Annotated in this window: 46 protein-coding genes (2 of these 46 running past the window's edge); 23 read left to right on the top strand and 23 right to left on the bottom strand. The window is 72.0% G+C overall.

What is annotated here, in order from left to right; genetic code table 11:
* From ACZ573_RS11750 to ACZ573_RS11735, 4 genes are all read left to right on the top strand, one after another.
* Positions 1-3,741: the 3' portion of a caspase family protein gene (locus ACZ573_RS11750; protein WP_471302362.1), read on the top strand. 1,218 nt of this gene lie to the left of the window's left edge; the window shows 3,741 of its 4,959 coding nt (coding positions 1,219-4,959); the start codon falls outside the window, past its left edge; the stop codon is at positions 3,739-3,741.
* Positions 3,742-3,876: 135 nt separating this feature from the next.
* Positions 3,877-4,500 carry a GntR family transcriptional regulator gene (locus tag ACZ573_RS11745; protein ID WP_471302671.1) on the top strand — a complete coding sequence of 208 codons (624 nt, stop codon included), beginning with the start codon at positions 3,877-3,879 and terminating at the stop codon, positions 4,498-4,500.
* A 229-nt stretch (positions 4,501-4,729) separates the two neighbouring features.
* Entirely contained in the window at positions 4,730-7,414 is a 2,685-nt protein-coding gene (gene aceE, locus ACZ573_RS11740; protein WP_471302360.1) for a pyruvate dehydrogenase (acetyl-transferring), homodimeric type, read from the top strand.
* A gap of 124 nt (positions 7,415-7,538) precedes the next feature.
* Positions 7,539-8,057, top strand: coding sequence for a DUF4240 domain-containing protein (locus ACZ573_RS11735; protein ID WP_468120543.1), 519 nt, complete (start codon positions 7,539-7,541; stop codon positions 8,055-8,057).
* On the opposite strand, the gene ACZ573_RS11730 is transcribed toward ACZ573_RS11735, so the two are convergent.
* Positions 8,058-8,828, bottom strand: coding sequence for an SDR family NAD(P)-dependent oxidoreductase (locus ACZ573_RS11730; protein ID WP_471302357.1), 771 nt, complete (start codon positions 8,826-8,828; stop codon positions 8,058-8,060). It lies immediately after the preceding gene.
* A gap of 86 nt (positions 8,829-8,914) precedes the next feature.
* Between ACZ573_RS11730 and ACZ573_RS11725 the strand changes: the two genes are divergently transcribed.
* Entirely contained in the window at positions 8,915-9,577 is a 663-nt protein-coding gene (locus tag ACZ573_RS11725) for a TetR/AcrR family transcriptional regulator (RefSeq protein WP_471302354.1), read from the top strand.
* 73 nt (positions 9,578-9,650) lie between these two features.
* Here the strand turns inward: ACZ573_RS11725 and ACZ573_RS11720 are convergent, their stop codons facing one another.
* Both ACZ573_RS11720 and glnA read right to left on the bottom strand, forming a co-directional pair.
* Positions 9,651-10,235, bottom strand: a complete 585-nt coding sequence (locus tag ACZ573_RS11720) for a hypothetical protein (protein WP_471302351.1) — start codon at positions 10,233-10,235, stop codon at positions 9,651-9,653.
* Between the two features lie 135 nt (positions 10,236-10,370).
* The gene (glnA, locus tag ACZ573_RS11715) at positions 10,371-11,780 is read right to left on the bottom strand and encodes a type I glutamate--ammonia ligase (protein ID WP_471302348.1); all 1,410 of its coding nucleotides are present in this window, start codon (positions 11,778-11,780) and stop codon (positions 10,371-10,373) included.
* 185 nt (positions 11,781-11,965) lie between these two features.
* Here glnA and ACZ573_RS11710 point away from each other — a divergent pair, with 185 nt between their 5' ends.
* The gene (locus ACZ573_RS11710; RefSeq protein WP_471302345.1) at positions 11,966-12,433 is read left to right on the top strand and encodes an RDD family protein; all 468 of its coding nucleotides are present in this window, start codon (positions 11,966-11,968) and stop codon (positions 12,431-12,433) included.
* Between the two features lie 106 nt (positions 12,434-12,539).
* Here ACZ573_RS11710 and ACZ573_RS11705 read toward each other — a convergent pair whose 3' ends face one another.
* The 5 genes from ACZ573_RS11705 to ACZ573_RS11685 form a co-directional block, all read right to left on the bottom strand.
* On the bottom strand, positions 12,540-13,238 hold the full coding sequence (locus ACZ573_RS11705) for a DUF4191 domain-containing protein (protein WP_314253123.1): 699 nt from the start codon (positions 13,236-13,238) through the stop codon (positions 12,540-12,542).
* 10 nt (positions 13,239-13,248) lie between these two features.
* Positions 13,249-13,446, bottom strand: a complete 198-nt coding sequence (locus tag ACZ573_RS11700) for an SCO2195 family GlnR-regulated protein (RefSeq protein WP_030010916.1) — start codon at positions 13,444-13,446, stop codon at positions 13,249-13,251.
* Between the two features lie 341 nt (positions 13,447-13,787).
* Complete coding sequence (gene lipA / locus ACZ573_RS11695) at positions 13,788-14,741, bottom strand: lipoyl synthase (protein ID WP_301371603.1); 954 nt, start codon at positions 14,739-14,741, stop codon at positions 13,788-13,790.
* Between the two features lie 121 nt (positions 14,742-14,862).
* Positions 14,863-15,663: a lipoyl(octanoyl) transferase LipB gene (lipB, locus tag ACZ573_RS11690; RefSeq protein ID WP_471302341.1), complete on the bottom strand. Its 801-nt coding sequence runs from the start codon at positions 15,661-15,663 to the stop codon at positions 14,863-14,865.
* Positions 15,664-15,740: 77 nt separating this feature from the next.
* A complete protein-coding gene (locus tag ACZ573_RS11685) occupies positions 15,741-16,133 on the bottom strand; it encodes a hypothetical protein (protein WP_471302338.1) in 393 nt (130 codons plus the stop codon).
* Between the two features lie 173 nt (positions 16,134-16,306).
* On the opposite strand from ACZ573_RS11685, the gene ACZ573_RS11680 reads away from it, so the two are divergent.
* Positions 16,307-17,746, top strand: coding sequence for a regulator (locus tag ACZ573_RS11680; RefSeq protein WP_471302335.1), 1,440 nt, complete (start codon positions 16,307-16,309; stop codon positions 17,744-17,746).
* 99 nt (positions 17,747-17,845) lie between these two features.
* Here ACZ573_RS11680 and ACZ573_RS11675 read toward each other — a convergent pair whose 3' ends face one another.
* From ACZ573_RS11675 to ACZ573_RS11665, 3 genes are all read right to left on the bottom strand, one after another.
* Positions 17,846-19,117: an NAD(P)/FAD-dependent oxidoreductase gene (locus tag ACZ573_RS11675; protein WP_471302332.1), complete on the bottom strand. Its 1,272-nt coding sequence runs from the start codon at positions 19,115-19,117 to the stop codon at positions 17,846-17,848.
* A gap of 156 nt (positions 19,118-19,273) precedes the next feature.
* The gene (locus ACZ573_RS11670) at positions 19,274-20,161 is read right to left on the bottom strand and encodes a TIGR01777 family oxidoreductase (RefSeq protein ID WP_471302329.1); all 888 of its coding nucleotides are present in this window, start codon (positions 20,159-20,161) and stop codon (positions 19,274-19,276) included.
* A gap of 107 nt (positions 20,162-20,268) precedes the next feature.
* Positions 20,269-20,982: a VIT1/CCC1 transporter family protein gene (locus ACZ573_RS11665; RefSeq protein ID WP_471302667.1), complete on the bottom strand. Its 714-nt coding sequence runs from the start codon at positions 20,980-20,982 to the stop codon at positions 20,269-20,271.
* 134 nt (positions 20,983-21,116) lie between these two features.
* On the opposite strand from ACZ573_RS11665, the gene ACZ573_RS11660 reads away from it, so the two are divergent.
* Entirely contained in the window at positions 21,117-22,208 is a 1,092-nt protein-coding gene (locus ACZ573_RS11660; protein WP_471302327.1) for a PP2C family protein-serine/threonine phosphatase, read from the top strand.
* A gap of 152 nt (positions 22,209-22,360) precedes the next feature.
* Here ACZ573_RS11660 and ACZ573_RS11655 read toward each other — a convergent pair whose 3' ends face one another.
* Positions 22,361-22,612, bottom strand: a complete 252-nt coding sequence (locus ACZ573_RS11655) for a hypothetical protein (protein ID WP_030012991.1) — start codon at positions 22,610-22,612, stop codon at positions 22,361-22,363.
* Between the two features lie 107 nt (positions 22,613-22,719).
* Between ACZ573_RS11655 and ACZ573_RS11650 the strand changes: the two genes are divergently transcribed.
* Positions 22,720-23,091: an ArsC/Spx/MgsR family protein gene (locus tag ACZ573_RS11650; protein WP_471302324.1), complete on the top strand. Its 372-nt coding sequence runs from the start codon at positions 22,720-22,722 to the stop codon at positions 23,089-23,091.
* Here the strand turns inward: ACZ573_RS11650 and ACZ573_RS11645 are convergent.
* Positions 23,088-23,933 (bottom strand): alpha/beta fold hydrolase, encoded by an 846-nt coding sequence (locus tag ACZ573_RS11645; RefSeq protein ID WP_471302321.1) that lies wholly within the window; start codon positions 23,931-23,933, stop codon positions 23,088-23,090. The two genes, ACZ573_RS11650 and ACZ573_RS11645, sit on opposite strands and share 4 nt — an antisense overlap.
* A gap of 99 nt (positions 23,934-24,032) precedes the next feature.
* Here ACZ573_RS11645 and ACZ573_RS11640 point away from each other — a divergent pair, with 99 nt between their 5' ends.
* From ACZ573_RS11640 to ACZ573_RS11630, 3 genes are all read left to right on the top strand, one after another.
* Positions 24,033-24,524, top strand: a complete 492-nt coding sequence (locus ACZ573_RS11640; RefSeq protein WP_471302318.1) for a MarR family winged helix-turn-helix transcriptional regulator — start codon at positions 24,033-24,035, stop codon at positions 24,522-24,524.
* On the top strand, positions 24,521-25,951 hold the full coding sequence (gene pdxR, locus ACZ573_RS11635) for a MocR-like pyridoxine biosynthesis transcription factor PdxR (RefSeq protein WP_471302315.1): 1,431 nt from the start codon (positions 24,521-24,523) through the stop codon (positions 25,949-25,951). Before ACZ573_RS11640 ends, pdxR begins: the two co-directional genes overlap by 4 nt.
* Before the next feature lie 1,163 nt (positions 25,952-27,114).
* Complete coding sequence (locus tag ACZ573_RS11630) at positions 27,115-27,687, top strand: hypothetical protein (RefSeq protein WP_471302312.1); 573 nt, start codon at positions 27,115-27,117, stop codon at positions 27,685-27,687.
* Here ACZ573_RS11630 and ACZ573_RS11625 read toward each other — a convergent pair.
* The gene (locus ACZ573_RS11625) at positions 27,680-28,549 is read right to left on the bottom strand and encodes a Gfo/Idh/MocA family protein (protein WP_471302665.1); all 870 of its coding nucleotides are present in this window, start codon (positions 28,547-28,549) and stop codon (positions 27,680-27,682) included. The genes ACZ573_RS11630 and ACZ573_RS11625 overlap by 8 nt on opposite strands.
* Before the next feature lie 297 nt (positions 28,550-28,846).
* Between ACZ573_RS11625 and glnII the strand changes: the two genes are divergently transcribed.
* The gene (gene glnII / locus ACZ573_RS11620; RefSeq protein WP_301371593.1) at positions 28,847-29,866 is read left to right on the top strand and encodes a glutamine synthetase; all 1,020 of its coding nucleotides are present in this window, start codon (positions 28,847-28,849) and stop codon (positions 29,864-29,866) included.
* Between the two features lie 386 nt (positions 29,867-30,252).
* Complete coding sequence (locus ACZ573_RS11615; protein WP_471302309.1) at positions 30,253-30,849, top strand: winged helix-turn-helix domain-containing protein; 597 nt, start codon at positions 30,253-30,255, stop codon at positions 30,847-30,849.
* A gap of 103 nt (positions 30,850-30,952) precedes the next feature.
* On the opposite strand, the gene ACZ573_RS11610 is transcribed toward ACZ573_RS11615, so the two are convergent.
* Positions 30,953-32,398: a PepSY-associated TM helix domain-containing protein gene (locus ACZ573_RS11610; protein ID WP_471302306.1), complete on the bottom strand. Its 1,446-nt coding sequence runs from the start codon at positions 32,396-32,398 to the stop codon at positions 30,953-30,955.
* A 62-nt stretch (positions 32,399-32,460) separates the two neighbouring features.
* A complete protein-coding gene (locus ACZ573_RS11605) occupies positions 32,461-33,135 on the bottom strand; it encodes a hypothetical protein (RefSeq protein WP_471302303.1) in 675 nt (224 codons plus the stop codon).
* Positions 33,136-33,288: 153 nt separating this feature from the next.
* Between ACZ573_RS11605 and ACZ573_RS11600 the strand changes: the two genes are divergently transcribed.
* The 8 genes from ACZ573_RS11600 (at position 33,289) to ACZ573_RS11565 (ending at position 41,780) form a co-directional block, all read left to right on the top strand.
* Positions 33,289-33,876 (top strand): rhomboid-like protein, encoded by a 588-nt coding sequence (locus tag ACZ573_RS11600; RefSeq protein WP_471302300.1) that lies wholly within the window; start codon positions 33,289-33,291, stop codon positions 33,874-33,876.
* 25 nt (positions 33,877-33,901) lie between these two features.
* Positions 33,902-34,693 (top strand): tyrosine-protein phosphatase, encoded by a 792-nt coding sequence (locus tag ACZ573_RS11595; RefSeq protein ID WP_471302298.1) that lies wholly within the window; start codon positions 33,902-33,904, stop codon positions 34,691-34,693.
* Positions 34,694-34,812: 119 nt separating this feature from the next.
* On the top strand, positions 34,813-36,723 hold the full coding sequence (locus ACZ573_RS11590; protein WP_471302295.1) for a hypothetical protein: 1,911 nt from the start codon (positions 34,813-34,815) through the stop codon (positions 36,721-36,723).
* Between the two features lie 147 nt (positions 36,724-36,870).
* The gene (locus ACZ573_RS11585; protein WP_471302292.1) at positions 36,871-38,325 is read left to right on the top strand and encodes a hypothetical protein; all 1,455 of its coding nucleotides are present in this window, start codon (positions 36,871-36,873) and stop codon (positions 38,323-38,325) included.
* Positions 38,326-38,449: 124 nt separating this feature from the next.
* Positions 38,450-39,346 (top strand): metal-dependent hydrolase, encoded by an 897-nt coding sequence (locus ACZ573_RS11580; protein WP_471302288.1) that lies wholly within the window; start codon positions 38,450-38,452, stop codon positions 39,344-39,346.
* Positions 39,343-40,389: a PDR/VanB family oxidoreductase gene (locus tag ACZ573_RS11575; RefSeq protein WP_471302286.1), complete on the top strand. Its 1,047-nt coding sequence runs from the start codon at positions 39,343-39,345 to the stop codon at positions 40,387-40,389. The genes ACZ573_RS11580 and ACZ573_RS11575 overlap by 4 nt, the downstream gene beginning before the upstream one ends.
* Positions 40,390-40,412: 23 nt before the next feature.
* A complete protein-coding gene (locus ACZ573_RS11570; RefSeq protein WP_471302283.1) occupies positions 40,413-41,135 on the top strand; it encodes a TetR/AcrR family transcriptional regulator in 723 nt (240 codons plus the stop codon).
* A 108-nt stretch (positions 41,136-41,243) separates the two neighbouring features.
* Complete coding sequence (locus ACZ573_RS11565; protein WP_229875165.1) at positions 41,244-41,780, top strand: GNAT family N-acetyltransferase; 537 nt, start codon at positions 41,244-41,246, stop codon at positions 41,778-41,780.
* On the opposite strand, the gene pulA is transcribed toward ACZ573_RS11565, so the two are convergent.
* Together pulA and ACZ573_RS11555 are read right to left on the bottom strand one after the other, a co-directional pair.
* Positions 41,767-47,118, bottom strand: a complete 5,352-nt coding sequence (pulA, locus tag ACZ573_RS11560) for a pullulanase-type alpha-1,6-glucosidase (protein WP_471302281.1) — start codon at positions 47,116-47,118, stop codon at positions 41,767-41,769. The two genes, ACZ573_RS11565 and pulA, sit on opposite strands and share 14 nt — an antisense overlap.
* A gap of 94 nt (positions 47,119-47,212) precedes the next feature.
* Positions 47,213-48,940, bottom strand: coding sequence for a carbohydrate-binding module family 20 domain-containing protein (locus ACZ573_RS11555; RefSeq protein ID WP_471302279.1), 1,728 nt, complete (start codon positions 48,938-48,940; stop codon positions 47,213-47,215).
* A 280-nt stretch (positions 48,941-49,220) separates the two neighbouring features.
* Here ACZ573_RS11555 and ACZ573_RS11550 point away from each other — a divergent pair, with 280 nt between their 5' ends.
* The gene (locus ACZ573_RS11550; protein WP_471302277.1) at positions 49,221-50,036 is read left to right on the top strand and encodes a hypothetical protein; all 816 of its coding nucleotides are present in this window, start codon (positions 49,221-49,223) and stop codon (positions 50,034-50,036) included.
* Between the two features lie 1,320 nt (positions 50,037-51,356).
* Here ACZ573_RS11550 and ACZ573_RS11545 read toward each other — a convergent pair.
* The 5 genes in view from ACZ573_RS11545 to ACZ573_RS11525 are tightly spaced (at most 51 nt apart) and all read right to left on the bottom strand, a layout consistent with a single transcriptional unit that may run on beyond the window.
* A complete protein-coding gene (locus ACZ573_RS11545; RefSeq protein ID WP_471302275.1) occupies positions 51,357-52,358 on the bottom strand; it encodes a LacI family DNA-binding transcriptional regulator in 1,002 nt (333 codons plus the stop codon).
* The gene (locus ACZ573_RS11540) at positions 52,355-54,004 is read right to left on the bottom strand and encodes a glycoside hydrolase family 13 protein (protein ID WP_471302273.1); all 1,650 of its coding nucleotides are present in this window, start codon (positions 54,002-54,004) and stop codon (positions 52,355-52,357) included. The genes ACZ573_RS11545 and ACZ573_RS11540 overlap by 4 nt, the downstream gene beginning before the upstream one ends.
* Positions 54,005-54,055: 51 nt before the next feature.
* Complete coding sequence (locus tag ACZ573_RS11535; RefSeq protein WP_471302271.1) at positions 54,056-54,967, bottom strand: sugar ABC transporter permease; 912 nt, start codon at positions 54,965-54,967, stop codon at positions 54,056-54,058.
* Between the two features lie 2 nt (positions 54,968-54,969).
* A complete protein-coding gene (locus tag ACZ573_RS11530; protein WP_328963593.1) occupies positions 54,970-56,031 on the bottom strand; it encodes a carbohydrate ABC transporter permease in 1,062 nt (353 codons plus the stop codon).
* Between the two features lie 7 nt (positions 56,032-56,038).
* A protein-coding gene (locus ACZ573_RS11525) for an extracellular solute-binding protein (protein WP_471302269.1) crosses the window boundary here: on the bottom strand, positions 56,039-57,272 show its 3' portion. Its footprint extends 41 nt past the window's final position; only the last 1,234 of its 1,275 coding nucleotides appear in the window; its start codon lies beyond the right edge, outside the window; the stop codon is at positions 56,039-56,041.

Genomic DNA, 57,272 nt, shown 5'->3' with positions numbered 1-57,272 from the left:
CCCGACCAGGCCGGTCCCATCGTGGAGCAGCTCCTGGCCCCCCTGAGTCGTCTGACCTGCGTCCTGCTCGGTTCCCGGGACCGGTCCTTCCGCCCCGGGGCAACCCCGTCGGAGCCGCTCGACCAGGCCTTGAGCCGTCTCCTGGACTCGCGGGCCACGGCATCCGACCTGGACGCGGAACCCGACACCGGGCGCGACATCGCGGAGTACGTCCGGCGTCGCCTGCTGAAAGCGGACCTGCCGCCCGTGGACGCAGCCGAGGCGGCCAGGCTCATCACCGCACGGGCGTGCCGGAGCAGCGGCGGCTTCCTCTTCGCCCGTTTGGCGATCGGCTCGGTGATCCGGCGGTTCTCCGCCTCGGGTTCCTCGGACTGGAGCGAGGCCGTCCCGTCCTCCGTCAGCGCCGCCTTGACGGAGGACCTGCGGCAGGGGCCGCGTCCCGGCGCGGCCGAGGACCTGCTGACGGCTCTGGCCTGGAGCGCGGGCACCGGCATGCCGGCCCGCGGAGTCTGGGAAGCGGTGGCTTCAGCCCTCGGCGGGGACGGGGTCGAGTACGGCCCGGAGGACGTGGACTGGCTGCTGAACACGTACGGCCGGTACGTCATCGAGGACTCCGACGGCTTTCAGGCGGTCTACCGCCTGTACCACCGCGAGTTCATCGACCACCTTCGCGCGGGGCCGGGCCGCACGACCGACCCGGCCTGCCAGGTCGCCAGTGCACTGGTCGGGCTGCTGCGGGAGCAGAGTGGCGACGCCAGCGTGATCGAGGAGGCCAACCCCTACCTGCGATGGTCGCTGCCGACGCACGCGGCGATGGCGGGGGAGAGGGGTGTCACGCTGATCCGCGAGCTGGTCGACCTGCAGCCCGAGACCTTCCGCCCTCAGCTCGCCCAGACACTCGGAATACGAGCCGTCTCCTTGTCCGGGACGGGCCGGCGCGCCGAGGCGCTCGCACCCTCGCACGAAGCCGTCGAGCTCTACCGGGCCCTCGCCCATGCCGATCCCGTGGCGCACCTGCGCAACTTCGCCACGTCCCTCACCAATCTTTCCGTGCACCAGCGCGACATGGGCGACTGGCAAGGGGCCCTCAACACCAGCAAGGAAGCGGTGGACATCGATCGTGGACTCGCCCAGGCGGCTCCCACGGTCCACCTGTCCGGCCTCGCCACGTCTCTCAACAACCTCGCGGTCCATCTGCTGGAAGCAGGTGACCGTGAGGGAGCGCTCAGCACCATCACGGAGACCATCGCCATCCGCAGGAATCTCGCCGAAGCCAACCCCGCCGCCCGTCTGCCCGACCTCGCAACGTCCCTGAACAACCTTGCCAAGAGCCAGGCGGCGACGGGGGACCGCCGGGGCGCACTCGACTCGATCGCCGAAGCCGTCACCATTCAGCGGACGCTCGCCCGCGGGAACTCGGCCGCCCACGTGTCCGGCCTCGCGACGTCCCTGAACAGCCTCTCCATCAGTCGGAGATCGGTCGGGGACCGGCAGGGTGCGTTCATCGCCGCAGCCGAATCCGTCACCATCCAGCGAACGCTGGCCCAGGACAACCCTGGCGTTCACCTGCCCTACCTCGCCGGCTTCCTCGACAACTTCGCCCGCTGTCAGGCAGAGGCAGGAGACTGGCAGAGCGGCCTCGGGACCAGCCACGAGGCCATCGCCATCCAACGCACGCTCACCCGGGACAACCCGGTCGGCCGACTGCCCCACCTCGCGAGCTACCTAGACAACCTCGCCGTCCATCAGGAGCACGCCGGCGACCGGCGGGGAGCACTCACCACCGCCTCGGAAGCCGTCGACCTCTTCCGAGGCCTCGCCCACAGCGACCCCGGCGCCCACAACCCCGGCCTCGCGATCGCCCTCGACACTCTCGCGAGCCTTCAGTCGAAGACCGGGGACTTGCAAAGTGGCCTGACGACCCTCGTCGAAGCCGTCGACCTCCAACGAGAGCTCGCCCGGGACAACCCGGCGGTCCACCTGCCCAAGCTCGCGAGCCTCCTCCATAATCTGGCCCTCTGCCAGGCAGAAACAGGAGACGGGGGCGGCGCGCTCGCCTCCAGTGGCGAAGCGGTCGCTCTCTGCACCGCTCTCGTGGAGGAAGACCCCGGCGCATACCTTTCGGACCTGGCCACGGCACTGGGAGGCCTCGCTGAGCACCTGAGCGCGACAGGGCTCACCCGGAGTGCGCTTGCCACCATCACCAAGGCGGTGGCCATCCACAGGACCCTCGTCCAGAGCGACCCCATCGCCCACCTTCGAGGCCTGGCCTCGTCCCTCATCAGCCTCGCCAACCTTCAGGCCAGAGCCGCCGACCACGTGGGCGCACTCGCCGCCAATGAGGAGGCCCTCGCCATCCTGCGCCCGCTCGCCGAGGACAACCCCGCCCGCCACCTGCCCGCGCTCGCCAGGGCCATCAGCAGCCATGCCATCCACCAGCACCACAGCGGAGACCTGCGGGGAGCCCTGGCCACGAGCACCGAGGCCGTCGCCATCCGCCGGACCCTCACCGAGAGCGACCCCGCCGCCCACCTCCCACAGCTGGGCCACTCGGTGAACAATCTGGCGATCCACCAGGCGGAGACCGGAGACCGGCAGGGCGCGCGCGCCAGCATCGCCGAGGCCATCGCCATCCGCACCGGCCTCGCCCGGATCCATCCGTCGGCGTACCTCCGGGACCTCTCCAAATCCCTCGCCGCCCAGGCCCTCATCATCCCGCCCCGGCAGACTGTGGAGGCGTACCAGGAAGCCGAGCGGTCTCTGTCCGCACACCCGGGCGCCACCCGTGAACTCGCCCTCCAGCGCGCGCACTTCCAGATCAAGCGCCTGAATGCCCCGGACGGCGTCCGCACCCTCATCTCGCTGGCCCAGCCGCCGCCCGCTGACGCCGTGACGATCCAGTCGCGGCAGCTCCTCCGGGCCCACAGCCGCACCGATGCCGCGAGCGCCGCCCAGGTGATCGCTCTGTGGCGCAAGGTGAAGGGCACCGAGGCTCCGGACTGGCTCGCGCTCTCCCCCACCACGCAGGATCTGGTCACACGGTGGATCGACTCCCCCGCCTGGGAGGAATCACGCGAGTTCTGGGACGAGCACGCGGATGAGCTCCGCTCGGCCGAGGTCTCCGTCGCCTTGGAGGAGCTTGCCCTGGTCGAGCCCACGGCCGACATACATCTGCAGATCGTGCGCGTGGCCGGGGCTAAGGATGCCGACACGGCCTTCCGACCGCATCGCACGTTGGAACTCCTTGATGTATGGGGTGAACTCGCGGACTCGGAGGAGGCTCGGGACTTCCTCATCGGGCACAGCCGATATCTGCTGCACGACGACGCCCTCGCACTGCTCGGCGAAGACCTGGAAGCACCTGCGTCCGCCGTGCAGTTCGCGGTGGTCACCCTGGCCCGCGCCGACGGTGTCCCCGCCGCGTACGAGTACCTCGACAGCTACGCGGCCCTGCAGGAGCGGATCCGACGGCTCCTGGCAGCGCCGCGGGTGGAGTCCGGGCTCCTGCGCGCCGCCGGGCTGCTGGAGTCCCTCGTACATGGCCAGGACTTCGCCGGACTGGCCCGGGTGCGCCTCGCCGCTCTCCTGAACGGTGACCCTCAGGAGGAGGAGGCCCCCTGGCCCCCCGCCGAGCCCGGGGAGCGTGATCGGGTCATGGCCGAGATCGCCGGGATGATCGGCCAACACCCCCAGCACGCCCCGGCCCTGAGCGCGCTCCTGCAGGGCCTCCTGGCCGGATGACCCCCACCCACCGGGGCACCCTGTAACCAGCCTCACCCGTCGTCCCTGATGCGGAACGCATCGCGTCGGCCTACTCGGCCGTATTGTCTACGCATCGAAGCGATGCATGCCCCTACAGGAGATGAAGCCCCGATGATCACCCCACCCGTCGTGCACTCGCTGCGCGAGCAGATCCGCGAGCACATCGTGGAGGGGATCGTCAGCGGGCGCTGGAAGCCCGGCGAGCGGATCGTCGAGCGCCGGATCGCCGTGGAGCTGGAGGTCAGCCAGACGCCCGTACGGGAGGCCCTGCGCGAGCTGGAGACGCTGCGGCTGATCGAGTCGGCGCCGAACAAGGGCGTGCGCGTACGGAACCTGTCCGCGGCCGACCTGGAGGAGATCTACCCGGTCCGGGCGGGTCTGGAGCAGATCGCGGCCGAGCTGGCCGCGCCGAAGCTGGCGAGCGACTGCTCGGCGCTGGAGCCGCACGTGGCGGCGCTGTGGGAGGCCGACCGGACCGAGGACGGGACCGCGCAGGTACGGCACACCGTCGGGTTCCACCGGGAGATGGTGCGGGCGGCCGGGAACAGTGTGCTGCTGCACACCTGGGAGAGCCTGGGCATCGAGGTCTTCACGGCGCTGTCCATCCGCTGGCTGGGGACCGTCCAGAAGTCGTACGCCGAGGAGCACGAGGCCCTCGTCGAAGCGTTCCGCAGTCAGGATCCGGACATCGGGCTGCTCGTGAAGCGGCATGTGCTGGGGTGCGCCCCGCGCGCTTGATCGACTGCGGAGCGCCCCTTTGTCCGCGTTTGACCGGCACCGCGTGCCCTTTTCCCTGGCACGCGGTGCCGACTTTCGCCGGATGGACGTTTCTTTGTCACTTTCATTTGATCGATCATCGATCAGCGATTTACAGTCGTCGCGGACCTCAACCAGGTCCACCGACCCTGTCCTGCCCGTCAGGGATTTTTTCACCACCTCTCCTTTGTCCGGAAGGCGGCGCACAGCAATGTCCGACCCCGTAGGAAAGCTTCCGAGCGAGCTCGACCAGCTCCCGGACCGCGACACCGAGGAGACCGCCGAATGGGCGGCCTCTCTCGACGCTGTCGCACAGGCCGCCGGTACGCGCCGCGCCGAATACCTGCTCCGCCGCACGCTCCAGCACGCCGAGGCCGCCGGCCTCGCCCTGCCCAAGCTGCTGGAGACGGACTACGTCAACACCATCCCCACCGCCGCGGAGCCCGAGTTCCCCGGTGACGAGGAGATGGAAGCCAAGATCACCGCATGGAACCGCTGGAACGCGGCCGCCATGGTGACCCGCGGCTCCAAGTACGGCGTCGGCGGCCACATCGCCACCTTCGCCTCCGCCGCGTGGCTCTACGAGACCGGCTTCCAGCACTTCTTCCGCGGGAAGGAGGCCGACGGATCGGGTGACCAGCTCTACATCCAGGGCCACGCCTCCCCCGGCATCTACGCCCGCGCGTTCCTCGACGGACGCGTCTCCGAGCAGCAGCTCGACAACTTCCGCCAGGAATCCGGCGGCAACGGCCTGCCGTCCTACCCGCACCCGCGGCGCCTGCCGTGGCTGTGGGAGTTCCCGACGGTGTCCATGGGCCTCGGCCCGCTCTCCGCGATCTACCAGGCGCGCTTCAACCGCTACCTGCAGAACCGGAGCATCAAGGACACCGCCAACTCGCACGTCTGGGCCTTCCTGGGCGACGGCGAGATGGACGAGCCCGAGTCGACCGCCGCCCTGGCCCTCGCCTCTCGCGAGCAGCTCGACAACCTGACCTTCGTCATCAACTGCAACCTGCAGCGCCTCGACGGTCCGGTCCGCGCCAACTTCCGCGTGGTCCAGGAGCTGGAGGCCCAGTTCCGCGGCGCCGGCTGGAACGTCATCAAGTCGCTGTGGGGCTCCGCCTGGGACGAGCTGTTCCAGCTCGACACCACGGGCGCCCTCGTACGCCGCCTGCGCGAGGTACCGGACGCTCAGTTCCAGACGTACGCGACCCGCGACGTGGCCTACATCCGCCAGCACTTTTTCGGCGCCAACGCCGAGCTCGTGCAGCTGGCCGGGGTGCTCTCCGACGCGAAGATCGCCGAGTGCTTCCACTCCTCCCGCGGCGGCCACGAGCCCCGCAAGGTCTACGCTGCGTACAAGGCCGCCCTGGAGCACAAGGGCGCGCCGACGGTCATCCTCGCGCAGACCGTCAAGGGCTACACGCTGGGCGCCGGGTTCGAGTCGAAGAACGCGAACCACCAGATGAAGAAGCTGACGATCGACGAGTTCAAGGACATGCGTGACCTCCTTGGCCTCCCGATCCCGGACAGCGCCTTCGCCGACGGCCAGGTCCCGTACGGCCACCCGGGCGCGAACAGCCCCGAGGTGCAGTACCTGAACGAGCGCCGCGCGGCGCTCGGCGGTCCGGCCCCGGCCCGCAAGGTCAAGCACGTGGCGCTGCCCGCCCCGGCGGAGCGTTCCTTCGCCCCGCTGCTCAAGGGCTCCGGCAAGCAGGAGATGGCCACCACCATGGCCTTCGTCCGGCTCGTCAAGGACCTGATGCGGGACAAGGAGACCGGCAAGCGCTGGGTGCCGATCGTCCCCGACGAGGCCCGTACCTTCGGTATGGAGTCCCTCTTCCCGTCGGCCGGCATCTACTCGCCGCTGGGCCAGACGTACGAGCCGGTCGACCGCGACCAGCTCATGTACTACAAGGAAGCCAAGGACGGCCAGATCCTCAACGAGGGGATCACCGAGGCCGGCGCCATGGCCGACTTCATCGCCGCCTGCACGTCGTACGCGACGCACGGCGAGCCGATGATCCCGTTCTACATCTTCTACTCGATGTTCGGCTGGCAGCGCACCGCCGACCAGATGTGGCAGCTCGCCGACCAGCTCGGCAAGGGCTTCATCGTCGGCGCCACCGCCGGCCGCACCACGCTGACCGGTGAGGGCCTGCAGCACGCGGACGGCCACTCGCACCTGATCGCGTCCACGAACCCGGCGTCGCTCAACTACGACCCGGCCTTCGCGTACGAGATCGCGGTGATCGTCAAGGACGGTCTGCGCCGGATGTACGGTGAGACGCCGGAAGACGTCTTCTACTACCTGACGGTCTACAACGAGCCGAAGGTGCAGCCCGCCATGCCGGAGGGCGTGGAGGAGGGCATCCTCAAGGGCCTCTACCGCTTCAACACGGCGGCGGACCTGGCGGAGGCGGCCCCGGCCGCCGACGCCCCCAAGGTCCAGCTGATGGCCTCGGGTACGGCGATCCACTGGATCCTGGAGGCGCAGAAGCTGCTGGCCGCCGAGTGGAACGTGGCCGCCGACGTCTGGTCCGCCACCTCCTGGGGCGAGCTGCGGCGCGAGGCGCTGGAGTGCGACGAGGCGCTGCTGCGCGGCGAGGTGCGCACTCCGTACGTCACCCGCGCGCTGGAGGGTGCCGCCGGCCCGGTGCTCGCCGTCTCCGACTGGATGCGTCAGGTCCCGGACCAGATCAGCCAGTGGGTGGAGCAGGACTACACCTCGCTCGGTACGGACGGCTTCGGCCTGTCCGACACCCGCGAGGGCGCCCGCCGCCACTTCGGTGTCGACGCCCAGTCGATCGTGGTGGCCGCGCTGGCCCAGCTCGCCCGCCGCGGCGAGGTGCCGGCGTCCGCCGTCAAGGAGGCCCGGGAGCGCTACGGCCTGTAAGGTCCCGCGCCCGCGCACAGCATGCCGAAGGCCGGTGTCCGGCCCCGCCAAGGGGGTCGGACACCGGCCTTTGGCCGTATGAGCGGTGGCGGCCGGGGGGTGAACCCGTGATGCTGGAGCGGTGATGGACGAGACGGAGTTCTGGGAGATCGTCGACCGTACCCGCGAGGCCGCCGACGGCGACCCCGAGGAACACGCCGAGCTGCTCGTGGAGCGGCTCTCACTGCTCGACCCGGACTCCGTCCTGGACTTCGCCCGCCACTTCGAGTCCCGGTACAACCGGGCGTACACCTGGGACCTGTGGGGCGCGGCCTGGGTGCTGCTCGACGGGGCGAGCGACGACGCCTTCGACTACTTCCGGTGCTGGCTGATCGGCCAGGGCCGGGAGGTGTTCGAGGGCGGGGTGCACGATCCCGACCAGCTGGCGGAGCTCCTGGGCGACTTCGACGAGGAGATCGACGGGGACGGCGAGGAGCTGGGGTACGCGGCCGACGAGGCGTACGAGCAGCTGACCGGGGCGGTGGCGCCGGACCTGGGCATCCCGATGCAGGCGGCCGAGCCGGAGGGCGCCCCGCTGGACTTCGAGAACGAAGCCGTGCTCGCGGAGCGCTTCCCCCGGCTGTGGGACCGGTTCCGCGCGTGATCAGTAGTGCGTGCCGCCGTCGATGCGGATCTCCGTACCGGTGATGAAGGCGCCGTCCTCGGACCCCAGCATGGCGACGACGCCGGCGACGGTCTGCGGGCCGGCGAAGCCCTGGCCGAGGGCCGGGGCCAGCTTGGTGAAGAGGGACCAGTCGGTGTCCTGCGGCAGGCCGGGGCCGTTGCCGGTGGTCATGCCGCTCTCGATGGAGCCGGGAGCGACGCTGACGAAGCGCAGGCCCTGCTTGCTGTACTCGGCGGCCAGCGCGTGGGTCATGGACTGGATGCCGCCCTTGCTGGCCGCGTAGGCGGACATGTAGGGGTGGGCGAAGGACGCCGAGGTGGAGCTGAAGTTCACGACGGCCGGCCGGTCGCCCGCGAGCAGCGCCGGGAGGGTCTCGCGGATCATCAGGAAGGTGCCGGTCAGGTTGACCCCGATGACCTGGTTCCAGAGGTCGAGGGTGGTCTCGTGGGTGTGCCCGGAGCGCAGGATGCCGGCGGCGTTGACGAGTACGTCGATACCGCCGAGGACGGCGGCCGCGGCGGCCACGCCCTCCTTGACGGCGCTCTCGTCGGATATGTCGAGGAGCGCGGTGGTGAGCCGGGCCGCGTGACCGTCGGCGGCGGCCCGGTCGGCGGCGGCCTTCAGGCCGGCCTCGTCGACGTCCACGGTGTGGACCCGGCCGCCCTCGGCGAGGATGCGGTGGACGGTGGCCTGGCCGATGCCGGAGCCACCGCCGGTGATGAGGACGCGACGTCCTTCGTAACGGTTCATGGCGCGAGCGTACCCAAGCAATGGCACGTTTTGCCATCATGACAAAGGATGTAATCGTCGAGGGTGGCGAGGGGTACGCTTCACCCGTGAGATCCCCTCGTCCGTACTCTCCCCAGGCCGGCCCCGGAGCCCAGTCGCTGACCGAGCGCCGCAAGGCCGCCACCCAGCTCGACATCGCCCGCGCGGCCTGCGAGCTGTTCGCCGAACACGGCCCCGACGGCACCACCGCCGAGGACATCGCCCACCGGGCGGGGGTGGCACTGCGCACCTTCTACCGCTACTTCCGCAACAAGCAGGAGGCGGTGGCCCCGCTGCTGGCCGGCGGAGGTGACGCCTGGCGCGCCCTGCTCGCCGAGGAGGACCCCGGCACGCCGCTGGGCGAGGCGCTGGAACGCGCGGTCACCCGGTCCCTGAGCGGAGAGCAGGCGGTCGAGGAGGGCCTGGAGGTGACCCGCGGCCTGCTGCGCGCGGCGGCGGACGACCAGGCCCTGCGCGCGGTCTGGTACCGCGTGAACCAGGATTCCGAGGAGCACCTGGTCCCGGTGATCTCCCGGCTGGCGGGCCCGGAGGCGGACCCGCTGGAGGTACGTCTGCTCGCGGCGGCGGCCACGGACGCGATCCGTGTCTCGCTGGAGCTGTGGTCGACGACGCAGGCCCCGGTCTCGGGCTCCGGATCGCCGGCGGAACTCGCGGTCCGCTGCCTGCGTGACCTCACAGGGGCGATGCCCCTGCTCCTCCGCCAGGGGTAGGAACAGGGGCATCGCATCGGGTCGTCGGGCAGGGCCGGTGCCGGGCCGGCGGCTCTACGTCTCCAGGTGGGGTTCAGCCACCCCAGCCGCCGCCACCGCCGCCCCCTCCTCCGCCACCCCAGCTGCCTCCACCGCCGTCGCCTCCGCGACCGCCGTCGCCGCCCCCGCCGCCCCAGTTGCCGCCGCCGTCGCCACCGCGACCGCCGCCGTCACCCCAGTTGCCGCCGCCGTCACCACCGCGTCCGCCGTCGCCGCCACGGCCGTTGCCCCAGTCACCGTTGCCGCCGCGGCCGTTGCCCCAGTCGTCGTGGTTGCCCCAGTCACCGTTGCCACCGCGGCCGGAGTCGTTCCAGTTCCAGTTCGACCAGTTCGAGTCGTGCCAGTTGCGGTTGTCGCGCCAGCTGTCGTTGTATCCGCCGACGCCGCCCTGGTCCCAGCACCAGCTGGGGCGGTTGCGCCAGTCGTGGTTGCAGCAGGCGTCCCACCGGGCGTCGGAGCGGTTCGAGGGATACCGGTAGCAGTTGTAGCCACCGTTCCCGCCACCGCCACCGTTACCGGTGACGACCGAAGCCGAGGCGCTGGCGACGGGCAGCAGGCCTATCGCGATTCCCGCGGCGCCCGCCATGGCTGCCGCAACGATCTTACGGCGCATTGTCATGCACCTCCGCACGTGTGTCGCTTATGAGGCTTTTAGGTCATTTCCACCCTCACTCGCCCGTGCGGCCCTGTCAAAGCGGAAAGGCCCCTCGCCACACTCCGCAGAGCGTGGCGAGGGGCCTCCCATCAGGCGTTTTTAGATGTCGAAGTAAAGCTCGAACTCGTGCGGGTGCGGACGCAGCGCGATCGGGGCGATCTCGTGCGTGCGCTTGTAGTCGATCCAGGTCTCGATCAGGTCGGGGGTGAAGACACCGCCGGCCAGGAGGTACTCGTGGTCCGCCTCCAGGGCCTTGAGGACGTCCTCGAGGCTGGTCGGGACCTGCGGGACGCTCGCGTGCTCGTCGGGCGAGAGCTCGTAGAGGTCCTTGTCGATCGGCTCCATCGGCTCGATCTTGTTCTTGATGCCGTCGAGGCCCGCGAGGAGCAGCGCCGAGAAGGCGAGGTACGGGTTCGAGGACGGGTCCGGCGCGCGGAACTCGACGCGCTTGGCCTTCGGGTTCGAGCCCGTGATCGGGATGCGCATGGCGGCGGAGCGGTTGCGCTGCGAGTACACCATGTTGACCGGCGCCTCGAAGCCCGGCACCAGGCGGTGGTAGGAGTTCACCGTCGGGTTGGTGAACGCCAGCAGCGACGGGGCGTGCTTGAGGATGCCGCCGATGTAGTAGCGGGCGGTGTCCGACAGGCCCGCGTAGCCGGCCTCGTCGTAGAACAGCGGGTCGCCGTTCGCCCACAGCGACTGGTGCACGTGCATGCCCGAGCCGTTGTCACCGAAGATCGGCTTCGGCATGAAGGTCGCGGTCTTGCCGTTGCGCCAGGCGACGTTCTTCACGACGTACTTGAAGAGCATCAGGTCGTCGGCCGCGGCGAGCAGCGTGTTGAACTTGTAGTTGATCTCGGCCTGGCCGCCGGTGCCGACCTCGTGGTGCTGGCGCTCGACCTGGAGGCCCTGGGCGTCCAGTTCGAGGGAGATCTCGGCGCGCAGGTCGGCGAAGTGGTCGACCGGGGCTACGGGGAAGTAACCACCCTTGTAGCGGACCTTGTAACCACGGTTGTTCTCCTCGGAGCCCGTGTTCCAGGCGCCGGCCTCGGAGTCGATGTGGTAGAAGCCCTCGTTCGCGGAGGTCGCGAAGCGCACGCTGTCGAACACGTAGAACTCGGCCTCGGGGCCGAAGAACGCGGTGTCGGCGATGCCGGTCGAGGCGAGGTACGCCTCGGCCTTCTTCGCGATGTTGCGCGGGTCGCGGCTGTAGGCCTCACCCGTGATCGGGTCGTGGATGAAGAAGTTGATGTTGAGCGTCTTGTCCTTGCGGAACGGGTCCAGACGCGCGGTGGTGATGTCGGCACGCAGCGCCATGTCGGACTCGTGGATCGCCTGGAAGCCGCGGATCGAGGATCCGTCGAAGGCGAGCTCCTCCGCCGGGTCGAACGCTCGCGCCGGGATGGTGAAGTGCTGCATCACACCAGGCAGGTCGCAGAAGCGGACGTCGACGAACTTGACGTCGTTCTCCTCGATGTACTGCTTCACTTCGTCGGCGTTCTTGAACATCCAACTCCTCCTACTCCCGGCCCCGGGGGAGGGACGGGCTTTATAGCTCGTGGCGCGTCAGTGCGGTGCCGCACGCTGACCCGACCATAAGCAGACGGGATTTCCCAAGCATGACCCATTTGTTTCGCACAAGTTAACCAGGGTCCGGCCGGAGGGCCCTGCGGCGCCACGGGTACCGTGTTCGGGTGGACAACAGACAGGCAATCGGATCCTGGCTCTCCGGCCCCCGCGCGGCCGCCGAGGAGATGGGCGTCGACTTCGGCTATCCGGGTCAGCGGCTCGGCCTGCCCCAGCAGGGGCCCGGCTCGGTGGCCCGCTTCGGGCGCCGGCTCGGCGCCGTCGCGATCGACTGGATCGGCTGCCAGCTGATTGCCTACGGGCTGATCACAGGCGGCGACCTGACCGCGGCGGGCAACTGGACCCTCGCGCTCTTCGTGGCCCTCACCATCCTGACGGTCGGCACCGTGGGCTTCACCCCCGGCAAGCGGATCCTCGGCCTCCGGGTGATTTCGGAGTCCGGCGGCCGTCTCGGCATCGTCCGGGTGGTCCTGCGCACGCTGCTGCTGGCCCTGGTCGTCCCGGCGCTGATCTGGGACCGCGACGGCCGCGGCCTCCACGACCGGCTGGCCCGCGCCGTCCAGGTCCGCATCTAGAACCGGCCCCGCACTGCGGGCCCCACGCGTACGACACAGGGGTGCCCCCCGAGCTCGCGGGCTCGGGGGGCACCCCTGTGTCGTATACGAAAATCAGGTGAGCTGGTCAGCGCATCTTTCCGCCGCGCGGCATCTTCATGCCCTTCGGCATGGGGCCCTTCGGCAGCGGCATGTTGCTCATGAGATCACCCATGGCGCGCAGCTTGTCGTTGACCTCGGTGATCTGCGGGCCGGCCAGCACGCGCGGCAGCTTGAGCAGGGTGGTGCGCACCTTCTTGAGCGGCACTTCGCCCTCGCCCGTACCCACGATGAAGTCGTGCACCGGCACGTCCGGCATGATCCGGGCCAGCTTCTTCTTCTCGTTCGCGAGCAGCGGCTTCACCCGGTTCGGGTTGCCCTCGGCGATCAGCACGACGCCGGCCTTGCCGACGGCGCGGTGGACGATGTCCTGCTGCCGGGTCATCGCGATGGCAGGGGTGGTCGTCCAGCCCCGTCCCACGTTGTCCAGCACGGCCGCGGCCGCTCCCGGCTGCCCTTCCATCTGCCCGAAGGCAGCCCGCTCGGCCCGCCGTCCGAAGACGATCGCCATCGCGAGGAACGCCACCAGGAATCCCAGGATGCCCAGGTAGAGCTCATGCCCGACCAGGAAGCCGATCGCGAGAAAGACACCGAAGGTGACGATGCCCACGCCTGCGACGATCAGACCGACCTTCGGGTCCGCCTTGCGCGTCATCTTGTACGTCAGGGCGATCTGCTTCAGTCGCCCGGGGTTCGCAGCAGTCTCTGCGTTTGACTTCCTCGCCATAAAGCGAAGTTTACGTGGCCTGCGGGGTTCGGGTAGCCGCGGCCTCAAGTACATGTTCGGTTTCGACCCGGTCCTTGGCCCTCTTGCGGTCCTCCAGGACCGCCGTCCAGGCGTTGCGGCGGGCCCCGCTCATCAGCAGGGACTCAATGCCCCGGAAGGCGTCGGAGAGGGTCGGGATGGCAATGGCGCGTACGGGCGCGGCCTGCATGATGTCGATCCCTTTCACGATGCTCGCCTCTGCGCGACGCGAGCGGTGTGTGCGGTGCGTGGACCAAGCGTCACTGACTGGTGTTACCAGGGCGTGACCGGTCGGTCAAATGTGATTGACACGTTGCACACACCGACGCGGCCCGCCGGACTCTTCCTCAGGGAAGAGCCTAGGGGCCGCGTCGATGCGGTGTTACCTACTAGTAACGCTTTGTGCGCGACTTCACACGCTCGGATCACGGACGATCAGACGCTCGCGCGCTTCTGGTTCTCTCGGTCGGGCTCCGCCTCGCCACCGCTCCGGCCGCGTGCCCGCCCTCGTACCTCGGGCGGACCCGCAACCTACGCTACGGCTCCGCTGCGCTTCTCCATCGCCTGCTGGTAGAGGCGACCCGCACGGTAGGACGAGCGGACCAGCGGGCCGGACATCACGCCGGAGTAGCCGATCTCCTCGGCCTCCTTCGCCAGCTCCACGAACTCGGCCGGCTTCACCCAGCGCTCGACGGGGTGGTGCCGCGGCGAGGGCCGCAGGTACTGGGTGATGGTGATGAGCTCGCAGCCGGCCTCGTGCAGGTCCTTCAGGGCCTGCGAGACCTCCTCGCGCTCCTCGCCCATGCCGAGGATCAGGTTTGACTTGGTCACCAGGCCGTAGGCGCGGGCCTTGGTGATCACGTCGAGCGAGCGCTCGTAGCGGAAGCCGGGGCGGATCCGCTTGAAGATGCGCGGCACCGTCTCGACGTTGTGCGCGAAGACCTCGGGGCGGGAGGCGAAGACCTCCTCCAGCAGCTCCGGGACCGCGTTGAAGTCGGGGGCCAGCAGCTCGACCTTGGTGTGGCCGGACTCGCGGCCCGCCGTCTGCTGGTGGATCTGGCGCACGGTCTCCGCGTACAGCCAGGCGCCGCCGTCGGCCAGGTCGTCGCGCGCGACGCCCGTGATGGTGGCGTAGTTCAGGTCCATCGTGACCACGGACTCGCCGACGCGCCGCGGCTCGTCACGGTCCAGCGCCTCGGGCTTGCCCGTGTCGATCTGGCAGAAGTCACAGCGCCGGGTGCACTGGTCACCACCGATGAGGAAGGTGGCCTCGCGGTCCTCCCAGCATTCGTAGATGTTGGGACAACCGGCTTCCTGGCACACCGTGTGCAGTCCTTCGCCCTTCACCAGGGCCTGCATCTTGGTGTACTCGGGACCCATCTTCGCCCGGGTCTTGATCCACTCGGGCTTGCGCTCGATGGGGGTCTGGGCGTTACGGACCTCCAGGCGCAGCATCTTGCGTCCGTCGGGTGCGACTGCGGACACGACCGGCTCCCTGTGACTTCGATTGTTCGGGCGCCCACCAGGGTACGCCCGTAATTTCATACGCTCTTACGTCGGCCAACCTGCGAGCGGCCGGTCTCATTCCCGGGGCTGGGCCAGGGGGCTAGGAGCCCACGGCTGGCTCTATCTCGCGGGGCTTCGGCTCCGCGTGCTCCAGTACGTCCTTCAGGTGCCGTTCGGCCACCGGAAGCACCTCTGTGATGGTGATCTCCCGGCCCAGTTCGTACGAGAGCGAGGTCACACCGGCGTCCCGGATCCCGCAGGGGATGATCCGGTCGAACCAGGTGCTGTCCGGGTTCACGTTGATCGCGAAGCCGTGCATCGTGACGCCCTTGGCGACCCGGATGCCGATGGCGGCGAGCTTGCGGTCCTCGCGGCGCTGGCCGGCGTTGGAGGGGGCGTACTCGGGGCCGTTCAGCCGCGGGTCGAACTCCTCGTCGTGCAGCCGGGGGTCGAACTCCAGCGACAGCCCGCCGATCTTCGGACGCTCCTCGACGGGGTCGCCCAGCACCCAGACGCCGGAGCGGCCCTCGACCCGGGTGGTCTCCAGGCCGAACTCGGCGGCGGTGCGGATCAGGGCCTCTTCGAGGCGGCGGACGTGGGCGACGACGTCCACGGGGCGGGGCAGCTTCATGATCGGGTAGCCGACCAGCTGGCCCGGGCCGTGCCAGGTGATCTTGCCGCCGCGGTCCACGTCGACGACGGGGGTGCCGTCGAGCGGGCGCTCACTGGGGTCGGTGCGCCGGCCCGCCGTGTAGACCGGCAGGTGCTCCAGCAGCAGGCAGGTGTCCTCGATCTCGTCCGCGAAGCGGGCCGCGTGCACCCTGCGCTGTTCGTCCCACGCCCGGGTGTACTCGACGGATTCCGGTCCGAAGCCCAGATGGACAAACCCAAGCTCAGCCACCGCAGCGCCTCCTCATTGAACCTGCTGTGTGCACGTACCTCACCGAGCCAAGAGTACGGCGACCCGCGCGAGCCCCTTCAGGGCCCCGGCACGGGCCCGGGCACGGGCCCCGGCACGGGCCCCGGCACGGGCTCCGGCACGGGCTCCGGCACGGGCTCCGGCACGGGCTCCGGCACGGCCTCGGGGGTGGGCGCGGAAGTGGGCTCCGGCGGGGGTCCCGGCAGCTGCTTCGGCCGGCGCCGCCCTTTGAGCGGCCGGTCCGGGTCCTCGTCCGCGCGCGGCAGCCGCCGGTGGCCCTCCGAGTGGTCGTTGACCCAGCCGCACACCCCGCAGGCGTACCGGCCGTCGAGCCCCGCGATGTAGGTGCCGCAGCGCCGGCACTCCGCCTCGGTCAGTTCGGGCGGGGACAGCGGGACTGTGGATGCGGTTCGCTCCTCGGGGAGGTGCGCCCCGTGGGGCCGAGGGGTCATGGGCCGCAGCGTACGCGGGCGGAGGGGTCCGGTCCGTAAAGGGCCCTACGCATTCTGCACACGATCGGATGAATGTGGGGCAGAGAGGGCGGCATCGGCGAAGTTCGCCGCTACATTCACGCCGTTCACAGGGCCGGGACTCCGGTCCGTCACGTCAGGAAACCGTGGAGCCGATGACGGAACGACCTGCCCAGCGCGTCCCCAACCGGCAGCTCGCGGCGCTGATCGCGGAAGCCGGGTTCTCCAATGCCGGTCTCGCCCGCCGCGTCGACCAGCTCGGCCTGGAGCACGGTCTCGACCTGCGGTACGACAAGACCTCCGTGACCCGGTGGCTGCGCGGGCAGCAGCCCCGCGGCACCACCCCCGCGCTGATCGCCGAGGTCTTCACCCGCCGCCTCGGACGCCGGCTCTCCGCCCAGGACCTGGGCCTGGACGCCTGCGCGCCCGTGTACGCCGGGCTGGAGTTCGCGGCCACCCCGGAGGAGGCCGTGGACATCGCGAGCGGGCTGTGGCGCAAGGACTCCGGTTCGCACGCCGAGCTCCGGAAGATCGCCTTCACCCCGGCCGGGCTGGTCGTGCCCAGCCGGGACTGGCTGATCGGGCGGGCCGACGAGCGGGTCGGCCGGGGCGCGGAACCCGCCGCGGCCCGTGTCCCGCTGCAGGGGCGGGCCTCGGTCCCCCGGCAGCGGCAGATCGACCGCGGCCCCGGGCAGCGCGTCACCAGCGGGGACATCGCGGCGCTGAGATCGGTGAGCGAGCTGTTCCGGACCCTGGACCAGGCTTACGGCGGCGGGCACGCCCGCCAGGCCCTGGTGCGCTACCTGGAGCACGAGGCCGAGCCGATGCTCCGCGGAACCTACGGGGAGACCACCGGGCGGCGGCTGTTCGCGGCCGCCGCCGATCTGACCCGGCTCGCGGGCTGGACCTCCTACGACATCGCCGCGCACGGGCTCGCCCAGCGGTACTTCGTGCAGGCGCTGCGGCTCGCGCAGGCGGCCGCGGACCGTCCCTACGGCTCGTACGTCCTGGTCACCATGAGCCGGCAGGCGGTCTACCTAGGCCACGGCCGCGAGGCCGTGCAGCTCGCCCGGGTGGCCCAGCAGGGCGTCGGCTCCGGCCCGCCGCCCGTGGTGCAGGCGCTGCTCCACTCGGCGGAGGCACGCGGACACGCCGTGCTCGGCGAGGTCCGGGCGTCGACCGCCTCCCTGGTGCGGGCCGAGCGCGCGCTGGGCTCGGCCCGGCCGGGGGACGACGTTCCGCACTGGGCCCGGTTCTACGACGAGGCGCAGCTGGCGGACGAGTTCGGGCACTGCCACCGGGACCTCCAGCAGTACCGGGCCTCGGCGCAGCACGCGGAGCGGTCCCTGCAGCTGCGGGGACCGGCGTACGCGCGCTCCCGGCTGTTCTGCCGGGTGGTGCTGGCCACGGCCCGGCTGGGGCTGGGCGAGCTGGACCAGGCGTGCGCGCTGGGCGCGGAGGCGGCGCAGCAGGCGATGGAGATGCGGTCGGTGCGGGCGGTGGAGTACGTACGGGACTTCGAGCGGCGGCTGGAGCCGTACCGGGACGCCTCGGCCGTGCGGACCTACCGGGACCGGGTGGCCGCCCTGTCCTGAGGCGCCCCGAAGCGTCTCGCCGCGTCCCGAAGCACCCCGGGACGTGCGGCAGGGGCCCGGTCCTGTGACGGGACCGGGCCCCTGTGTGGGTGGTGGTTCTCAGGCCGCCACCGGAAGTGCGGGCTCCGGGGCGACCGGGAGCGGGATTCCGAAGTCGCGCAGGACGGCGCCGGCGGCGCGGCGGGCCGAGTGCAGGGCCCCCTGGACGGTGTTGGTGTCGCGGTGGTCACCGCACACGTACAGCCCGGCCAGTACCCGTACGGGACGCCGCATGTCGTGCGGCGGCGGCATCGCGGGGACCGCCTCCGGGGTGTGGTGGACGGCCAGCAGTTCCCACTCGCGGGTGGGGGTGTCGTAGAGCCGGGCCAGCCGTGAGGCGACCGTGCGCGCCGGTGGCGGCGGGCCGAGCACGGTGGTGGTGACCAGGCTCCGGCCGGCCGGGGCCCGGGTCGGGTCGACCGCGCTCATCACGGCCGTGTGGGAGACGGGCCACTTGGGGTCCCCGTCCAGGAGCAGCGAGCCGTCCCGGGACAGGGGTGCGGTGGTGGCGTGGTGCAGGACGGTGACCTCGTGGAAGGCGGGCACGCGCAGGCCGGGCAGGAGCTCGGCGGCGGCGCGGGCCCCGGTGGCCAGGAGGACGGAACGGCAGCGGAAGTCGCCGTGCTCCTCGGTGGTGACCAGGTTGGTCGCCACCGACCGGACCCGGACCCCGGTCCGTACGGTGCCGGGCGGCAGGGCGGCGGCGAGCAGGCCGGGCAGGGCCGCCGCGCCGCCCTCGGGCACGGCGAGCCGGCCGCGGGCGAAGGTGCGCAGGGCGAGGTCGGCGACCCGGCTGGAGGTGGTGAGCTCCGGGTCGCGCAGCAGGGTGGCGAGCAGGGGGCGGAGCGCTCCGTTCAGGGTGCGCGCGGGCAGCGCGCGGGAGCGCAGGGCGGCGTGCGCGGTGCGTTCGGGACGGGCGAGCAGTTTCTCCTCGGGCAGGGTGGCGAGCCGGCCGAGGGCGGCGCTGATCCGGGCCTGGTCGAGGGAGCCGCTGGCCAGGGCCCGGGCCGGGGTGAGGACCCCGACCCGCAGCTGTTTCCCGTCGGTGTGGACGAGGACGCCCGGTGCGAAGGGGCGCAGGGTCAGGGCCCGCAGGCCCGGCGTGCGTTCGAGCTCGGTGTACGCGGTGTTGAGCAGCTGGCCGATCCGGTCCAGCCGGAACCCGTCGGCGGACTCGGTGGCCATCCGCCCGCCGGGGTCGTCCGCGGCTTCCAGGACGGTGACCGTGACTCCGGCCGCGATCAGGTGCTGCGCTGCCGCGAGTCCTGAGACTCCGGCTCCTACGATGACGACGTCCGCATGGTGTGCGGCATGGTGTGCGCTGCTGAGCACGTGCCCCTCCCCGAGGTCGGCGCGGCTGTGTGGGGATCCTCCTTCCCCCAACCGGTTAAAGGGGAACCCGAGTTCGGCGGGGTATTGCGGTCAACTCCGGTCGCACAGCGGTCGCATATGGGTCACGAACGGTCGCACGGTGGTCGCACGCGGATCTCAGAGCGCGGCGCGGATCGCCTGCTCGATGCCGGGGTCGCGGAAGACGAAGCCGGACTCCAGCAGCCGCGCGGGCCGGGCCCGCTGACTGCCCAGCACATCCTCGGAGAACTCCCCCAGCACGACGCGCAGGGCCACGGCCGGTACGGGCAGCAGCGCCGGCCGGCGCAGCACCCGGGCCATGGCCTCGGTGACCTGGCGGTTGGTCAGCGGCTCCGGGGCGGTCAGGTTGACCGGGCCGGACAGGCCCGGGGTGTCGATGATGTGCCGCAGGGCCGCGATCTCGTCCCGAAGGGAGATGTACGACCAGTACTGGCGGCCGTTGCCGAGCCGGCCGCCGATGCCGGCGCGGAAGATCGGGAACATCCGCCCCCAGGCCCCGCCCTCGCGGGCGACGACCAGTCCGGTACGGGCGAACGCGGTCCGGATCCCGGCCTCCTGGGCGGCGGCGGCGGCCGCCTCCCACTCCACGCACACCGAGGGCAGGAACCCCTGCCCGGCCGGAGCGCTCTCGTCGACGGTCCGGTCACCGGTGTCCCCGTAGTAGCCGACGGCCGAACCGCTGACCAGGACGGCCGGCGGCTCGTCGAGGGCGGCGAGGGCGTGCGCGAGCGTGGCGGTGCCGAGCACCCGGCTGTCGCGGATCTCCCTCTTGTACGCGGCCGTCCACCGGTGGTCCCCGACCCCGGCCCCGGCCAGGTGCACGACGGCGCCGCAGCCGGCCAGCCCGGCAGGGTCCACATACCCGCGCGCCGGATCCCACCGCGCCTCGTCCGCCCCGACGGGCTCCCGCCGCACGAACCGCACCACCTCGTGCCCGTCTTCCCGCAGGGATCGCACGAGTGCACTTCCGATGAGCCCGGTCGCCCCGGTGACAGCAATGCGCATACCCCCATCCTGCCGGGTCGCTGCGCCGGCGGGGCTGAAGAACCAGCCCCGCCGGCGATTGGGGCGCGGGGTCCGTGGCGGAGCCCCGGGGCCGGGCGGAGCCCGGTTCAGGCGGTCGCGGTGCCGAGCCAGGTGCCGACCGCGTACGTCACGGCCATGGCCAGGGCGCCGCCCAGGACGTTGCGGGCGACCGCCCTCGGCAGCGGCGCCCCGCCCAGCCGCGCACTGATCACCCCGCACAGCGTCAGCGCCGCCAGCACCGCCACCACCGTCACCGGCACCCGCTGCGACGGCCCCGGCAGGATGATCGCCAGCAGCGGCAGCAGCGCCCCCACCGTGAAGGCGACGAGGCTGGCGAAGGCCGCGTGCCAGGGGTTGGCGAGCTCGTCGGGGTTGATCCCGAGCTCCACCCGGGCGTGGGCCCGCAGCGCGTCCCGCTCCGTCAGCTGCTCGGCGGCCTCCCGCGCCACGTCCCGGCTGAGCCCCCGCTCGGCGAGCAGGTCGGTGAGCTCGTCGAGCTCCGCCTCCGGCTCCTCGGCCAGTTCCCGGCGTTCCAGGTCGAGCGCGGCCCGTTCGGAGTCCCGCTGGGAGCTGACGGAGACGTACTCCCCCGCCGCCATCGACAGCGAGCCCGCCAGCAGCCCGGCGACGCCCGCCGTCAGGATCGCCGCGCGCGAGGTGGTGGCCCCCGCCATACCGACCACCAGACCCGCGGTGGAGATGATCCCGTCGTTGGCGCCGAGCACACCCGCGCGCAGCCAGTTGAGCCGCGTGCTGATCTCCGCGCTCTGCGAGCCGTCGCCCTCACCGTGCGCCTCGATGTGCGCCCGGCTGGGCCGTTTCTCCGCGCCTTCGCTTGCCGTCACGCCCCCACTGTCGCGGCCCGGGGCGTACGAAGCCACCCGGCGAGCCGGTCCGGGGTGCGCGGGCCCGGCCCCCGTACCAGGGTGGAGGGGTGAGACGCCGACGTCAGGAGCCGGGATGGCTGCGCGGCGAGCCGCCGCCGCGCTGGGCCCGGATCGCGCCCGCCGTGGCCCTGGTCGTGCTGGTCCTGGCCCAGGCGGTCACCCCGGGCGCGGAGCTCGGGTTCTTCCTGGCCGGTCTGCCCCCGGTGGCCGCCTTCGCGTACGGGGCGGCCGGGACCGCGGTCTTCGCCGGCCTCGTCCTCCTGCTGCTGGGGGTGCACTCGCTCGGTGTCGCCAACGCCCGGGGCACGGACCTGGCCACGGTGGCCGCCGTCGGCGTGCTCAGCGTGGTGATCGCATGGGTCCGCCAGCGCCGGGACGCACAGCTGGTCAGCGTACGGACGGTGGCGGAGGCGGCTCAGCTCGCGGTCCTCCCGCCGGTGCCGGAACGGGTGGGTCCGGTGCGCTGCTCGGGCCTGTACCGGGCGGCACAGCGCGGCACGCTGGTCGGCGGCGACCTGTACGACGTACGGGCCGGGCCGTACGGGGTACGGGCGCTGGTCGGGGACGTCCAGGGGCACGGACTGGCGGCGGTCGCCACGGTGGGGGCGCTGCTCGGGGCCTTCCGCGAGGCGGTGATCGACGACGCCGGGCTCGGGGCGGTCGTGGCCCGGCTGGACCGGCGGCTGGTGGCGGACGCGGCGGCCGCGTCGGTCGAGCATCCGGAGCTGTTCGCCACGGCCGTACTGCTGGAGTTCCCGCCCGGGCTGGACGTCGTGCGGATCGTGTCGTGCGGGCACCCGTCGGCCCTGCGGGTCCGCGGCTCGGCGGTGGAGGAGGTGATCGTCGACCCGGGGCCGCCCCTGGGCCTGGGGCTCGCCGGTCCGGCCCCGCCGCCGGTGACGGAGCTGGCGGTGCGCCCCGGGGACCAGCTGCTGCTGCACACCGACGGCGTGACGGAGGCCCGCGACGCGACGGGGCACTTCTACCCGCTGGCCGCCCGGGTACCCGTACTGGCGCGGGACCCGGCGGGCCTGCTCGGGGCGGTCTGGCGGGACCTCGCAGCCTTCACCAAAGGCGGCCCGAACGACGACGTGGCCCTGCTGCTGCTGTCCCTGGACGGAGGGGAACCGGCGGCATAGGGGGTGTCGTGTCGGGCGGTCCCGGCCGGCCGCGCTCGGCCGGCCGGAACCCCCTGTCATGCAGTGAGCGACAGCCGTAGCGACCACGACCGGCAACTGACCGCCGAAAGCCGGCGCCTGCGGCCTGCGCTGAGCCCCGCGGCCTGACGCGCCTACGACTCCATGATGAACGCGCGCACCATCTTGCAGGTGACATTCGACGGCCGGTGGATCCCCGTCCGGACGGCCATCGTCCGGATCTTCCGGTTGGTGGCGCGGCGGGCGTCGTACGTCCCCGAGTCGAGCAGGGATATCGCCAGCCGCATCGCCTTCAGGCGGCGGTTGTGGCTCTCGTACCACTCGCGGGGCAGCCCCGCCGGCAGCGGCTTCTTCTTGACGTGCTGGACGGTGGTGGCAGTGGCCATCTACAGCCTCCCAAACGGTAGTTGGCTTCCTGTCGTTCTTCCTCGATTTTACCGGTGACCACTGACAGAAGCCCCTGGCCAGACCGACCCTGGGTAGGGTTGCGGCCATGGAGATCTGGATCAATCCCGCCTGTTCCAAGTGCCGCAGCGCCCTGACCCTGCTGGACGCGGAGGGCGCCGATTACACGGTCCGCCGCTACCTGGAGGACGTGCCCTCCGAGGACGAGATCCGCGAGGTGCTCGGCCGGCTCGGACTGGAGCCGTGGGACATCACGCGCACCTCGGACCCGCTGGCCAAGGAGACCGGCGTACGGGACCTGCCGCGCGAGGAGACCGACGCGGCGCGCGGGCTCTGGATCGCCCACCTGACCGCTCACCCGAAGCTCATCCAGCGCCCGATCATCACCGCCGAGGACGGCACGGCCGTGGTCGGCCGCTCCGAGGAGGCCGTCCGCGAGGCCCTGTCCCGCAAGGGCTAGAAGACCCGCCGGACGATCTCCGCGGCGGCCGTCAGCGGCAGCGCGTGGTGCGGGACCCCGGGCAGTACGGCGACACGCGCGCCGGGCAGCGCCTCGCGCGCCGCCCGGGCCGCACGGCCGGGGTCGTGGCAGCGGGCGAGCCCGGCGAAAAGGATGTCGACCTGCGGGCCCGCGCCCGAGGGCCGCGCGAGCCCGGCCAGGTCCGGGCGCGGCCCGGTGACCGGCCGGACGGCGGGGAAGCCGGCGCTCTCCTCCTGCAGCCGCAGCCAGGCCGGATCGAGCACGGCCCCGCGGGTCTCCCAGGCGAGGAAGGAGCGGATCCGCTCCGGGGTGGGCCGTACCAGCATGGGCAGCGCGCGCAGTACGTAGCCCGGACGCAGTCCCGCGAAGACCTGGGTCGGGTCGAGCAGCACCAGGCGGCGGAGGCGGGCCGGGCGCCGGGCGGCGTAATGGGCGGCGATCCAGGCCCCGTACGAGTGCCCGGCGAGGGTCACCGGCCCGTGCGGGCCCAGCCCGTCGAGGACCGCGTCGAGCCAGCCGACCAGGTCCGCGGCGGTCCGGATCGCCCGGTCGGGCGCCGGAACGCTGAGCCCCGGATCCCCCACCAGGTCCACGGCGTGCACCCGGTGGGCGCGGGCCGCCCCGGCGGCGACGCATGCGCCCCACACGGTGGAAGTGGACCCGCCGCCGGGCAGCAGCACCAGCGGCGGCGCACCGGCCGGGCCGCAGCGGTTGATGCGGGTGACCCCGTACGGGGTGGTCAGGTCGGCGGCCTCGACGGGGCCGGGCCACCGGCCGAGCACCGCGTCGTAGGCGGCGCGGAAGGAAGACGTCCGGTACATGCGCCGCTCCGATCCCTCATCCGATGCCTCATCCGATATGCATCCAACATCTCGCCAGGCGATAATCTCGCTCAGCGAGAGATTCCGCCAGGGGGCGATATGGAAGACGACAGAAACCCGGACCGCCGGGAACCCGCGACCCGGGAACCCGACAACCTCCGACTGGTGCACCTCCTCCGCGCGGTGACCGTCGAGTTCGGCCTGCGCCAGGCCGACTTCGCCGCCCGCAACGGCATGCACCCCACCGACGTACGCGCCCTGATCTGCCTGCTCGACGCGGCCCGCGCGGACGAACCGGCCACCGCGGGCCTGCTTGGCACCCGGCTCGGCCTCAACTCCGCCGGCACCACCGCCGTGATCGACCGGCTCGAACGGCTCGGCCACGTGGCACGGATCCGCGACGACCACGACCGGCGCCGGATCCTGCTGCGCGTGGAGCCGGCGGCGATCCGTCTGGGCCGGGAGTTCTTCGGGCCGCTGATCGACGGGGTGCTCCAGGTGCTCGACTCCTTCGACCCCGCCGAACGGGAGACCGTACGCCGCTTCCTGACGGCCACCCACGCCGTCTTCGCATCGGAGCCGCGCCCATGACCACCCCCGGCCAGGAACCCGGCGGCGCCGACCTGCACCTGGAACTCCCCGCCGAGGGCGCCCGGCGGACCGCCCTCGCCCAGGCCCTGCGCAGCGCCGTGCGCAGCGGCCGACTCGCCGGCGGGACCCGGCTGCCGCCCTACCGGACACTGGCCGCCGACCTCGGGCTGGCCCGCAACGCCGTCGCCGACGCGTACGCGGAGCTGGTCGCCGAGGGCTGGTTCACGGCCCGGCAGGGTTCCGGCACCCAGGTCGCCGAGGGGGTCGCGACCCCCGACGCACCGGCCGCCCCGGCCGGGCCGGCGCCCGACCGGCCCCGCCACGACCTGCTCCAGGGCAAGCCCGACCCCGCGTCCTTCCCGCGCGCCGCCTGGGCCGCCAGCGCCCGCCGGGCCCTGGCCGAGGCACCCACCGAGGCCTTCGGGCCGGGCGATCCGCAGGGCCGGCCCGAACTGCGGCGGGGCCTGGCCGGCTACCTGTCCCGGGCGCGGGGCGTGCGCTGCGGCCCCGAGAACATCGTGATCTGCTCCGGCTTCGCCAACGGGCTGCGGCTCCTGTCGTCCGTCCGGCCCCGCGACTGGGCCGTCGAGGCGTACGGGCTCCCCTTCCACCAGGGCATACTCCAGGCCGCCGGGGTCCACCCGCACCCCGTCCCCGTCGACGAGGACGGCGCCCGGCTGGGGACACCTCCCGGCCGAAGGCCGGGGGAGGAACTTCCCTCCCGGGCCCGTACGTTATTGCTCACCCCGGCGCACCAGTTCCCGACGGGCGGCCGCCTGCTGCCCGCCCGTCGGGCTGCCGCAGTGGAATGGGCCCGCAGCACCGACGGCGTGATCGTGGAGGACGACTACGACGGGGAGTTCCGCTACGACCGCAAACCGGTCGGCGCACTGCAGGGCCTGGCCCCCGAACACGTGGTGTACGCCGGCTCGCTGAGCAAGAGCCTCTCCCCCGCGCTGCGCCTGGGCTGGCTGGTCCTCCCCGACCAGCTGCGCGACCAGGTGCTGGCCGCGAAGGGGCTGCGGGAGTCGTGGGCGAGCACGCTGGACCAGCTGGCACTGGCCGACTTCATCGAGTGCGGGGCGTACGACCGCCACGTGCGCCGGATGCGCCTGCGCTACCGGAACCGCCGCGACCAGCTGGCCGCCGTACTGGCGGCACGCGCCCCGGAGGTCCGGGTGACGGGCATCTCGGCCGGCCTGCACGCCGTACTGGAACTCTCCCCGGGCCAGGAATCCCCCGCCCTCGCGGCGGCTCACGCCGCGGGCCTGGCCCTGGACGGCCTGTCGTCCTACCAACACCCGGCCGACCCGACCCCACCCCGCGAGGGCCTGGTGGTCGGCTACGCGACACCCCCGGACTCGGCGTTCACCCGGGCACTCGGAATCCTGGCGGGGGTGGTGGGGTCGGTGAGCGGGTCGGGGTGAGGGGCGGGGTGAGGGGCGGGGGCGGGGGTAGTCGGGATCCACTCGGGCGGAATCAGGGATGTGTATGGGGGTTTCCCGTCAGTCCCATCGTCCCTCCGTGTCGGGCCGGTCCCTCAAGGGCGCTCCTCCTTCGTCGTCGCGTCGCTACGCGATGGCCTTCGGCCACCCTTGACCGACCGACCCGCCCCGGAGAAACGAAAGACTGCCGGGAAACCCCCAAAGGAACGGGCCGGGCGATCCAGGAGCAGGACGGGGCGATCAGAGATGCGCGAGGAGTCCCGGTGAGCACGGTCCAGAGACGGGGCCCATCACAGCCGCCCTGCCGTGTCGGGGGAGGCGCGTCCAATCGCTACGCGCTCCTGACGTCTCAGCGTCCGACGACCGTCTTGGGCTGGACATAGGCCGCCCCAGACCGCTACGCGCTTCTCCCTGACCGCGACCGACGGCCGTCAGGGGCCAAAAGCTCGCTATTCCGTCGTGGATACGGGTCAACGCGGGACCGACGCCACAAGGCGAGGTGCAGACAGGGGCAATTGGGGCAAACGGTCAGCCCTTCCGGTCACCCCCCTGCACTGACCCGCATCCACGACGAAATAGCCGCACTTTCACGCCTATCCACCCCAGCCGGCCGTCAGACGCCTCCCACCTGAAGCACCTACGGGAAATGGGCGGCCTATGTCCAGCCCAGGACGGTGTGGAGACGCCAAGAGATGGGGAGCGCGTAGCGATTGGACGCGCCTCCCCCGACCCGGGCGCCGGTCTGTGATGGGCCCCGTCTGTCGGTCGTGCTCGCCGGGATCGCCCTGGGCATCTCTGACCGCCCCGCCCCTGTCTTGATGTCCCGGCCCGTTCCTTTGGGGGCTTCCCGGCAGTCTTTCGTTTCTCCGGGGCGGGCCGGTCGGTCAAGGGTGGAGCGCAGCGACATCGCGAAGCGACGCGACGTAGGAGCGCCCTTGAGGGACCGGCCCGACACGGAGGGACGATGGGACTGACGGGAAACCCCCATACACATCCCTGATCCCGCCCGAGCAGCTCCCGCCCCACCGAAGCCCCCGCCCCACCTCTTCACCCCGCCCCCACCTCCCACCCCCTAGGGTGGCCGGAGCGACAAAGGCGACGTATCGGATAAAGAACCCAAGGACTCGAGGACCCGAGGACCCGTTGTGAACGAGGACGTGAACAAGGCGCAGCAGCCACCCGACCAGGCCGCCCAGGCGGCCCAGCCGGCCCTCCCCGGCGGGCCGGGCTCGCGACCCGGGCGGCGGGGGGCCGACTGGATGTTCGGCGGGGTGTACGGGACCGTTCTGGCCAGTGCGCTGTTGGCCGCGCTGCACCAGAAGGGGGAGCAGTTCACCCCGTACTACGACGCCAGCTGGGTGCTCGTGACGGCCGCGACCGCCGGGCTCGCGCACGGGTACTCGCACCACATGGCCTCCGACCGGCAGGACTCCGCCGGGCACCGGTGGCGGATGCTGGGCCTGGCGCTGTGGAACGAGTGGCCACTGATCGTGGCCGCCCTGCCCACCGTCCTGCTGCTGGTCGCCGCCGGGGTCTTCGACTGGGACGCCTATGCGGTGACCGCCGTCGGGCTGGGGGTGAACACCGCCCTGCTGTTCGGCTGGGGTGCGCTCGTCGCGCTCCGCGTGGGCTACCGGCTCGGCTCCGCCCTGGCGATCGGCACGGCGGACGCCACCATCGGGCTGGCCATCATCGTGGCGAACGCCCTGATCAAGTAGGGAGCTGCGCCTCCGCCTCGGCCAGGATCTCCGTCAGCCGGGCCCCGAACTCCGCGCCGCGCGGGTCCGGCACCCCCGTCCGGGCAGCGGTGAGCAGTGCGTCCAGGGCGCGCCCGTAGGCGCCCGGTACGTCGCTCCAGCCGGGCAGTTCGTGCACGCCCTCGGTGCCGCGCAGTTCGAGGCCCACCCCGGCGGCCGCGCGCGGCGCGCCCAGGCTGAGCACGGCGGTGCTGGCCGCACCGGAGGTGTGCCGCAGTGCCAGTTGGACCACGTCGGAGGGGCCGCGGGTGGCGCTGATCTCGGTGACCTCGCCGAGGACCGCGATCAGGACGGACAGGGCGTGCGGGCCGACGTCCCACAGTCCGCCCTTGGCCCTGCGCCAGGGCGAGTCGGCGTAGGCGCTGGGCGTTCCGTCGGGCGGGAAGACGGCGCCGAGCCAGTGGGCCGCGGCCGTGAACCAGCCGGTGCGTGCGGCCTGTTCCTCGACCCAGCCCGCGGTGGGTTCGGCGAAGCGCAGGGTGAGGAAGACGACGGAGGCGACCTGGTGGCGCGTGACCGCTTCGGCGACGGCGCGGGCGTCCTCCATGGTGGTGGCGACGGGCTTGTCGAGGAGCAGGTGGCATCCGGCGGCGGCGGCGCGGACGGCCATGGCGGCCTGGACGTCGGGCGGCAGGGCGAAGGCGACGGCGTCACACTCGGCGAACAGCTCGTCGGGGTCTTCGTACACCTTCACGCCGTACTCGTGCGCCAGCTCGGCCGCGGCCTCGGGCCGGCGGCCCCACACGCCGGCGAAGTCGGAGCCGGCGTGCGCGGCGAGGGCGGGGGCGTGGGTGCGGTGCGCCCAGGGGCCGGTGCCCAGCAGCCCGACCCGGGGGCGGCGGCCTGCGGGGGCCTGATCGGCGGCAGGTTCGGCGGCGCGCTCGACGGGGCCTTCGGCGGCGTTCAAATCAGACGAAATGCTCACGTGGCCAGTCTGCCCCACCCGGACGGGCGCGCCGCCATCAACCCGCACAACCCACCCGACCTGCGGTGCAAACCTCGGTAACACGGGGTTCACACCCGGGCAACGGAAGAGAAATCGCGGGCGGGCACGCTGCGGTCATCACCGCAGCGATGAGGCAGCGACCAGCAGCACCCGCAGAGTCTGAGGATGGGGCCCGTGAGCTACAAGGCTGAGTACATCTGGATCGACGGCACCGAGCCGACGGCGAAGCTTCGCTCCAAGACGAAGATCCTCGGGGACGGCGACGCGCTGCCGATCTGGGGCTTCGACGGATCGAGCACGAACCAGGCCGAGGGCCACGCGTCCGACCGCGTGCTCAACCCGGTCTTCTCCTGCCCGGACCCGATCCGCGGCGGCGACAACGTCCTCGTCCTGTGCGAGGTCCTGAACATCGACATGACCCCGCACGAGTCGAACACCCGCGCGCTGCTGCGTCCGGTCGCCGAGAAGTTCGCCGCGCAGGAGCCGATCTTCGGCATCGAGCAGGAGTACACCTTCTTCGACGGCACCCGTCCGCTCGGCTTCCCCGTGAACGGCTTCCCGGCCGCGCAGGGCGGCTACTACTGCGGTGTCGGTTCGGACGAGATCTTCGGCCGCGAGATCGTCGAGAAGCACCTGGACCACTGCCTCGCGGCGGGCCTTAGCATCTCCGGCATCAACGCCGAGGTCATGCCCGGCCAGTGGGAGTTCCAGGTCGGTCCCGTGGGTCCGCTGGAGGTCTCGGACCAGCTGTGGATCGCGCGCTGGCTGCTCTACCGCACCGCCGAGGACTTCAACGTCTCCGCGACGCTGAACCCGAAGCCGGTCAAGGGTGACTGGAACGGCGCGGGCGCGCACACCAACTTCTCCACGAAGGCGATGCGCGAGGACTACCGCGCGATCATCTCCGCGTGCGAGGCGCTGGGCGAGGGCAGCAAGCCGCTCGACCACGTGAAGAACTACGGCGCCGGCATCGACGAGCGTCTGACGGGTCTGCACGAGACCGCCCCCTGGAACGAGTTCAGCTACGGCGTCTCGGACCGCGGCGCGTCGGTCCGTATCCCGTGGCAGGTGGAGAAGGACGGCAAGGGCTACATCGAGGACCGCCGTCCGAACGCGAACGTGGACCCGTACGTGGTGACCCGCCTCATCACGGACACCTGCTGCGCCGGCCTGGAGAAGGACGGCCTGGTCTGACGACCACTGACAGCGCCCGCCACCCCAAGGGTGTGGCGGGCGCTTCCTTTTGTCCGGGATTGACAGGGGGGTGGGCTCGGTATGTGAGATTCCCATCCATGAGGTGAGACGAGACCTGCCTCGGGGACATGACATCTGCTTGAATGGGGCCATGGCCAGCCATTCGCACACCTCGTCAGGTCGCAGCGACCTCGAGCCTTTCTGGCCGTCCCGTCAGGATCACGATTACGACCGGGAGTGTTGCCGCGCGAAGAACGCGCCGGCCCTCTAAAGCCTCCGGGATCACCCACCTGACCTTCCCCGAGGCCTTCGGTCTGCGCGGTATCGACATCGACGACGTACGCACGTCTCCTGCCGACCACTCCGCGTGAAAGAGCTGACCACTCATGGCGAACACCCGCTCCCTCTCCTCCGCCGCCACCGCTGCGACCTCTGCCCTGACCTATCCGCCCAGTCCGCGCCACCGGCTCCGTTCCGTTGACCGGGACGAAGTGGCCCGGGTCGTGGACTTCCTGCCGCCGGGGGCCACTTGGCTGCCCGCGCCCCAGCACACCCTGCCGGCGCTGCCGGGCCAGCCGCCGATGATCGGCTACCTGGTGCTCGTACCGGCCGACCAGCAGCCTCCGATCGCCTTCGCCCCCCAGGCGGTGGCCGCCGCCGTGCAGCCGGCACCCGCCGCCCCCGCTCCGGCCGGACCGGGTGACGGCCTGGTCCGGATCGACCCGGCGCAGCGCACCGCCGAGGTCGACGGCCGGGTGCTCGACCTGACGTACCTGGAGTTCGAGCTGCTGGCCCATCTGGTGCAGCACCCGCACCGGGTGCACAGCCGGGACCAGCTGGTCACCACGGTCTGGGGCTACGGGCACGTCGGCGACGGCCGGACCGTGGACGTCCACATCGCCCGTCTGCGCCGCAAGCTGGGCGCCTCCCACCGCGCCGCGATCCAGACGGTGCGCCGGGTGGGCTACAAGTACGCCCCCTGAGCTGCCGGTCGGCCTGACGCCGGTGGGCCCGTACTCCCCTGGGGAGTACGGGCCCACCTCGTTCGTGACGGCCGTGCGGCGATGCGGCCGTAAGGCGCTGCGGCTACGCGGCCTTGGCCCGGCGGCCCGCGGCGAAGCCCAGCAGGACGTCGACCGCGAGGAAGACGACCAGGCTGATCCCGAGGAGCGGGACGAACCAGCCGATCACGGCAGTCACCGCGGCCAGCGGCAGCAGCAGGGTCACCGGGAGCTTGCGCCAGGCACCGCGCGGCTGGGCACGGCCGACGGACAGCTTGCGGTCCTTCGTCGGCCGGCGCAGCCACCACATGCGGTAGCCCCAGAAGACGAGGAACATCACGGCGACGGCGAGCGCGGCCAGCGCGATCTGGTTGGCGAGGCCGAAGGTGGTGCCCATGTGCAGGTCGATGCCGAAGCGGGTCATCTGGGCGAGGACCGGGTAGTCGGCGAAGCGCAGTTCGTCCATGACGCGGGCGTCCGCAGGGTCGACGGCGACCGAGTCCAGGTGCACCGGCACCAGCTTGTCCTGCTCCTTGATGACGTAGCCCTTGCCCTTGGCGGGCAGGGTCACGCGGAGCGCCTCGGTGACGCCCGCGGCCCGGGCGGCGTCCACGGCCTTGTCGATGCCGACGTCGGTGGTGGGCGCGGGCGGCGGGGCCATCTGCGTGCCGTCGGGCATGGTGTGCCCGGCGTGCTCGTCGGAGCCGGCGTCCGCCCCGGCGCTGAGCTGCGCGGAGACGGCGGGGGTGGCCCCGCCGAGGCTGTCCTGGAGCTGCCCGATGTTCTCGCCGGCGTACTTCGACCAGGTCAGGCCGGTGGCGGAGAGGACGACGAGTCCGGCGACGGCCCACAGGCCGACGGCTCCGTGCCAGGACAGGGTGCGGCGGCGGCCGGTGGCGTTGCGGTCCGGGAGGACCAGCTGCGACCTGTGCTTGCGGCGTCGGCCGAGCCACAGGGCGAGTCCGCCGAGCGCGACCACCCACATCCAGCTCGCGGCGAGCTCGCTGTAGTTCCGGCCGAACTCGCCGAGCTGGAGGCTGGAGTGGAACTCGCTCAGCCAGGCCCGCAGCGGCAGCGCGTCGCCGACGGTGGCGAGCTGCCCGCGCACCTCGGCCGTATACGGGTCGACGAAGACGGTGAGGGTCTCGCCCTCGGGGAGGCCCGGGCTCTCCATGATCACCCGGGTGGTGGCCTCGGTGTCGGGGGCGGGCCACACGGACACGACCTCGCCCTCGGGGGCGGCGCCCTTGGCCGCGTCGATCTGGGCGCTGAGCGGCAGGGCGCTCTCGCCGACGCGGGCGACGGTCAGCTCGTCGGAGTAGATGATCTTCTCGGCCTGCCAGGAGGCGGCGTAGAGCAGCCCGGTGGCGGCGGCGAGGAAGATCAGCGGGGCGACCAGCAGCCCCGCGTAGAAGTGCATGCGCAGGAGCAGCGGCCGTACGGCGGCCCAGCTGCCGCCGCTCTTCTTGGCCGTGGTGCCGACCGGTTCGGCGTCCGGGGTGCGGACGTCTTGAGCCTCGTCAAGAGACATGGGGATCCTAGGTGTTGGCGAAGACATGGGGAGCAGGCCCCAGGTCTCGCCGCTTCGCCAGGTCAGGCGTGGGCAGGCCGGCCGGGGGCCGTGGAACGCGGGAGCGGAGCGGGCCCGGGCGGCCCGCGGCGCACCACGGCGTGGGCGTGGACGGCTCCGCGCAGGCGGCGCGGCCGTTCGTACGGGGCGGGGAAGACGGGCGGGGCCGGCAGGGCGGCCACCCGTGCCCGGACGAGGGCGAGCGCGCGGGCCAGGGGCCGGGCCGCGTGCAGCGCGGCGGTGGTCAGGACGCGGGCCAGCCGGAAGACGGCGGCCTCGCCGCGCGCGAGCCAGGCGGCGCAGAGCAGCCCGGCGAGCACGTGGGCGGCGATCATCGCGGCGCCGCCGTGACCGGCCATGCCGGCCATGTCGCCCATGCCCGTGGCGTCTGCCATCCCTGCGGTGCCCGCCATGTGTGCCATGTCGGCCATGTCTGCCGTGCCCGGGGCTTCGGCGGCCATCGCGCCCGCGTCCGCGGCCGGCATGGGGTGGTGTCCGTGCATCGGAGCGGGAGCGGCGAACGGCTTCGCGGCGGCCGCGCTCCCCGAGAAGACCAGGTGGAGCACGCCCTGCACGGAGAGCACCGCGGCGGTGATGCCCACGGGGCCCCGCCGCCGCCCGGCGGCGAGCCATGCGAACCCGCAAGTCACCCCGAAAGCACCCAGAAGGCCGAAGAAGGGGACATCCGTTCCGGACATGGACGAATGTCCTATCGCGCCCAGGGCGACGCACATCGCCGCGAAGATTGCGGCTCGCGTGGCGCGCATCGGCGCGAATGATTCGAACATGGCCGGGACATGTTCGCACGGGGTGCCTCGGTTCCCGCCAGAGGCTTATCCGATCATGAGCAGATGAATCCAATTCCGTGGGGAGCGGTGTACGCCGGCGGGGTGCAGTTCGGGGCCTACGCCCTGGAGCGCACCGGGGCGGCCGAGCGGGATCGGCTGCTCCGGGACTGCTCGACGAATGTCGACAACCTCGCCGCCGGACACTGGGAGACGCTGCTGAGCAGCGCTCTCGTCGTCGAGGAGCCCATGCCCCTGCCGTACGCGCTCCTGCTGGTCGCGGTCCTCGGGTACGCCGAGTACGCGTACGGAGCCTGGTGGACGGCCGCGGTGTTCCTGTTCGGGCACGCCGCGGCGACCCTCCTCGTCTACGGCACCCTGCGCAGGACCGCCGATCCGCGGACCCGGCGCGCGGTGGACGTGGGGACGAGCTACGGGTTCAACGCCGTGCTCGGCTCGCTCACCTCGGCCCTGCCGCGCGGGGCGGTCCGTACGGCCGCGCGGGTGGGGCTGCTGGTGCTCGCGGCGGCGCCGGTGGTCCGGCGCGGGCGGACCTTCACGGACGCGGGGCACCTGGCCGCGCTCGGGGTGGGCATCGGGGTCTCGCTGGCCTTCGATTGCCTTTCCGGGGCGAAACATCAGAAAATTGCATGAACCACACCCAGCAGGAGCTGCCACGATGACCGCCACCCCGTCCACCACCGTCGCCAACCTCCGCGACCTCGGCGGCACCCCCCTCCCCGGCGGCCGCACCGTCCGCCCCGGCCTGGTCCTGCGCTCCGGCCAGCTCGACCGGCTCGACCTCGGCGCCGACCCGGTGGTGGCGGGGCTGGGCCTGCGTACCGTCATCGACTTCCGCACCGCCGCCGAGCGCGCCGACCACCCCGACCGGATACCCGTCGGGGCCCGGGTCCTGGTCGGCGACGTCCTCGCCGACAAGATGGGCTCCGCCCAGGTGCCCGCCGCGCAGCTGAAGGACCTGCTGTCCGACCCGGCCGTGGCCGAGGAGCACCTGGGCGGCGGGCGGGTCCAGGCGCTGTTCGCCGACACCTACCGGTCCTTCGTGAACTCCGGCTCCGCGCAGGCCGCGTACCGGATGCTGCTCACCGAGGCCGCCGACGCCGGCTCGGGCCCGCTGCTGTTCCACTGCACGGCCGGCAAGGACCGGACCGGCTGGGGCGCGACGGTCATCCTGGCGCTGCTGGGCGCGGATGACGAGACGCTGATGGCCGAATACCTGGCCGTCAATCCGGCGGTCAAGCAGGCCTTCGCCCCGATGATCGAGGGCTTCACGGCGGCCGGCGGCGACCCGGACATCGCGCTCGCGCTGATCGGTGTCTTCCCCTCCTACCTGCGGGCGGCGCTGGACGAGGTCGAGACGCGGTACGGCTCCATGGAGAAGTACGTGCGTGAGGGGCTCGGTGTCGCCGACGGGACGGTCGAGGCGCTGCGCGCCCGTCTGGTGGCCTGACCCCGCGCCCTGCCCCCGCGCCTGCCCTCCGGCCCCGGGCCTGGGGCCGGGACCGGTGACCATCCGACGATTCGCTCGTTCTGCTGAACGTGACTGCGCCGGATACCGCCACCCGCCCCATGCCTCCCGTGTCTCCCGTGCCGCCGGACGTCGAGCAGGCCGAGGCCGCCATCGTCGAGCACTACCCCCGGCTGGTGCGGCTCGCCTACCTGGTGCTGCCGCCCGCCCTCGGCCGCAACCGGCGGGTGCTCACCGCCCACTCGCTGGTCCAGCGGGCGCTGCCGCGCGGGCGGCGGGACTCGGCGGCGGCCGCGGCCGCCGTACGGGGCGGGGTGCCGGGCCAGCGGGGCGGGGCGGAGGACTCCGGGTACGCGTACGTCCGGCTGCGGGTGCTGCGCGCCGCCCTGGAGGCGGGGATCCCGCTGGCCTTCCGGGCGCTGCCGCGGCGCGCGCAGCTGCCGCCGGTGCTCCCCCAGGTGTGGGGGCTGCGGCTGTTCCCCCGCTCGGGCGGGGCCGAGGAGCTCGCCCTCGACCAGTGGCTGGCCACCCTCGACGGCCCGGGCCGGGCCGCCTGCGTGCTGCGGGCGCTGGAACGGCTGTCCGAGCCGGAGGTGCTCCGGGTGCTCGACGAGGCCGGGGTCCCGGATCCGGCCGCCGCGGCCCGGGAGTCCGGGGATCCGGCGAACGACGCCCTGTTCGCCTCCCCCGAGTTCGACCCGTGTGTGCTCCAGGCCCGGCCCACCGACCTGCTGCGGCGGCGCCGTCTCGGGCGGGCCGCTCTGGCCGCCGGGGCCGCCCTCGCCGTGTGCGGGGCGCTGCTCGCGCTGCCCGGCGGGGGCTGGGGCTCGGACGGGGCCGCCGCACCGCTGTACGCGCGCAACGCCGTGGCCGAGCAGGCCCTGGATCCGGCGAAGCTGGTCCGGGCTGCACCCGCCCTCTGGCGTACGTCGTCGCGTACGGACTTCTCCACCTGGCCGGCCCGCGGCGACCGGGCCGGCGATACGGAGCTGCTGCGCCGGGCGCTGGCCGTGTGGGCCCGGCCCGGCCCCTCGGTGGTCACCTCGGCCACTCCGGGCACGCCGGCCGGGCCGCCGATGGGGCCGGCGCAGCTGCTGTTCGCGGGCGCCGTGGACCAGGCCGTCGTGGTCCTGATGTACGACGGTCTGCGCGTGGTCCGCTACGCCGAACCGCGGACCGGGACCGCGGGCGCCGCCCTCGACTTCGCCCGGACCGACGGCGCCTCGGCGGAGACCGCCACCGCGCTGGTGCTCAGCCGGGTCGACGGCAACGTCCGCTATCTCGTGGCGCCGTGGGTCACCGGTACGGCCCTGCGGGACCTGCTCAAGCCCGCCGCACCCGTGGTGGCGCTGAAGCCGTCCCCGGACGGGGTGACCCCGCCGGTGGCGGGCCCGGCCCCGGCGGGCAGCTGTACGAGCTGGAACGGGCTGGCACTGACGGGCGACGGCGCCACCCGGCTGATCACCGACCTCGGTGAACTGACCCCGGCCCGGCTGACGTCGGGGGCGCCGGGTGCCGAGCGTGATGTGACGGAGGCGGCGGAGCTCGGGGACTGGTCGCGGATCGCCTGTCTGCTGCCGGCGGTCCGCTCGCACGGGGTCCGTACGGTCAACGCGTGGACGTACGCGAAGCAGCCGCTGCCGGAGGGCGACGGGACGGCGGCCTGGCTCTGCACGCGGGCCGAGACCTGGCAGGGGGCGGCCGACCGGGTGCAGGCGCAGTTCCTGGCCCCGGGTGCCCCGATGGCGGCGCAGGCGGCCCGCTCGGAGGGGTCGGCGGCCTGCGGGCTGCGGGAGCCGCGGGTGCTGGCGGGCGTGCTGTGGAAGTCGCGGGCGGGCCAGTGGTACGTGCTGGCGGCGGGCAGTGCGCAGTTCGCCTCGTTGTCGGTGTCGGGCGGCGGGGTGAGCGGGTCGGCGAACGGCAACCGGCTGGCGGTGAAGGCGCCGGCGGGTGCGCAGGTGGATCTGTCGGGCAAGCTGACGGACGGGACGAAGGCGGGCGTGCTGCGGTAGGGGAGTGGGTGAAGCTTCAACCGTCAGGAACTGTGGGGTAGTTGGCGGGATCCGGACATGACGGTCGCCATGGGTACATGGCATGATCGGATTCCGGTTACCACGCGGTAACCCCAACACCCCTCCCCCACCTGAAGGTCACCCCACGTGCGCACGCTCACCCGACGCCTCCTCATACCCGGCCTGACCGCCCTCGCCCTCACCGCCACCGGCTGCGGCTCGACCCCTCACACCAGCGCCGCCGGACCGGCTGCCCCCGCCTCCGTCGCTCCCTCGTCCGACGGCACGTCGCAGCAGCTCGACGTGGCCGCGGCCCCACAGGGGACGCCCACGCCGGCGGCCGTGGCCCGGGCCGACGGGAAGGGCAGGACCGAGAAGTCCACGCTGAAGGTCGCCTCCTACGACCAGGCCAGCGGCCGGGCCGTCATCGCCAAGTCCGCACCGGAAGGCGGGCGTTCGCCCTCGCCCGGCAAGTCGTCCGGCACGGGAAAGGCCCCTGAGAGCGGCAAGTCCCCCGAGGCGGGCAAGTCCCCCGAGGCCGACAAGCCCGTGACGGTGGGCGACGTCATCGCCAGCGCACCGGCCCCCGGCGCCCCCGCGGGCCTGCTCGCCAAGGTCACCGAGGTCGTCGGCAAGACCGACAAGGGCACCGAGGTCAAGACCGCTCCCACCACGCTGGCCGCCGTCCTGGGTGACGACAAGGCCGACGGCAAGGTCCCCGTCGACCCGGCGGCGGTCACCGTCGAGCCCCTGACGAAGGGCGTCACCTTCTCCTGGGCCAAGGGCCCGGGCCTGACCTTCGGTCCCGAGGGCGCGAAGCTGCCGCTCGGCAACCTGCGGCTCGACGTCAACGCCTCCGTCGACACCGCCCCCGACGCCCCCGCCTCGGCCGGCGCCTCGGTCTCCGGTTTCGTCCAGCTCGCCCCGCAGGTCGAGTTCGCGTACGACGGCAGCACCGGCGGCGCACCCGGTCCGCGCGGCGCCTTCCTCGGCATGAGCGGTGACTGGTCCTCGCAGTGGAAGCTCCAGGGCCGCGCCGCCGCGAGCACCGGAGCGCCCAAGCGGATCCCGTTCGCCAAGCTGCACAGCTCGCCCGTCATCCAGGTCGGCCCGGTGCCGGTCGTCGTCAACCTCGACCTGACCTGCTACATCCAGGTGGAGGCCGACGGCCGCGTGACCCTGGACGTCCAGCAGGACGTCAAGGGCGACTTCAAGGTCGGCGGCAGCTACGCCACGGGCAAGGGCTGGACCCCGGTGAGCGCCTCGAACGTCAAGAGCACGCCGGTCAAGGCGAGCGTCACCGCCGCCGGACGGGTCAAGGGCGCGATCGGCGCCGAGGCCTCGGTCGGCCTGTACGGCGCCGTCGGCGTCACCGCGGACTTCGCCCCGTACCTGCGCGGCGAGGGAGACATCAAGGCGGCCGCGTCCAGCGACGGCAAGACCTCCCTGGACGGCGCCTGGGCGCTGTACGGCGGCTTCGACCTGAGCGGAAACCTCCAGCTCCAGCTGTCGCTGTTCGGCACGCCCGTCTTCGAGCGCCGTATCCCGCTGGGCACCCTGAACCGCGAGTGGGCGCTCTCGACCGGTCACGTCGGGCGATAGTCCGCGCGAACCGTACGCACACCGGTACACACTGCCCGGGCGTGGACGCGCCCGGGCAGTGGCATGCCGGAGAAGTCCGCGCAGGGGGCTTCTCCTCCCACCTACCCATCAGTACATTGACGCCATGTCTAATACGCCGCTCGCGCCCGCCCCCGTGGCGTCGGAACACGTGGACCTGAGGCCCCGGAACGTGTCCTTCGGCTGGGAGGACACCCCGCTCCACTGGCTGCCGGGCGACCCCTTCGCCGGGCACATGATCAATGTGCTGCACCTGCTGCTCCCCGCCGGGGAGCGCTGGTTCGTACACGTCTACAAGCAGGTGCTCCCGTACATCGAGGACGAGCAACTGCGGGCGGACGTCGTCGGCTTCATCGGCCAGGAGGCCATGCACGCCACCGCCCACGACGACGTGCTCCCCCACCTGAAGCGGCTCGGGCTGGACCCGACCCCCTACACCGCGCAGGTGGACTGGCTGTTCGAGAAGCTCCTCGGCGACCGGACCCTGCCTCCGGGCCGGGCCCGTCACTGGTGGCTGATGGAACGGGTCGCGATGATCGCGGCGATCGAGCACTACACAGCGTTCCTGGGCGACTGGGTGCTGAACGCCGACGCGCTGGACCGGCGCGGCGCCGACCCCACCATGCTGGACCTGCTGCGCTGGCACGGGGCGGAGGAGGTCGAGCACCGCTCGGTGGCCTTCGACCTCTTCATGCACGTCGACGGCAACTACCGCCGCCGGGCGCGGACCTGGGCGACCGCCTTCTCGGCCCTGGTGTTCCTGTGGCAGCGCGGGGTGCGCTTCTTCATGGAGAACGACCCGCACCTGGTGGACGGCAAGGCCTCCTTCGGGAAGTTCTTCGTGGCCGGGCAGCAGGGGGTGCTCCCGTCGGCCGGAGCGATGCTGAAGTCCATCCCGAAGTACCTCTCGCGCGCCTACCACCCCTCACAGGAGGGCTCGACGGCCCAGGCGGTGGCCTATCTCGCCGCCTCCCCCGGCGCGAACGGCGGGGTGCGGGCATGAGGCGCACCCTCGCGGTCACGGCCGCCCTGGGCGCGGCCTGGATGACCCGGCGCGCCCTGAGGCGCCGCATCGGCGGCTCCCCGCTCTGGCCGCTGCCGGCCCTGGAGACGCCGGTGTCGGGCCACTCCCCGCGCCGCGCGCTGCGGGCGCTGATCGTCTCCCGTACGGAGCCCGCGCAGGGCGTGCTGCGGCTGACCGTGGAGTCGCCGGACCTGCCGGCGTGGACGCCGGGCGCGCACGTGGACGTCACCCTGCCCTCGGGCCTGGTCCGCCAGTACTCGCTGTGCGGCGACCCGGCGGACGCCGGCCGGTACACGATCGCGATCCGGCTGATCGAGGACGGCCGGGGCGGCTCCCGCGAGGCGCACGCGCAGCTGGTCGAGGGCGCCGAGCTGGAACTGCGCGCGCCGCGCAACCGCTTCGAGCTGGTCCCGGCGGCCTCGTACGTCTTCGTCGCGGGCGGCATCGGCATCACCCCGATCCTGCCGATGCTGCGGGCCGCCACGGCGGCGGGCGCCGACTGGACCCTCCTCTACGGGGGCCGCACCCTCGACTCGATGCCCTTCCTGGACGACCTCGCGCCCTACGGTGACCGGGTGTCGGTCTTCCCCGAGGACGAGACGGGCCTGCCCGACCTGGCCCCGGTGTCCGCGGCGGGGCCGGGCACCCTGGTCTACTGCTGCGGTCCGGAGCCGCTGATGCGGGCCGTCACGGCGGCGGCCGCGGATCCGTCGGCGGTGCGTCTGGAGCGGTTCGCCCCGTCGCAGGGCCCCGGTCCGGGGCGGGCCTTCACGGTCGAACTGCGCCGCTCGGGACGGGTCGTCGAGGTGGCGGCGGACGAGAGCACGCTGGCCGCGGTGCGCCGGGATCTGCCGGACACCCCGTACTCCTGCGAGCAGGGTTTCTGCGGGACCTGCCAACACCGGGTCCTGGCGGGCGGGGTGGACCACCGTGACGAGCTCCTCACGGACCAGGAGCGCGCGGACTCGATGCTGCTGTGCGTCTCCCGCGCGAAGGGGGACCGACTGGTCCTGGACCTGTGAACGCTCCCCAGTAGGGTGTCCGCATGACAACCGGAGTGCGACGCAGGATGGGTGTCGAGGAGCGGCGGCAGCAGCTGATCGGGGTTGCCCTGGAGCTGTTCAGCCACCGCTCGCCCGACGATGTGTCGATCGACGAGATCGCGGCGGCCGCGGGGATATCCCGGCCGCTCGTCTACCACTACTTTCCGGGCAAGCTGAGCCTGTACGAGGCCGCGCTGCGGCGGGCGGCCGACGAGCTGGCGCTGCGGTTCGTGGAGCCCCGGGAGGGTCCGCTCGGGGCGCGCCTGCTGCGGGTGATGGGGCGGTTCTTCGATTTCGTCGACGACCACGGGCCGGGTTTCTCGGCGCTGATGCGCGGCGGTCCGGCCGTCGGCAGCAGCCGGACGAACGCGATGATCGACGAGGTCCGGCAGGCGGCGTACGAGCAGATCCTCACGCACCTGGGCGTCGGGCTGGAGCGCACGCCCGCGCGCCTGGAGCTCGTGGTGCGGTCCTGGGTGTCGCTCGCCGAGTCCACCGCTCTGATCTGGCTGGACGGGCGCCGGATCCCGCGGGGCGAACTGGAACTGCAGCTGGTGCACGACTTCGCCGCGCTGGCCGCCGTGAGCGCCGCGTACGACGCGGAGATGGCGGGGATCCTCGTGGCGATCCTGGCCGGCGAGCCCGCCGACGGGCCCTTCGGGGAGCTGGTCGGGCGGCTCGGTGCGCTGGTGCCGGGCGGGGCGTCGGAGACCGTCCCGGGCTGAGGGCCGGGCCAGGTACCGGGGCAGGTACCGGGCCAGGTGTGGAAGGCGCGCTGGATCCGCACCGGATCCGGGGTGTGGCGGCCGCCCATGATCATCGATAATGCCCGCGTGATCATTGACGACGAGATCCTGTTCCGGCCTGCCGAGGAGAAGGACGCCGGCACGCTGGTGCAGCTGTACGACCAGGCTGCCCGGTGGATGCGCAAGCACGGGATCGATCAGTGGAAGCCCGGCGACAAGGACGCCGCGCACTTCCGGTCGAGGATGCGCGAGGGAGAGGTCTGGCTCGCCGGCGATGCCGACGGGCGGGTGTGCGGGGCCTACGAGTTGTGGTGGTCCGACGAGGACGCCTGGGGGGTCCAGCCGCCCGTGGCCGGCTACGTGCACCGGCTGATGGTGGCGCGCGAGGTGGCCCCCGCGGGGGCCGGGCGGCGGCTGCTCGAACACGCCGAGCGCCGGACCGCCCGGACCGGCCGGGAACGGGCGCGGCTGGACTGCGTCTCCACCAACCCCCGGCTGCTCGCGTACTACCGGGGTGCGGGCTACCGGGTGGTCGGGGAGCTCCCCAACAAGGAGGGGAAGGACGGCAGGACCTACGGGGTGATCCTGCTGGAGAAGCGGCTGGACCGGCTCAGCGCCGTGTGAAGACCGAGACGGTGCGGGCGGGGACGGTGAACTCTCCTGTCTTCGCGTCGTACGCGGACTGCTTGACGGTGGCGTCGGAGCCCGCGGCCTGGACCGGGTGCAGCCGGTAGGCGGTGCCGGCGAGGGCGGGGACGCGCTGGGCCTGGGCGGTGGGGACCGCGTTGAAGACGACCACCAGGTCGCCCAGGGTCATGGTGATCACGCCCGGGGTCTCGTCCTTGCCCGAGAGCGGGAAGGCCAGCCGGGACTGGACCGCCTCGGTGGTGGTGAGGGCGAAGTCCGGCTCGGTGGTGCGGATCTTCAGCAGGTCGCGGTAGGCCGCCGAGGTGGCGCCCATGTCGGTGCAGGCGGGCGCCGGTCCCGTCAGCAGCGGCTTCGCGTAGGGCCACTTCGAGGCGTTGTCGGCGGCCGGGGGCAGACCGCGGCCGAAGCCGTTGCCGTCCCGGCAGTCCCAGTGGATGGCGTTGAACCAGTCGCCGCTGTCGTAGGAGTTGCGGTCAAGGGACTTGGAGCGGAGCAGGTCGGTGCCCGCCTGGGAGAGGGCCGGGCCCTGCGAGAGGGTGGCCGTGGCCATGGCCAGGACCTGCATGCGGGCCTTGTCCGCGTTGCTCGTGGCCGGCGGGAGCTTGTAGGTCAGGGCGTCGGCGAGGGATTCGTTGTCGTGGGCGTCGGCGTAGGCGAGGGCGTCGCCGGGGGCGGCCGCGTAGCCGGCCGGGGCGCCGTTGTAGTCCAGCTCGGAGCCCTTGATCCGGCGGCCGGTGGCGTCGGTGAAGGCGTACGAGGCGAGGTTGCCGGAGAGCCCGACCTTGATCAGGTCCTGGGCGTGCAGGAGGCGGGCCCTCTGCTGCTCGGCGGTGCCGTTCGCGGGCGAGGCGTTCGGGGCGGTGAACAGCCCGGACGCGAAGCCCTGGACGCGCGGGTCCTCGTCGAAGGGGCCGCCGCCGCGGACGGCGTCACGGGCCCGGTCGGAGAAGGTGGCGATGCCGGTCCCGGCCATGTTCTTCTGCGTGGCCTGCACGAAGCGGGCGTCGTCGGCGACCTCGCCGAAGTTCCAGCCCTCCCCGTAGAGGACGATCTTCTTGCCGTCGACCCCGTCCTTGGCGACGGTCAGGGCGTCGAGGGCCGTGCGGACGGCCAGGATGTTGGCCTTCGGGTGGTGGCCCATCAGGTCGAAGCGGAAGCCGTCGACCTTGTACTCCTTCGCCCAGGTGACGATCGAGTCGACGACCAGGCGCCCCATCATGGCGTTCTCGGGGGCGGTGTTGGCGCAGCAGGTGGAGGTGGCGACGGAGCCGTCCGCCAGCAGGCGCTGGTAGTAGCCGGGGACGATGCGGTCGAGGACCGACTTGTCCGACTGGCCCGCGGCAACGGTGTGGTTGTAGACGACGTCCATCACCGTGCGCAGCCCGGCCCCGTTCAGGGACTGGACCATCCTGCGGAACTCGACGGTGCGGGCGGTGCCGTTCGGGTCGCTCGCGTAGCTGCCCTCGGGGACGGTGTAGTGCAGCGGGTCGTAGCCCCAGTTGTACGCGTCCTTCGCGGCCGCGGCGGCCACGCAGGCCTGCTGTTCCTGCGAGTCCGGCGCGTACACCTTGAGGTCGCAGGCGGGCTCGGTGCGGTCGGCGGCCTTCTCCGGGACGGTGCCGATGTCGAAGGCCGGCAGGAGGTGGACGTAGGAGGTCCCGGCGGCGGCCAGGTCGCGCAGGTGCCGCATGCCCGCCGAGCCGGTGTCGGTGAAGGCCAGGTACTGGCCGGGGTGGGTGGTGGTGCGGTCCGCGACGGAGAAGTCGCGGATGTGCAGCTCCTGGATCTGCGCGGAGGTGAAGGGGACGGGGGCGGGCTTGCGCAGGGTCTTCCAGCCGGGCGGGGCGAGCTTCGGGTCGGCCAGGTCCACGACCAGGCTGTGGACGGAATCCGCGGTGAGGGCGGTGGAGTAGGGGTCGGTGACGAGGTTGCGGACCACCTGTCGGGTGCTCGGGGCCCAGACGGTCACGTCGTAGCGGTAGGGCTTGCCGGTCCAGGAGCGTTCGCCGCGCACCGACCAGACGCCGGTGGCGTCGTCGCGGCGCATGGCGACCGTGCGGCCGTCGAGTTCGAGGGAGACCTGCTGGGCGGTGGGGGCCCAGACGGAGAGGGTGGGTCGGCCGTCCTTGAAGACGGGGCCGAGCGAGGCGGTGGTGGCGTACAGGTCGTCGAGGACTCCGGCGAGCTGTACGCCGGTGGCGGCCAGGACCGCGCCGTTCGCGGCGCGGGCGCTCGCGACGAGCTGGCCGCGCAGGGCCTCGCGGACCCGGTCGCGGTCGCGCGGGTCGACGGTGTAGGCGCCGTATGCGGCCAGGTGCGGGAACTTCTGCTTCTGGACGGCGGTGAGCTCGGCCTTGTCGAGCCTCAGCCACTGGGCGCGGCCGGTCAGGGTGCCGTTCTCGGCCTTGACGGCGCCGTCGCGCGAGGCGAGGAGCTGCACGGAGGCGGCTGCGGCGGGGGCGTTCCAGGCGAGGGTGTCGCGGTCGATCCAGACGGCCTGGGACTTGGTGAGGTCCAGGGCGGCGGCGGAACCGGCGGGCTGCGGGAGCAGGTACTGCTCCTGGCCGCCCAGCATCCACACCTCGTGGCCGGTGGCCTTCAGGTCCAGGGACCGGTCGGTGGGGAGGTCCTTCTCGTCGCCCTTGTGGAGGATGTAGCTGAGGCTGGTGGCGCCGGGCGCGAGCGGGACCTCGTAGACCGCGCCGTAGGAGTCGGTACGGGTGGGGAGCACGGGCTTGGACCAGTCGGTGGGGTTGGCGGCTCCGGTCCAGACGTGCAGGCCCCAGCCGTCGTAGGCGCGGTCGGGGCGCTGGTAGTGCAGGACGGCCTTGTTCTGGTCCTGCGGCGGGTAGGCGGGGCGGTCGGTGCGGGCCGCCTCCTTGCCCTGCTCCAGCCAGATCTCACCGGTCTTCGTCACGTCGACGGTGCGGTCGGCGGCGACGTCCTTGTTGCCGTCCTTGTCGATGACGAGGTAGCCGACGGAAGAGGCGCCGGGCCCCAGCCTGACGTACGCGAAGGCGCCGTAGGCGTCGCGGCCGGTGAAGTCGTGGCCGGCGGGCCAGGGGGTGGCTTCGCCGTCGGCGAGGTCGCCCCAGGCGTACAGGCGCCAGTCGGTGTAGTCGCCGTCGGGGCGGTTGTAGTGGACGACCGCGTGGTCCCGCTGGGTGGCGGTGGGGATCTCGGTGGGCGGGGCCTGGCCGGCGGCGGAGGCGGCGAGGGCGCTCGCGGTGCGGCCGGCGGAGTCGACGACGACGGCCTTGTAGCGCAGGGCGGTGCCGGCCGGGGTCTTGGCGTCGAGGGGCTGGGTGACCTTGTAGGGGGCGTGGTCGGCGGTACCGAGGACCTGCCACTTCTCGTTGCCGGTCTGGGCGGCGAAGACGACGCGGTTCTGTCCGCCGCCGCTGACGTCGGCGGACAGCTCGACGGTGCCGGTGGCGCCGGGGGCCGGGGCCTTCAGGGTCAGGGCGGGCTTGACGGTGGGCTTGGCGGCGGGCGCGACGGCCTGGAGGACCACGGAACCGAGGGCGGGGACGGGGACGGTGAGCTTGCCGGCCGCCGAGGCGCGGATCAGCGCGGTGCCGCCGTACAGGGTGCGGTACTGGGCGCCGGCCGGGGCGTCGATCTCGACGGTGCGGGACGCGGCGCCGTTGTTGGCGGCGACCAGGTACTCGGTGCGGGTCTTGGTGTCGGTGCGGGCGAAGGCGTAGACGGAGCCGTCGGCGAAACGTTCACTCTGGACGCCGTCGCGGAGGGCCGGGTGCGCCTTCGTCAGCTTCGAGAGAGCACTGATCTGCTGGTAGAGCGGGTGTCCCGGATCGTAAGCATCGCTCGCGTGTGTGCGCGCCGTTGCGAGCTGGTCGTCGTCCAGGTAGTCGGCGACCTGCGTGGCGAACAGCGGCTGCCGGGCGTCCTTGTCGCCGCCGGCGCCCGTGAAGCCCTGCTCGTCACCGGAGTAGATCACCGGGTTGCCCCGGGAGAAGAACATCAGCTCGTTGGCCAGCCGGTAGCGGTCCAGCAGCTCCTGCTCCCCGGCGCCCGGCCGGTCCTGCTTCAGGAAGGTGGCGAACCGGCCCATGTCGTGGTTGCCGAGGAAGGTCACCTGCTCGTAGGCGTTGGCCCGGCCGGAGGTGTACCGGTAGTCGTCGCCGAGGACGGAGGCCAGCCGGCCGGCCGCCGCGCCCTGGGAGGCGTACGCGCGGATCGCGTCCTGGAGCGGGAAGTCGAGGGTGGCGTCCAGCTTCCCGCGGGTCACGTACGGGGAGGTGACGGCGGTGTCGGCGGAGTAGACCTCGCCGAACATGAAGAAGTCGTCACGGCCGCGCTTGGCGGCATAGGTGTCGAGGGCGGTCGCCCACTGCGTCCAGAACTCGGTGTTGACGTGCTTGACCGTGTCGATCCGGAAGCCGTCGATCCGGAAGTCCCGCACCCACTTCTCGTAGATCTTCTCCATCCCGCTGACGACCTCGGGACGCTCGGTCCACAGGTCGTCGAGACCGACGAAGTCGCCCTGGTCGGAGGACTCGCCCGCGAAGGTGGAGTCCCCGCGGTTGTGGTACATCGTCGGGTCGTTGAGCCAGCCCGGCACCTTGAGGTTCTTCTTCGCGTCCGGCACGAAGGGCGTCCTCGGGAAGGACGTGCCGTCCACCTTCGGGAACTTCGCCTTCCCGTCCGCGTAGTCCTTGTCCTCGAACGGCACCCCGTCCTTGGTCAGATAGGGGAACGCCCCCTTCGACAGGTACGAGTACGACGCCTCCCGGTAGTCCACGACATCGGCGGTGTGGTTGGTGATGACGTCGAAGAAGACCTTCATCCCCTTCCCGTGCGCCTTGTCGATCAGCCGCTCCAGGTCGGCGTTGGTCCCGAAGTGCGGGTCTACCTGCGTGAAGTCGGTGATCCAGTAGCCGTGGTAGCCGGCCGAGACATCGGCCCCCTTGCCCTGCACCGGCTGGTTCTTGAAGATCGGCGCCAGCCAGATGGCCGTGGTGCCGAGCCCCTTGATGTAGTCGAGCCGGTCGGTGAGCCCCTTGAGGTCACCGCCCTGGTAGAAGCCCTTGTCGGTCGGGTCCAGGCCGGTCTCCAGGCGCGAACCGGTCAGACCGCCCCGGTCGTTGCCCGGGTCGCCGTTCGCGAACCGGTCCGGGAGCACGAAGTAGAACTGCTCCCGGGTCAGGTCGTGGCGGGCCGGCTCGGCGGCCAGTTTCGCGTCCGAGGGCGGCGCGGGCGGCGGCCCGCTCGTCGCGGCCGCGGCGGGGAGGGCGGGCAGGAACGTCACGGCCAGGGCGGCGGCGAGCACTCCTGCGGCAGGGCGTATCAAGGCGGGTCTCCTTGTGTACGTGTCGCATGGATGAGGACCGCCCGGCCTGGCAGGGAGGAAGGTGCCGGGCGGCCCTGGTCTGTGGAGCGGCGGCTCAGCTGCGCCAGGTGTCGGCCGGCGTGACCTTGCCGCTCGCGGGGACGGTGGCGGTGCGGTTGGCTCCGCTCTCCCAGGTGACGTTCCCGGCGGCGTCCTTGCGGAGGTACTTGTACGAGAACGTGGTCCCGGCCGGGAGCGCCACGTCGAGCTTCCAGACCGGGTACGCGGCCGGGTCGAGCTTCAGCGCGCCGCCGGTGTTCCAGCTGCCGAGCTCGGCGCGGTCACCGGTGACGTAGATGTTCTGCCCGGGAACGGTGGTGGCGTTGACGCCGAAGGAGACCCCGGCGGAGCCCGCCGGGGTACCGGAGCAGGTACGGGCCCCGGCGTGCAGGGCGAGGGCCGTCCCGGCGGCGACGGTGGCGGTGAACTGCCCGCCCGAGCCGACGGCGACCGTCCGCCCGCTCTGCACGTCGCAGTAGTCGCCGCCCGGCAGCGAGGTCTGGAAGGTCCGGGTCAGGGCGGAACCCTCGTGGTTGATCACCACGTACGCCTTGGCGCCGCGCCCGAAGGCGATCTGGTCACCGCCGTTGTCCCACCAGTTGCCGACGGACTGACCGCGGGCGGCGTTGCGGAAGCCGACCATGGAGGAGATCTCCCGCCAGGCGTGCTGGCACTTCCAGCCGTCGGCGTAACAGGCGCTCACCGCACCCCCGTTGGGCGGACCGGCGTCCTTGTCGGTCCACTCGTAGCCGGAGTGCACGTCGGGCGAGCCGTACGGCCAGGCCAGCGCGAAGACACTGGCCAGCGTGTAGGTGGACCCGTCCTTGTAGTTGAGGGTGTCGCCGCCGCGCTCGGTGTCGTGGTTGTCGACGAAGACGCCGGCCTGCCCGCCGGGCATGTACCCCCAGGCCTCGCCGAAGTTCTTCAGGTAGGCGAGGTTCTCGTTCTGGAAGACGCGCTTGAGGTCCCGGGCGTACCGGAACTCCTGCACGTCCCCGTTCCCCAGGTACTCGCTCGGCGAGACGGCCTCCCCGGCCCCGTATATCGCCTCCTGCTTCCAGTACACGCCGGGGTTGGTGAGGCGGGACTTGATGTTGGCGAGGTCGGCCGCGGGCATGTGCTTGGCGGCGTCGATCCGGAGGCCGTCCACGCCCAGCGACAGCAGGTCGTTCAGGTACCCGGCGATGCGCCCGCGCACGTGGTCCTCACCGGTGTCCAGGTCGGCGAGCTGCACGAGCTCGCAGTTCTGGACGTTGCCCCGGTCCTGATAGTTGGAGATCGAGGCCCGGCAGTCGTCCATGTCGGCACCCGAGTAGAGCCCCGGATAGCCGTACTTCGTGTACGAAGATCCGCCCGTCCCGGTGAAGGTGGCGCCGGCGTCGGCCGGTCCGGCCATGTGATTGATGACGGAGTCGGCGACGACCTTGACGCCCGCGGCGTGACAGGTGTCGACCATGGCCTTGAAGGCGGCCCGGTCCCCGAGCCGCCCGGCGATCTTGTAACTGACGGGCTGGTACGAGGTCCACCACTGCCCGCCCTGCACGTGCTCCTGCGGCGGCGACACCTGCACGTACCCGTACCCGGCGGGCCCGAGGGAATCGGTGCAGGCCTTGGCGACGGAGTCGAAGCGCCACTCGAACAGGACGGCGGTGACGTCCTTCTCACCGGGCGGCGCGGCGACGGCCTGCGGCCCGAGGCCCGTGAGGGTGGCGGCGGCAAGTGCACCCGCGGCGACGGCGCGGGCTGTCTGCAGGGTTCTGCCGTTCCTTGCAGTGCGGGGCATGTGGGGCCTCCTGGCGGAGAGGTGGGGATTGCACGCGACCGTATGGGCCCGCCAACAGCCCTGCAATAGCTTGCGCAAGAAATTGCAGAATTGTTTCTTCCGTGTGTCCTGGCGGGACTTGGGGGCGGCCGGGCGAGACGCCCGACCCGCAGGGCGGCCGACCGGCGTTCACGGAGGGCGCTTCGCGCGCCCCTGCCACGGCCGTCCGCACGAGCCCGCCGGTGGGGTAGCCTGCACCCTCAGCAATTGAACTCGTTCAAACCAGGGGGGACGGATGGGCGTGGCAACACAGGACAGACGGGACCGACAGGGCCGACAGGGCCGACAGGGCGTCGCGCTGTGGTTGGCGTTCGGCATCGAGGCGGTGGGACTGACGGTGGGATTCGCCCTCGCCGACCCCACCACTTTGCGACCCGACCACTCCGACGGCCTGCTCGCGATGTGCGTACTGCTCATCGCCGGGTTCGGGTCGTTCATCGCCCTCGTGCTCGCACTGACGCACCAGCGATCCGGTCCGGCCTGGTGGGCGGCCGCTTCGGTGATTGCGCCGCTGGCGGTCTTGGTGATGCTGATGGAGTCGGGGATGGGGGCCTGGTTCACCGGGTGCGCCCTAGCACTGCTCGCGATTCCCGCAGGCGCCGTTGCGAGTCTCCGGAGTGCGTCCCGGCACGCGCCGGAAGGTGACGCCGAGACAGGTCCCGCACCCGGCGGTGACATCGGGAAGGCCGCGACAGCCCTTGCCGCCGTCGCACTGGTCGCCTCGATGTCCATGGGCGGAGGGATGGAGGACGTGCACCTCTCCGGGACCTGGACCGCCGACCGGAACGACCTCACCCTCACCCTCACCGACAGCCGGCTTGGAGACGGGCAGTACACCCTGCAGCGGGAAGGGTGCTCGGAGGAGGGTTCCTGGACTCTGGACAACCCGCCGTTGACGACCTCGGTCAAGGCCCGGCTGCACCGGGACACGGCGACCACCGCGTGCCTCCCCGGCACCAACAGCGTCATGCTCTACGTAGCGGGCGGCACAGTGGCCGCCCCGATCCTCGACCTCAGGGGCCCGGACGGCGCGAGGTGGACCCTCACGCGGGGGTAGGGGGGGCGGGGGCTTCGGTAGTCGGGAGCCCGTCGATCGGCATCAGGGATGCGTATGGGGGTTTCCCGTCAGTCCCATCGTCCCTCCGTGTCGGGCCGGTCCCTCAAGGGCGCTCCTTCGTCGCGTCGCTACGCGATGGCCTTCGGCCACCCTTGACCGACCGACCCGCCCCGGAGAAACGAAAGACTGCCGGGAAACCCCCAAGGGAATGGGCCGGGCACTCAAGGATCAGGACGGGGCGATCAGTGATGCGCGGGGCGTCCCGGTGAGCACGGCCGAGAGACGGGGCCCATCACAGACCAGGGCCCGTGTCGGTGGAAGCGCGTCCAATCGCTACGCGCCCCTCATCTCTCAGCGTCCGACGACCGCCCCTGGCTGGACATAGGCCGCCCACGACCCTGGTCCCACGCTCGATATGCGACCGACGACCGCCTGTGGCCGGCCGTAGGCCGCCTCGGACCGCTACGGGCTTCTCCATGACCGCGACGGGCGCCCGTCACTCGCTGATGAGAGCCGCCGGGAGGGGCGGAAGGCTGAAAGCTCGGCTATCCCGTCGTGGAGCCGGGTCAGCGCAAGCATCACTCCACAGGCTCGTGCTCAAACAGGGGCAATTGGGGCAATCTGTCGACCTCGTGGGCCGCCCACCAGCGCTGACCCGCATCCACGACGAAATAGCCGCAGTCCCATGCCTTTCCACCCCGGTCAGCCGTCGGACGCCTCCCGTGAGAGCGTCCAAGGGTCGAGGGCGGCCGATGGCCGACCGCCGGACGCATGTCGAGCGCCGCACCGATCCCTTGGGCGGCTTATGAACAGCCATAGACGGTCGCCGGACGCCGTGGGTGGGAAACAGCTGAGGTCGTGGGCGGCCTATGTCCAGCCCAGGACGGTGTGGAGACGCTGGGAGATGAGGAGCGCGTAGCGATTGGACGCGCTTCCCCCGACACGGCAGGTGGCTGTCATGGGCCCCGCCTCTCGGTCGTGTCGGCCGAGATCTCCCGGGGCATCTCTGGCCGCCCCGTCCCTGAAAGTGTCGGCCGGCCCGTTCCTTTGGGGGCTTCCCGGCAGTCTTTCGTTTCTCCGGGGCGGGTCGGTCGGTCAAGGGTGGAGCGCAGCGACATCGCGAAGCGACGCGACGAAGGAGCGCCCTTGAGGGACCGGCCCGACACGGAGGGACGATGGGACTGACGGGAAACCCCCATACGCCACTCTGATACCGCCCGGGCAGCTCCCGCCTACCGAAGCCCCCGCCGCCCCTCACCCCACCCCGCCCCACCAACTCCCGCCCCCGAAGCCCCCGAAGCCCCCGCCCCGCCCAGAGGGCTACGGCACCTCGGCCGTCGAGCCGCGCACCACCAGTTCCGGCTGGAAGACGTACTCCGTGCGCTGGACCGGGGTGCCCGACACCGCCTCCAGGAGGGCGCCCACCGCCGCCGTCGCCATCGCGCGTACCGGCTGGCGGACCGTCGTCAGCGGCGGGTCCGTGAAGGCGATCAGCGGTGAGTCGTCGAAGCCGACCACCGACACGTCCTGCGGCACCCGCAGCCCGCGCTCGCGCGCCGCCCGGATGACGCCGAGCGCCATCGGGTCGCTGCCGCACACGATGCCCGTGCAGCCGCGGTCCAACAGGGCCATGCCCGCCGCGTGTCCGCCCTCCACCGTGAAGAGCGTGCGCTGGATCAGCCCGTCCGCCTCCGCCGTCGGCAGCGCCGCGAGGAATCCCTGCTCCTTGCGGGCCGACGGCACGTAGCGCGTCGGCCCGATCGCGAGCCCGATCCTGCGGTGCCCCAGGTCCTGCAGGTGCCGTACGGCCATGTCCGCCGCCGCCCGGTCGTCCGGGGAGATGAACGGGGCGTTCACCTGCTCGTTGAAGCCGTTGATCAGGACGAACGGCAGCCCGCGCGCCGCCAGTCTCTGGTAGCGCGCGGGGTCGGCGTGGGCGTCGGCGTGCAGGCCCGACAGGAAGACGATCCCGGTGACCCCGCGCTCCTCCAGCTGTTCCACCAGTTCGTCCTCGGTGGCCCCGCCCGGGGTCTGCGTGCACAGCACGGGCGTGTACCCGTGCCCGGCCAGCGCCTGCTCTATGACCTGCGCGAACGCCGGAAAGATCGGGTTGGTGAGCTCGGGGATGAGCAGCCCGACCAGCCCGTTGCTGCGCCGTTTGAGCCGGACGGGGCGCTCGTAGCCCAACAGGTCGAGCGCGGCCAGCACCTTGTGCCGGGTGCCGGCCGCCACGCCCGGTTTGCCGTTGAGCACGCGGCTGACGGTCGCCTCGCTGACCGCGGCCTGCGCTGCGATGTCCGTCAGCCGGAGGGGGGAGGTCACCCCGACGTCACCTGCCACCACACCGTGGTGTCGGCCGGCAGGACGCCGTCCTCGACCGTCGCGCCGCTGGACAGCAGGGCCTCGCCTTCGACGGGGAACCGTACCGCCGTGCCGGTGGTGTTCGCGGTGCACAGGAAGTCCCCCCGGCGGAAGACCAGGACGCCCTCGGGAGCCTCCTGCCAGTCCACCGACTCGCCCTCGCCCAGGTCCGGGTGCTCGCGGCGCAGCCGCAGGGCGGCCCGGTACAGCTCCAGGGTGGAGGACGGGTCGCCGGTCTGCGCCTCCACGCTCAGATCCGCCCAGGAGTCCGGCTGCGGGAGCCAGCTGCCGCCGGTGCCGAAGCCGTACGGGGCCTCGGTCCCCGACCAGGGAATGGGGACCCGGCAGCCGTCGCGGAAGCCGTCCTGGCCCGCTGCGCGGGAGAACGACGGGTCCTGGCGGACCTCGTCCGGCAGGTCGGTGACGTCGGGCAGGCCGAGCTCCTCGCCCTGGTAGACGTACGCCGAACCGGGCAGTGCCAGCATCAGCAGGATCGCCGCGCGGGCCCGCCGCAGACCCAGCTCGCGGTCGCCGGGCTCGCGCAGCTGGGTGCCGAGGCCGGCGGGGTTGGCGAAGCGGGTGGCGTGCCGGGTGACGTCGTGGTTGGACAGCACCCAGGTGGTGGGGGCGCCGACGGTGCGCATGGCGGCCAGCGAGCCGTCGATGACCTCACGGAGCGCCGTCGCCTCCCAGTCACTGGTCAGGTACTGGAAGTTGAACGCCTGCTGCATCTCGTCGGGGCGGACGTAGAGGGCCGTGCGCTCGACGGTCGGGGTCCATGCCTCGGCGACCAGGACGCGGTCGCCCTCGTACTCGTCGAGGATCCGGCGCCAGGAGCGGTATATCTCGTGGACGCCGTCCTGGTCGAAGAAGGGCATGACGTCGTTGCCGAGCAGCTTGAGCTGGTCCTTGGCGCCGAGGTCGGGCAGGCCGGGTGCCTTGACCAGGCCGTGGGCGACGTCGACGCGGAAGCCGTCGGCGCCGAGGTCGAGCCAGAAGCGCAGGATCGAACGGAACTCGTCCTGTACGGCGGGGTGTTCCCAGTTGAAGTCGGGCTGCTCGGGGGCGAAGAGGTGCAGGTACCACTCGCCGTCCGCGACGCGGGTCCAGGCGGGGCCGCCGAAGATCGACTCCCAGTCGTTCGGGGGCTCCGAGCCGTCGGCGCCCTGTCCGGGGCGGAAGTGGAAGCGCTCGCGCAGCGGGGTGCCGGGGCCTTCGCGCAGGGCCTGCTTGAACCATTCGTGCTGGTCGGAGCAGTGGTTCGGGACGAGGTCCACGATGATGCGCAGGCCCAGTTCGTGGGCTTCGCGGATCACGGCGTCGGCGTCGTGCAGGGTGCCGAACATGGGGTCGATGGCCCGGTAGTCGGCGACGTCGTAGCCGGCGTCGGCCTGCGGGGAGGCGTAGAAGGGGCTGAGCCAGACGGCGTCGACGCCCAGCTCCTTCAGGTAGGGCAGGCGGCTGCGGATGCCTTCGAGGTCCCCCATGCCGTCCCCGTTGGAGTCGGCGAAGCTGCGCGGATAGACCTGGTAGATCACCGCTTCTCTCCACCAGCCGGGCTGCGTGCCGGTGGAGGTGGGGAGCGCGTCGGCGAGGTGCTGGGTCATGGTGTCCTTGGAGAGATCGGGCCGGGGGTGAGAGGGGGCAGGCTCGGGTGGTCAGCCCTTGGTGGCGCCTGCCGTCATCCCGGCGACGAGGTGACGCTGGGCGAAGACGAAGAAGATCGCCGCGGGGATGGCGATGAGCACCGAGGCGGCGCTCATGGCTCCCCAGTTGGAGGTGTACTGCGTGACGAAGGTCTGCAGTCCGCCGGCCAGGGTGAGGTTCTCCTCGCCGACCATGAAGGCGGAGGCGTACGCGACCTCGCCCCAGGCGGTGATGAAGGCGTAGAAGCCGGTGACGGCGAGGCCGGGCTTGGCGAGCGGCAGGATGAGGCGCCAGAAGGTGCCGAAGGGGTTGAGTCCGTCGACGCGGCCGGATTCGTCGATCTCCACCGGGATGGTGTCGAAGAAGCCCTTCATCATCCAGGCGCAGAACGGCACGGCGATGGTGAGGTAGGTGATGATCAGGCCGAGCGGCTGGTTGAGCAGGCCGAGGTCGCCCATGAGGTTGTAGAGCGGGACGATGAGGATCGCCATCGGGAACATCTGCGTGATGAGCAGGGTCCACATGAGCGGCTTCATGCCGGGGAACTTGAAGCGGCTGACCGCGTATCCGGTGGTGGCGGCGATGAAGACACCGAGGACGGTGGTGACGCCGGCGACCAGGACGGAGTTGGCGAACCAGCTGAGGAAGTGGCTCTGCTCCAGCAGGTTCGTGTAGTTGCTGAGGGTCGGTTCCTTGACGAAGTCGGTGGTGACCGCGTGCTTGGCCGGCTTGAGCGAGGTCAGCACGATCCACAGCACCGGGAAGACGGCGATCACGGACGCCACGACGAGGGTGGCGTGCAGGCCGACGGAGGCGAGCGGGGAACGGCTGCCCCGGGCACGGGCGGTCGCCTGGCCGGCGGTCCCCTTGCCGGCGGTCGCCTCGCTGGTGGTGGCCGTACGAGCGGTGGTCGCGGTGGACATGGTCACCACACCTCTCCCTGCTTGCGCAGCGAGCGCCGGTAGACCAGCGCGAAGATCATGAGCAGGGCGAGGATCAGGACGCCCCACGTGGCCGAGCCGGCGAAGTCGCGCGGGCTCGACACGAACGCCTCGCGGAAGGCCTGGGTCACCAGGATCTCGGTGGAGTCGCCGGGTCCGCCGCGGGTGAGCAGGAAGATCACCGGGAACATGTTGAAGGTCCAGATGGTGGAGAGCAGGATCACCGTCATGCTCACCGCGCGCAGTCCGGGCAGGGTGATGTGCCGGAAGCGCTGCCAGGCGCTGGCGCCGTCCATCTCGGCGGCCTCGTAGAGCTCGCCGGGGATCGACTGCAGGCCGCCGAGCAGGGCGACCATCATGAAGGGGACGCCGAGCCAGACGTTGACGGCGACGACCGAGAACTTGGCCCAGGTCGGGTCGTCGAGCCACGGGATCGCGGCGATGCCGCCACCGTCGAGGATCTTGTTGAGGATGCCGTTGTCGCGGTTGAAGAGGAACCGCCAGGCGAAGACGGAGACGAAGCCGGGGACGGCCCAGGGCAGGATGAGCGCCATCCGGTAGGCGGCGCGGCCCCGGAAGTCCCGGTTGAGCATGTTGGCCAGGATCAGACCGAGCGTGAAGGTGATGGACACGCACGCGACGGTCCACATCACCGTCCACACCAGCCGCTGCAGGAACACCGGGTCGCTGAGCACGGCCACGTAGTTGTCGAGTCCGACGAACTCGTACGTGGCCTCGATGTGCCGGGCGCCGATGGTGCGCGAGACGTTGCGCTCGGTGGCGTCGGTCAGCGACAGGTAGACGCCCCGGACCAGCGGCCAGCCGATGATCACGCCGAGGACGAGCACCACCGGGGCGACCATGGCCCAGGCGTACCAGTGCGTGCCGACGGCGCGCCGGAGGCCGGACGCGCCTTTTCCACCGCGGGCACCGCCGCGGTTACCGCTGTCGCTGTCAGTCCTGCGGCTCCGGCCGCGGGCGGCGACGTCGTTCTCGACGTCGTCGCCCGCGGCCTTCGCCACCGACTGGCTGGTGTGAGCAGCCATGGTTTCGTTACTTCCAGCCCTTGAGGATCTTGCGGAACTCGATGCCGGCCGCCTTGGCCGCGTCCTCCGGGCTCGACGCCCCGGTGATCGCCTTGGTGTATTCGACCTTCAGCGGCTCGAAGAGGGAGCCGTTCTCCGGGATCCAGGCGCGCTCGACGGCCTTGTCCACGGCCGGCTTGAAGAACTGGACCATCTCGTTGCCCTTGACGTCCGGCAGCTCGTAGGCGGCGGTCCGGGTCGGGAGCAGGCTGAGCTCCTTGGTCGACTGCACCTGGACCTCCTGCGAGGTCATGTACTCGACGAAGGCGTGCGCGGCGGCGGTGTTCTTGGACCCGGCGTAGACGCCGAGGTCGTGGCCGCCCTGCGGGGCACCGGCCTTGGCGGAGCCGGCCGGGACGGCGGCGATGCCGAGGTTGGCCTTGTCCTTGAACTGGTCGCCGGCGTAGGTGTCGGCGACGGCCCACGGGCCGTTGATCATCATGGCGGCCTCGCCGGTCTTGAAGGCCGTCTGCATGTTGGCGTAGCCGTCGGTGGCGTTGGTGATCGCCGCGCCGGAGCTGACCAGGTCGCGGGCGGTCTTGAAGGCCTTGACGCCCGCCTCGTTGTCGACGGTGACCGTCTTGTTCTTCGCGTCGACGAGGTCGCCGCCCTCGCCGTAGATCAGCGGGAGGAACCAGTAGGAGTCGTCGCCGCGCAGGTAGAGGGCGGCCTTGCCGGTCTTGGCCTTGATGGCCTCGGCGGCGGTCTTCAGCTCTGCCAGCGTCTTGGGGGGCTGGACGCCGGCGTCGGCGAGCATCTTCTTGTTGTAGAAGAGGCCGAGGCTGTCGATGACCTGCGGGACGGCGTAGGTCTTGCCCTCGAACTTGCCACTGGCCGCGGCCTGCGGGAGGAACTCGGCGTCGACCTTCTTCGCGGTCTCGGCCGGGACCTCGTCGAGGTAGCCCAGGGAGGCGAAGTCCGCGACCCAGCCGACGTCGGCGCGGATGACGTCAGGCGCGTCGGAGCCGCTGCTGAAGGCGTTCTTGACCTTGTTCTGCGCGTCGCCGTACGGGACGTTGACGTACTTGACGGTCACCTTCGGGTGCTTCGCCGTGAACCCCTCGGCGATCTTCTGGAAGCTGGCCTTCTCGGCGTCGTTCGAGGTGTCCCACCACGTGACCGTGCCGGAAAGCTCGCCGCCCGCCTTGGTGCCGTCGGCCGCGTCCTTGTCGTCCCCACCGCAAGCCGTTGCCGCGAGCGCC

It is taken from the genome of Streptomyces sp. NPDC040545 (assembly GCF_055595065.1).
Note: the sequence above shows the minus strand (reverse complement) of the source record. Positions and strands in the feature narration are given on the sequence as shown.

What these genes read in the sequence shown, in the direction of transcription:
- ACZ573_RS11615 (WP_471302309.1), top strand. Translation starts at nt 30,253, where the DNA reads ATGGCGAACACCCGCTCCCTCTCCTCCGCCGCCACCGCTGCGACCTCT.
- ACZ573_RS11640 (WP_471302318.1), top strand. Translation starts at nt 24,033, where the DNA reads ATGGAAGACGACAGAAACCCGGACCGCCGGGAACCCGCGACCCGGGAA.
- ACZ573_RS11575 (WP_471302286.1), top strand. Translation starts at nt 39,343, where the DNA reads ATGAGGCGCACCCTCGCGGTCACGGCCGCCCTGGGCGCGGCCTGGATG.
- ACZ573_RS11610 (WP_471302306.1), bottom strand. Translation starts at nt 32,398, where the DNA reads ATGTCTCTTGACGAGGCTCAAGACGTCCGCACCCCGGACGCCGAACCG.
- ACZ573_RS11555 (WP_471302279.1), bottom strand. Translation starts at nt 48,940, where the DNA reads ATGCCCCGCACTGCAAGGAACGGCAGAACCCTGCAGACAGCCCGCGCC.
- ACZ573_RS11580 (WP_471302288.1), top strand. Translation starts at nt 38,450, where the DNA reads ATGTCTAATACGCCGCTCGCGCCCGCCCCCGTGGCGTCGGAACACGTG.
- ACZ573_RS11570 (WP_471302283.1), top strand. Translation starts at nt 40,413, where the DNA reads ATGACAACCGGAGTGCGACGCAGGATGGGTGTCGAGGAGCGGCGGCAG.
- ACZ573_RS11600 (WP_471302300.1), top strand. Translation starts at nt 33,289, where the DNA reads ATGAATCCAATTCCGTGGGGAGCGGTGTACGCCGGCGGGGTGCAGTTC.
- ACZ573_RS11670 (WP_471302329.1), bottom strand. Translation starts at nt 20,161, where the DNA reads ATGCGCATTGCTGTCACCGGGGCGACCGGGCTCATCGGAAGTGCACTC.
- ACZ573_RS11680 (WP_471302335.1), top strand. Translation starts at nt 16,307, where the DNA reads ATGACGGAACGACCTGCCCAGCGCGTCCCCAACCGGCAGCTCGCGGCG.
- ACZ573_RS11650 (WP_471302324.1), top strand. Translation starts at nt 22,720, where the DNA reads ATGGAGATCTGGATCAATCCCGCCTGTTCCAAGTGCCGCAGCGCCCTG.
- ACZ573_RS11730 (WP_471302357.1), bottom strand. Translation starts at nt 8,828, where the DNA reads ATGAACCGTTACGAAGGACGTCGCGTCCTCATCACCGGCGGTGGCTCC.
- ACZ573_RS11530 (WP_328963593.1), bottom strand. Translation starts at nt 56,031, where the DNA reads ATGGCTGCTCACACCAGCCAGTCGGTGGCGAAGGCCGCGGGCGACGAC.
- glnA (WP_471302348.1), bottom strand. Translation starts at nt 11,780, where the DNA reads ATGTTCAAGAACGCCGACGAAGTGAAGCAGTACATCGAGGAGAACGAC.
- ACZ573_RS11685 (WP_471302338.1), bottom strand. Translation starts at nt 16,133, where the DNA reads ATGACCCCTCGGCCCCACGGGGCGCACCTCCCCGAGGAGCGAACCGCA.
- pdxR (WP_471302315.1), top strand. Translation starts at nt 24,521, where the DNA reads ATGACCACCCCCGGCCAGGAACCCGGCGGCGCCGACCTGCACCTGGAA.
- ACZ573_RS11705 (WP_314253123.1), bottom strand. Translation starts at nt 13,238, where the DNA reads ATGGCGAGGAAGTCAAACGCAGAGACTGCTGCGAACCCCGGGCGACTG.
- ACZ573_RS11720 (WP_471302351.1), bottom strand. Translation starts at nt 10,235, where the DNA reads ATGACAATGCGCCGTAAGATCGTTGCGGCAGCCATGGCGGGCGCCGCG.
- aceE (WP_471302360.1), top strand. Translation starts at nt 4,730, where the DNA reads ATGTCCGACCCCGTAGGAAAGCTTCCGAGCGAGCTCGACCAGCTCCCG.
- ACZ573_RS11540 (WP_471302273.1), bottom strand. Translation starts at nt 54,004, where the DNA reads ATGACCCAGCACCTCGCCGACGCGCTCCCCACCTCCACCGGCACGCAG.
- ACZ573_RS11590 (WP_471302295.1), top strand. Translation starts at nt 34,813, where the DNA reads ATGCCTCCCGTGTCTCCCGTGCCGCCGGACGTCGAGCAGGCCGAGGCC.
- ACZ573_RS11535 (WP_471302271.1), bottom strand. Translation starts at nt 54,967, where the DNA reads ATGTCCACCGCGACCACCGCTCGTACGGCCACCACCAGCGAGGCGACC.
- ACZ573_RS11605 (WP_471302303.1), bottom strand. Translation starts at nt 33,135, where the DNA reads ATGTCCGGAACGGATGTCCCCTTCTTCGGCCTTCTGGGTGCTTTCGGG.
- ACZ573_RS11700 (WP_030010916.1), bottom strand. Translation starts at nt 13,446, where the DNA reads ATGCAGGCCGCGCCCGTACGCGCCATTGCCATCCCGACCCTCTCCGAC.
- ACZ573_RS11595 (WP_471302298.1), top strand. Translation starts at nt 33,902, where the DNA reads ATGACCGCCACCCCGTCCACCACCGTCGCCAACCTCCGCGACCTCGGC.
- ACZ573_RS11655 (WP_030012991.1), bottom strand. Translation starts at nt 22,612, where the DNA reads ATGGCCACTGCCACCACCGTCCAGCACGTCAAGAAGAAGCCGCTGCCG.
- ACZ573_RS11645 (WP_471302321.1), bottom strand. Translation starts at nt 23,933, where the DNA reads ATGTACCGGACGTCTTCCTTCCGCGCCGCCTACGACGCGGTGCTCGGC.
- ACZ573_RS11735 (WP_468120543.1), top strand. Translation starts at nt 7,539, where the DNA reads ATGGACGAGACGGAGTTCTGGGAGATCGTCGACCGTACCCGCGAGGCC.